The 57,671-nt window shown below is 41.9% G+C and carries 48 protein-coding genes and 4 pseudogenes (1 of these 52 running past the window's edge); 30 read left to right on the top strand and 22 right to left on the bottom strand.

Annotation, left to right across the window (positions count from 1 at the left end; genetic code table 11):
- Window positions 1-904, top strand: partial view of a tRNA uridine-5-carboxymethylaminomethyl(34) synthesis GTPase MnmE gene (gene mnmE, locus V7K62_RS09285; protein ID WP_334863647.1) — the 3' portion only. Its footprint begins 491 nt before the window's first position; only the last 904 of its 1,395 coding nucleotides appear in the window; its start codon lies beyond the left edge, outside the window; it ends in the stop codon at window positions 902-904.
- Window positions 905-988: 84 nt separating this feature from the next.
- Here mnmE and V7K62_RS09280 read toward each other — a convergent pair whose 3' ends face one another.
- The 3 genes from V7K62_RS09280 to V7K62_RS09270 form a co-directional block, all read right to left on the bottom strand.
- The gene (locus tag V7K62_RS09280; protein WP_334863646.1) at window positions 989-2,473 is read right to left on the bottom strand and encodes a DICT sensory domain-containing protein; all 1,485 of its coding nucleotides are present in this window, start codon (window positions 2,471-2,473) and stop codon (window positions 989-991) included.
- A gap of 346 nt (window positions 2,474-2,819) precedes the next feature.
- Window positions 2,820-4,319: a UDP-N-acetylmuramoyl-L-alanyl-D-glutamate--2,6-diaminopimelate ligase gene (locus V7K62_RS09275; protein ID WP_334863645.1), complete on the bottom strand. Its 1,500-nt coding sequence runs from the start codon at window positions 4,317-4,319 to the stop codon at window positions 2,820-2,822.
- 53 nt (window positions 4,320-4,372) lie between these two features.
- Entirely contained in the window at window positions 4,373-4,702 is a 330-nt protein-coding gene (locus V7K62_RS09270) for a glutaredoxin family protein (protein WP_334863643.1), read from the bottom strand.
- A 237-nt stretch (window positions 4,703-4,939) separates the two neighbouring features.
- Here V7K62_RS09270 and V7K62_RS09265 point away from each other — a divergent pair, with 237 nt between their 5' ends.
- A complete protein-coding gene (locus V7K62_RS09265; RefSeq protein WP_334863642.1) occupies window positions 4,940-5,128 on the top strand; it encodes a DUF4089 domain-containing protein in 189 nt (62 codons plus the stop codon).
- Window positions 5,125-6,513: an AtzE family amidohydrolase gene (locus V7K62_RS09260; RefSeq protein WP_334863641.1), complete on the top strand. Its 1,389-nt coding sequence runs from the start codon at window positions 5,125-5,127 to the stop codon at window positions 6,511-6,513. The genes V7K62_RS09265 and V7K62_RS09260 overlap by 4 nt, the downstream gene beginning before the upstream one ends.
- A 447-nt stretch (window positions 6,514-6,960) precedes the next feature.
- Here the strand turns inward: V7K62_RS09260 and V7K62_RS09255 are convergent, their stop codons facing one another.
- A complete protein-coding gene (locus tag V7K62_RS09255) occupies window positions 6,961-7,122 on the bottom strand; it encodes a hypothetical protein (RefSeq protein WP_442937243.1) in 162 nt (53 codons plus the stop codon).
- A 37-nt stretch (window positions 7,123-7,159) separates the two neighbouring features.
- Window positions 7,160-8,485, bottom strand: coding sequence for a DUF58 domain-containing protein (locus V7K62_RS09250; protein WP_334863640.1), 1,326 nt, complete (start codon window positions 8,483-8,485; stop codon window positions 7,160-7,162).
- A gap of 301 nt (window positions 8,486-8,786) precedes the next feature.
- On the opposite strand from V7K62_RS09250, the gene V7K62_RS09245 reads away from it, so the two are divergent.
- Window positions 8,787-9,332 (top strand): hypothetical protein, encoded by a 546-nt coding sequence (locus tag V7K62_RS09245; protein ID WP_334863639.1) that lies wholly within the window; start codon window positions 8,787-8,789, stop codon window positions 9,330-9,332.
- A 112-nt stretch (window positions 9,333-9,444) separates the two neighbouring features.
- On the opposite strand, the gene V7K62_RS09240 is transcribed toward V7K62_RS09245, so the two are convergent.
- From V7K62_RS09240 to V7K62_RS09225, 4 genes and pseudogenes are all read right to left on the bottom strand, one after another.
- On the bottom strand, window positions 9,445-10,212 hold the full coding sequence (locus V7K62_RS09240; RefSeq protein ID WP_334863637.1) for a phosphatase PAP2 family protein: 768 nt from the start codon (window positions 10,210-10,212) through the stop codon (window positions 9,445-9,447).
- 161 nt (window positions 10,213-10,373) lie between these two features.
- A complete protein-coding gene (locus V7K62_RS09235; RefSeq protein WP_334863635.1) occupies window positions 10,374-11,615 on the bottom strand; it encodes a hypothetical protein in 1,242 nt (413 codons plus the stop codon).
- A gap of 252 nt (window positions 11,616-11,867) precedes the next feature.
- Complete coding sequence (locus V7K62_RS09230) at window positions 11,868-12,602, bottom strand: glutathione peroxidase (protein ID WP_334863634.1); 735 nt, start codon at window positions 12,600-12,602, stop codon at window positions 11,868-11,870.
- Between the two features lie 77 nt (window positions 12,603-12,679).
- Window positions 12,680-12,940, bottom strand: a pseudogene (locus V7K62_RS09225) (alpha/beta fold hydrolase); the annotation flags it as partial.
- Between the two features lie 10 nt (window positions 12,941-12,950).
- Here V7K62_RS09225 and V7K62_RS09220 point away from each other — a divergent pair.
- Together V7K62_RS09220 and purH are read left to right on the top strand one after the other, a co-directional pair.
- Window positions 12,951-13,073 carry a hypothetical protein gene (locus V7K62_RS09220; protein ID WP_334863633.1) on the top strand — a complete coding sequence of 41 codons (123 nt, stop codon included), beginning with the start codon at window positions 12,951-12,953 and terminating at the stop codon, window positions 13,071-13,073.
- A 196-nt stretch (window positions 13,074-13,269) separates the two neighbouring features.
- Window positions 13,270-14,790, top strand: a complete 1,521-nt coding sequence (gene purH / locus V7K62_RS09215; protein ID WP_334863632.1) for a bifunctional phosphoribosylaminoimidazolecarboxamide formyltransferase/IMP cyclohydrolase — start codon at window positions 13,270-13,272, stop codon at window positions 14,788-14,790.
- Between the two features lie 904 nt (window positions 14,791-15,694).
- On the opposite strand, the gene V7K62_RS09210 is transcribed toward purH, so the two are convergent.
- The 3 genes from V7K62_RS09210 to V7K62_RS09200 all read right to left on the bottom strand — a co-directional run bounded on the left by V7K62_RS09210 (window position 15,695) and on the right by V7K62_RS09200 (window position 17,248).
- On the bottom strand, window positions 15,695-16,204 hold the full coding sequence (locus V7K62_RS09210; protein ID WP_334863631.1) for a PIN domain-containing protein: 510 nt from the start codon (window positions 16,202-16,204) through the stop codon (window positions 15,695-15,697).
- Window positions 16,201-16,500 carry a hypothetical protein gene (locus V7K62_RS09205; RefSeq protein ID WP_334863630.1) on the bottom strand — a complete coding sequence of 100 codons (300 nt, stop codon included), beginning with the start codon at window positions 16,498-16,500 and terminating at the stop codon, window positions 16,201-16,203. The genes V7K62_RS09210 and V7K62_RS09205 overlap by 4 nt, the downstream gene beginning before the upstream one ends.
- Window positions 16,501-16,681: 181 nt before the next feature.
- Window positions 16,682-17,248, bottom strand: coding sequence for a DNA topology modulation protein (locus V7K62_RS09200; protein ID WP_334863629.1), 567 nt, complete (start codon window positions 17,246-17,248; stop codon window positions 16,682-16,684).
- Window positions 17,249-17,378: 130 nt separating this feature from the next.
- On the opposite strand from V7K62_RS09200, the gene gatB reads away from it, so the two are divergent.
- Window positions 17,379-18,854, top strand: coding sequence for an Asp-tRNA(Asn)/Glu-tRNA(Gln) amidotransferase subunit GatB (gene gatB, locus V7K62_RS09195; protein WP_334863628.1), 1,476 nt, complete (start codon window positions 17,379-17,381; stop codon window positions 18,852-18,854).
- Window positions 18,855-18,969: 115 nt separating this feature from the next.
- Here gatB and V7K62_RS09190 read toward each other — a convergent pair whose 3' ends face one another.
- Window positions 18,970-19,236, bottom strand: a complete 267-nt coding sequence (locus tag V7K62_RS09190) for a hypothetical protein (protein ID WP_334863627.1) — start codon at window positions 19,234-19,236, stop codon at window positions 18,970-18,972.
- A 473-nt stretch (window positions 19,237-19,709) separates the two neighbouring features.
- On the opposite strand from V7K62_RS09190, the gene argJ reads away from it, so the two are divergent.
- The 3 genes and pseudogenes from argJ to V7K62_RS09175 all read left to right on the top strand — a co-directional run bounded on the left by argJ (window position 19,710) and on the right by V7K62_RS09175 (window position 21,685).
- Window positions 19,710-20,951: a bifunctional ornithine acetyltransferase/N-acetylglutamate synthase gene (gene argJ / locus V7K62_RS09185; RefSeq protein ID WP_334863626.1), complete on the top strand. Its 1,242-nt coding sequence runs from the start codon at window positions 19,710-19,712 to the stop codon at window positions 20,949-20,951.
- A gap of 15 nt (window positions 20,952-20,966) precedes the next feature.
- Window positions 20,967-21,101 (top strand): annotated as a pseudogene (locus V7K62_RS09180) (bacitracin ABC transporter ATP-binding protein); the annotation flags it as partial.
- A 104-nt stretch (window positions 21,102-21,205) separates the two neighbouring features.
- On the top strand, window positions 21,206-21,685 hold the full coding sequence (locus V7K62_RS09175) for a YbjN domain-containing protein (RefSeq protein ID WP_334863625.1): 480 nt from the start codon (window positions 21,206-21,208) through the stop codon (window positions 21,683-21,685).
- Here V7K62_RS09175 and V7K62_RS09170 read toward each other — a convergent pair.
- Complete coding sequence (locus tag V7K62_RS09170) at window positions 21,659-22,039, bottom strand: hypothetical protein (protein ID WP_334863624.1); 381 nt, start codon at window positions 22,037-22,039, stop codon at window positions 21,659-21,661. The two genes, V7K62_RS09175 and V7K62_RS09170, sit on opposite strands and share 27 nt — an antisense overlap.
- A 305-nt stretch (window positions 22,040-22,344) precedes the next feature.
- Here V7K62_RS09170 and V7K62_RS09165 point away from each other — a divergent pair, with 305 nt between their 5' ends.
- The gene (locus V7K62_RS09165) at window positions 22,345-22,695 is read left to right on the top strand and encodes a hypothetical protein (protein ID WP_334863623.1); all 351 of its coding nucleotides are present in this window, start codon (window positions 22,345-22,347) and stop codon (window positions 22,693-22,695) included.
- 65 nt (window positions 22,696-22,760) lie between these two features.
- On the opposite strand, the gene V7K62_RS09160 is transcribed toward V7K62_RS09165, so the two are convergent.
- Entirely contained in the window at window positions 22,761-23,771 is a 1,011-nt protein-coding gene (locus V7K62_RS09160) for a cyanophycin synthetase (RefSeq protein ID WP_334863622.1), read from the bottom strand.
- 757 nt (window positions 23,772-24,528) lie between these two features.
- Here V7K62_RS09160 and V7K62_RS09155 point away from each other — a divergent pair.
- The 3 genes from V7K62_RS09155 to V7K62_RS09145 all read left to right on the top strand — a co-directional run bounded on the left by V7K62_RS09155 (window position 24,529) and on the right by V7K62_RS09145 (window position 30,727).
- Entirely contained in the window at window positions 24,529-24,765 is a 237-nt protein-coding gene (locus tag V7K62_RS09155) for a hypothetical protein (RefSeq protein ID WP_334863621.1), read from the top strand.
- Between the two features lie 812 nt (window positions 24,766-25,577).
- Complete coding sequence (locus V7K62_RS09150; RefSeq protein ID WP_334863620.1) at window positions 25,578-29,762, top strand: PAS domain-containing hybrid sensor histidine kinase/response regulator; 4,185 nt, start codon at window positions 25,578-25,580, stop codon at window positions 29,760-29,762.
- On the top strand, window positions 29,759-30,727 hold the full coding sequence (locus tag V7K62_RS09145; RefSeq protein ID WP_334863619.1) for a PleD family two-component system response regulator: 969 nt from the start codon (window positions 29,759-29,761) through the stop codon (window positions 30,725-30,727). The genes V7K62_RS09150 and V7K62_RS09145 overlap by 4 nt, the downstream gene beginning before the upstream one ends.
- A gap of 373 nt (window positions 30,728-31,100) precedes the next feature.
- Here V7K62_RS09145 and V7K62_RS09140 read toward each other — a convergent pair whose 3' ends face one another.
- Entirely contained in the window at window positions 31,101-31,271 is a 171-nt protein-coding gene (locus V7K62_RS09140) for a hypothetical protein (RefSeq protein WP_334863618.1), read from the bottom strand.
- Between the two features lie 87 nt (window positions 31,272-31,358).
- Window positions 31,359-32,495: a cob(I)yrinic acid a,c-diamide adenosyltransferase gene (locus V7K62_RS09135; protein ID WP_334863617.1), complete on the bottom strand. Its 1,137-nt coding sequence runs from the start codon at window positions 32,493-32,495 to the stop codon at window positions 31,359-31,361.
- Between the two features lie 238 nt (window positions 32,496-32,733).
- Here V7K62_RS09135 and fraC point away from each other — a divergent pair, with 238 nt between their 5' ends.
- The 3 genes from fraC (at window position 32,734) to V7K62_RS09120 (ending at window position 35,230) form a co-directional block, all read left to right on the top strand.
- Window positions 32,734-33,273: a filament integrity protein FraC gene (gene fraC / locus V7K62_RS09130; RefSeq protein ID WP_334863616.1), complete on the top strand. Its 540-nt coding sequence runs from the start codon at window positions 32,734-32,736 to the stop codon at window positions 33,271-33,273.
- Between the two features lie 64 nt (window positions 33,274-33,337).
- Window positions 33,338-34,345: a septal junction protein FraD gene (gene fraD, locus V7K62_RS09125; protein WP_334863615.1), complete on the top strand. Its 1,008-nt coding sequence runs from the start codon at window positions 33,338-33,340 to the stop codon at window positions 34,343-34,345.
- Window positions 34,346-34,450: 105 nt separating this feature from the next.
- Window positions 34,451-35,230, top strand: a complete 780-nt coding sequence (locus V7K62_RS09120; protein ID WP_334863614.1) for an ABC transporter permease — start codon at window positions 34,451-34,453, stop codon at window positions 35,228-35,230.
- Between the two features lie 319 nt (window positions 35,231-35,549).
- Here the strand turns inward: V7K62_RS09120 and V7K62_RS09115 are convergent, their stop codons facing one another.
- From V7K62_RS09115 to V7K62_RS09105, 3 genes are all read right to left on the bottom strand, one after another.
- Window positions 35,550-36,206 carry a pentapeptide repeat-containing protein gene (locus tag V7K62_RS09115; RefSeq protein WP_334863613.1) on the bottom strand — a complete coding sequence of 219 codons (657 nt, stop codon included), beginning with the start codon at window positions 36,204-36,206 and terminating at the stop codon, window positions 35,550-35,552.
- A 605-nt stretch (window positions 36,207-36,811) separates the two neighbouring features.
- The gene (locus V7K62_RS09110; protein WP_334863612.1) at window positions 36,812-38,629 is read right to left on the bottom strand and encodes an asparagine synthetase B family protein; all 1,818 of its coding nucleotides are present in this window, start codon (window positions 38,627-38,629) and stop codon (window positions 36,812-36,814) included.
- A 71-nt stretch (window positions 38,630-38,700) separates the two neighbouring features.
- Complete coding sequence (locus V7K62_RS09105; protein WP_334863611.1) at window positions 38,701-39,582, bottom strand: 4-hydroxybenzoate solanesyltransferase; 882 nt, start codon at window positions 39,580-39,582, stop codon at window positions 38,701-38,703.
- A gap of 412 nt (window positions 39,583-39,994) precedes the next feature.
- Between V7K62_RS09105 and V7K62_RS09100 the strand changes: the two genes are divergently transcribed.
- On the top strand, window positions 39,995-41,644 hold the full coding sequence (locus V7K62_RS09100) for a Ppx/GppA phosphatase family protein (RefSeq protein WP_334863610.1): 1,650 nt from the start codon (window positions 39,995-39,997) through the stop codon (window positions 41,642-41,644).
- A gap of 856 nt (window positions 41,645-42,500) precedes the next feature.
- On the opposite strand, the gene V7K62_RS09095 is transcribed toward V7K62_RS09100, so the two are convergent.
- A complete protein-coding gene (locus tag V7K62_RS09095) occupies window positions 42,501-44,213 on the bottom strand; it encodes an ATP-binding protein (RefSeq protein WP_334863608.1) in 1,713 nt (570 codons plus the stop codon).
- A gap of 328 nt (window positions 44,214-44,541) precedes the next feature.
- Between V7K62_RS09095 and V7K62_RS09090 the strand changes: the two genes are divergently transcribed.
- Window positions 44,542-45,609, top strand: a complete 1,068-nt coding sequence (locus tag V7K62_RS09090; RefSeq protein ID WP_334863607.1) for a DMT family transporter — start codon at window positions 44,542-44,544, stop codon at window positions 45,607-45,609.
- Between the two features lie 179 nt (window positions 45,610-45,788).
- Entirely contained in the window at window positions 45,789-46,937 is a 1,149-nt protein-coding gene (locus V7K62_RS09085; RefSeq protein WP_334863606.1) for a peptidoglycan-binding protein, read from the top strand.
- 86 nt (window positions 46,938-47,023) lie between these two features.
- Here the strand turns inward: V7K62_RS09085 and V7K62_RS09080 are convergent, their stop codons facing one another.
- Entirely contained in the window at window positions 47,024-47,479 is a 456-nt protein-coding gene (locus tag V7K62_RS09080) for a DUF2141 domain-containing protein (RefSeq protein WP_334863657.1), read from the bottom strand.
- Window positions 47,480-48,453: 974 nt separating this feature from the next.
- On the opposite strand from V7K62_RS09080, the gene V7K62_RS09075 reads away from it, so the two are divergent.
- The 10 genes and pseudogenes from V7K62_RS09075 (at window position 48,454) to V7K62_RS09030 (ending at window position 57,557) form a co-directional block, all read left to right on the top strand.
- On the top strand, window positions 48,454-48,939 hold the full coding sequence (locus V7K62_RS09075; RefSeq protein WP_334863605.1) for a glutathione peroxidase: 486 nt from the start codon (window positions 48,454-48,456) through the stop codon (window positions 48,937-48,939).
- A 132-nt stretch (window positions 48,940-49,071) separates the two neighbouring features.
- Window positions 49,072-49,896, top strand: a complete 825-nt coding sequence (locus tag V7K62_RS09070; protein WP_334863604.1) for an SDR family oxidoreductase — start codon at window positions 49,072-49,074, stop codon at window positions 49,894-49,896.
- Window positions 49,897-49,918: 22 nt separating this feature from the next.
- Window positions 49,919-50,137 (top strand): annotated as a pseudogene (locus tag V7K62_RS09065) (alpha/beta fold hydrolase); the annotation flags it as partial.
- Window positions 50,138-50,522: 385 nt separating this feature from the next.
- Window positions 50,523-53,270 (top strand): annotated as a pseudogene (locus V7K62_RS09060) (beta strand repeat-containing protein); the annotation flags it as partial.
- Between the two features lie 316 nt (window positions 53,271-53,586).
- Complete coding sequence (locus tag V7K62_RS09055) at window positions 53,587-54,279, top strand: alpha/beta hydrolase (protein ID WP_334863602.1); 693 nt, start codon at window positions 53,587-53,589, stop codon at window positions 54,277-54,279.
- 154 nt (window positions 54,280-54,433) lie between these two features.
- On the top strand, window positions 54,434-54,646 hold the full coding sequence (isiD, locus tag V7K62_RS09050) for a protein IsiD (RefSeq protein WP_334863601.1): 213 nt from the start codon (window positions 54,434-54,436) through the stop codon (window positions 54,644-54,646).
- Window positions 54,647-54,717: 71 nt separating this feature from the next.
- Window positions 54,718-55,926 (top strand): bifunctional phosphopantothenoylcysteine decarboxylase/phosphopantothenate--cysteine ligase CoaBC, encoded by a 1,209-nt coding sequence (gene coaBC / locus V7K62_RS09045; RefSeq protein WP_334863600.1) that lies wholly within the window; start codon window positions 54,718-54,720, stop codon window positions 55,924-55,926.
- A 5-nt stretch (window positions 55,927-55,931) separates the two neighbouring features.
- Entirely contained in the window at window positions 55,932-56,702 is a 771-nt protein-coding gene (locus tag V7K62_RS09040) for a lipoate--protein ligase family protein (protein WP_334863599.1), read from the top strand.
- The gene (locus V7K62_RS09035; RefSeq protein ID WP_334863598.1) at window positions 56,689-57,306 is read left to right on the top strand and encodes a hypothetical protein; all 618 of its coding nucleotides are present in this window, start codon (window positions 56,689-56,691) and stop codon (window positions 57,304-57,306) included. The genes V7K62_RS09040 and V7K62_RS09035 overlap by 14 nt, the downstream gene beginning before the upstream one ends.
- Window positions 57,307-57,389: 83 nt before the next feature.
- Window positions 57,390-57,557, top strand: coding sequence for a hypothetical protein (locus tag V7K62_RS09030; protein ID WP_334863597.1), 168 nt, complete (start codon window positions 57,390-57,392; stop codon window positions 57,555-57,557).
- Window positions 57,558-57,671: the final 114 nt, after the last annotated feature.

The following is a 57,671-nucleotide window of genomic DNA, read 5'->3' as shown; positions in this document are numbered from 1 at the left end:
TCCAATCCGTCAGTTACGCGCTAACTGTTTGGATATCTTGGCAGAAATTGAAGCTCGGATTGATTTTGAGGAAGACCTTCCGCCGCTGGATGATAAAGTAATCATATCAGAAATCGATAAAATTGCCGCAGAAATAACTAGATTATTGGAAACCAAAGATCAAGGTGAGTTGCTACGCACTGGTTTAAAAGTAGCAATTGTTGGGCGTCCGAATGTGGGTAAGTCGAGCTTATTGAATGCTTGGAGCCAGAGCGATCGCGCCATTGTGACTGATTTACCTGGTACAACCCGCGATGTGGTGGAATCGCAGTTAGTTGTTGGGGGAATCCCCGTACAAGTGCTAGATACTGCGGGGATTCGGGAAACAACAGACCAAGTGGAAAAAATTGGCGTCGAGCGATCGCGTCGTGCCGCCAATGCAGCTGATTTAGTCTTGCTTACCATCGACGCTTCAGACGGTTGGACAGAAGGCGATGAAGAAATTTACGAAAAGGTACAACATCGTCCGTTGATTATAGTGATTAACAAAATCGATTTAGTAGAAGAAAGCGAAAGAACAATTCTTCAATCAAAAATTCCCAATCCCAAATCCAAAATTGTCACAGCCGCAGCCCAAAACCAAGGTATTGATGCTTTAGAAACAGCAATTTTAGAGATAGTTAAAGTAGGAAAAGTGCAAGCGGCTGATATGGATTTAGCCATTAACCAAAGGCAAGCAGCAGCCTTAATTCAAGCTAAAATATCTTTGGAACAGGTACAAGCAACAATTGCCCAGCAGTTCCCTCTTGATTTTTGGACAATTGACTTACGGGGTGCGATTCAAGCTTTAGGAGAAATTACTGGAGAGGAAGTAACAGAATCAGTTTTAGAGAGGATTTTTAGTAAGTTCTGTATTGGGAAATAACCTATAAAATTTTTCTAATTTTTGAACCAATTCAATCGGAGTTATAAGTTATGAATTATAAATTTATAACTCATAACTCATAATTCATAACTCATTTTCTGGAGCGATCGCTTTTGGGGTATTGCCAACAGTTGCTAGTTGCACTGTAAAGGTAGAACCTTCAGATAATTTACTTTTTACAGAAACAGATCCGCCACAGCGCAGCAGCAATTGCTGTACTATCGTTAACCCCAACCCAGCACCACCATAATCTTCGGTTGCAGATGTACGCACGCGATAAAACCGGTCAAAGATTTTGGGAATTTCGTTTTCCGCAATACCAATACCTGTGTCGCGGAATTCTAATTGGACATAATCGCCTTGAGTACGGGCACGCACCCATACTTGACCCCCATTAGGGGTAAACTTAAGGCTGTTGTGCAGCAGATTAATCACAATTTGCCTCAGCCTACCATTCACGCACCAAACAGATGGCAGTTCAGTCGGTACGGTGTAGGCTAGCATAATCCCTTTTTCTTGAGCTACAGGTTGGTAGGTACTGACTACTCCAGGTACAATATCTGAGAGACGCACCAACTCCAAAGTCGTCCCCTCCAAATTCCGTTCTAGCTGCACCAGTTCCAAGAAACCAGTAATCAGAGAATTTTGCTGATCGCACTGGGTATTTAACATGTGTAAATAACGTTGTCGCTGTGGGGGTTTAAGATTAGGGGAATTCAATAACGAAAGTGCTGTCTTCATGTGCGTCAAGGGTATACGCAGTTCCTGACAGACATTTTTCAGATATTCATCTTTGAGTTGCTCTTTGTTGTGCAGTTCTTGATTTTGCTGCTCCAACTTATTAGTTCGTACTGTGATGATTTGACGATTAATTTCGTCTTGTCGGAGAAGTTGTTTTGCCAATAGTTGATTCATCAGTGCGGCTTGCGGCACGGTTGGACAAATAAAACTAGCAGGTAAAATTGAGGATGATTCTGGCACGTAGACGCCAGGCGGCTTGTCGTTAGACATCGCTTTTTGGATACCATTTAATACTTGCTGAATTACTCTCCCCTCAACAGTAGTTATAATCAGCAACGGCTGGTTTTTATTAGTATTTACCTTCCCCGATGTCTGATTTTTGCGTTTTTTAAGTGGTCGATGAGCCAAAATTAAACTGCAAAACTGGGGCGATAACACCATCAGAAAGTTTTCCCGTCGCAGTTGGCTATCTAGTGGTAGGTGAACAGAGATATGATGAGAAGATGAGGGAGATGAAGAGGTATTTAATCTTCCCTCTCCCTTGTCTTCCCCTGCTTCCCCTTTCCTGTTCTCCTCAATCTGGAAAGTATAAATGAGACTAGACGCACCTACCGAGGATTGATAACGCCCTAATTCTGATTGCCAAATTTTATCTGGTGGTAGCTTCACCCATAAAGTGGCTGCAATTTGCTGCTCAATGAGTAAGTCAATTTGCGCTCTCACCAGTGATAGCAGAGTAGCAGGACTCAGGGACAATGGTTTAGGAGGCGTTTGCACTCCCATAACCAGTTGATAAACAGACAGTTCCTTAGCCAGAGATACATTCATGAGTCAAGCACAACAAGGATGAAGCAAGAAATAATTCTGTCTTTTCACCTCATCAGGAAAACCTCACTTCCATTCCTCTGTCCTTTTAGGGGAGAGGCTTTGAATTCTCCGCCTTCCCTAGTAGAGTAGGGGGCTGGAGGGTTAGGTTTCGTGTTAGCTTTTTCAGATGACGTGAAAAGTCAAGAAATAATTCTGTCTTCGATTTTCACCTTTATGTGTGCATCTTTTACAAAATCCCTACGTAAAAAAACATGAACTATAAAAAAAAACTCTACCTACAGAGGATAGAGTTTTTGGGCATGGGGAATGGGGAAGAGTTAACAATTCCCAATGCCCAATGCCCAAATTAACGTTTTCTTTTCAGTCTTTGGTGTAAAGCGTCGCGTGCGTGTTCTCGGTCGTCAAAATGGATTTTTTCGGTGCCGAGAATTTGGTAGTCTTCGTGACCTTTACCAGCAAGCAATACTCCATCACCGGGTTGTGCTTGTAAAATAGCGGTACAAATTGCGATCGCCCGATCGCAAATTACCGTTGGCTGCACTGTGTCCGCAATTCCCGCCAAAATATCTTGCAAAATCCGTTCTGGATCTTCAGTCCGGGGATTATCCGATGTTACTATTGCCACATCAGCTAACTCAGCAGCAATTTTACCCATTTTTGGGCGCTTAGTGCGATCGCGATCGCCGCCACAACCAAACACGCAAATCACTTTACCAGGTATAAAGGGACGTGCAGCTTTCAGTAAATTTTCTAAACTATCGGGTGTGTGGGCATAATCCACAATCACGCTAATATCTTGCTCAGTATTAATCTGTACTCGTTCCATCCGTCCGGGAACTCCGGGAAACTCAGGTATCACAGATACGAGTAATTGCAAATCTAGCCCTAAGTGTAAAACTGCTCCGACGGCTGCGAGAAGATTTTCTAAATTATATTGTCCGACTAGGGGCGATCGAAAAGCCACGTCACCTTTTGGTGTATGTAAGGTACCACCAACACCATTCGGCTGGTAACTTAAATCACTCATCCATAAATCGGCGCTGTTGTCGTTAACACTGTAACTCCAAACCCGTTCTGAATCCAACGAGGCAATTAACCGTTTGCCATAAGAATCATCAGCATTAATTATTGCCCGTCCCTTGAGATAATCAGAACTAAATAACAACGCTTTGGCAGCAAAGTAATCTTCCATATCGCTGTGATAGTCGAGATGGTCTTGGGTAAGATTACTAAATACCGCCACCTCAAATTCACAACCCAAGACTCTACCTTGGGCCAAAGCGTGAGAACTTACTTCCATCACCCCGAACTCACTCCCAGCCTTTACAGCCTCAGCTAGCTGCTGTTGCAGTTCCACTGCAAAGGGCGTAGTGTGGGCAGCAGTTTGCTCAAAACCTGCCCAACGAGTGTAAAGAGTTCCCATCAAAGCTGTCGCTAAATTAGCTTTGTTGAGTAGAAATTCAATTAGATGAGTAGTTGTAGTTTTGCCATTAGTACCAGTCACACCTACCAGCTTGAGTTTTCGCCCTGGATAACCGTAAAAAGCACTGGCTATCTGGGCACAAGCTTGAGTGATATTACTTGCACTAATGACCACAGCCTGATTTGTGGGAGGATTTTTTTGTGCAGCTTCGGGAGAAACGATCGCAGCGACAGCCCCCGATGCGATCGCACTTGGCCAAAATTCTCCACCATCAACCCGCGTTCCTGGCATCCCAATAAACAAATCTCCCACACGACAAGCATGGGAATTTGTCTTTAAACCCCTAACTTCCACATCCTCCATCAGATGGCTAGGCAATTGCTCAACACTATCTACCGCCGTTAGTAATTCCCGCAATTTCATTTTGTGAACCTCGTCACATTCTTAATCTTGCGCTTATTCTGCATTATTTTTTTCTAATTGGCTAAATACTTACGCAACATTTGCTCCAACTGCTGCACACTAGCACGAGGAGAAGGACGCGGCAATAATTTCTCACTCCCCTCTGCGTCACGGACACTTTGCTCAACGGGGGGGAACCCCCGCACGCAAGTGTCCTCCTCTGCGTCTTGGCGGTTCGATAAATAAAGTACCGGCACCTCATACTGATATGCAGCGAACCAATCTTCACGAGTCGTAATATCCCTAATTTCCAACTCAAAACTGAGATTTTGGATTTGTTCTAGCTTTTCTTGCAAGCCTTCACATAAATGACAGCCGGGTTTACTGTATAAAAGTAATCGCATTGTTTATTTTAGTTGGCGTAAGAACTTATCTGACTTTTCACACCAAAAACCTAACCCCCTAACCCCCTTCCCGACGCGGGAAGGGGGGAAAATTCAAAGTCTCTCTCCTTTTAGGAGAGAGAAATAGAAGTGAGGTTTTCCAGATGCCTTGAAAAGTCAGGAAGTTATAAGTATTAAGATAACGTAGACGCTTCGGCTTGCCACAGGCTACCGCAGAGGCGCAGAGGGCACAGAGAGATGAAAAGAGAAGGGTTTGATGTGGGTGAGTATGTTACTCAAATGGCGTTGTTGTTGGATTTAGAGCTAAGAGATGAGTATCGTGATAGTGTGGTGGCAAATTTTGAGAGAATTAGGGCGATCGCTAATCTGGTAAATTCTTTCCCTCTACCAGAGGAAATTGAAGTTGCACCAGTATTTGAACCATGAATGATGCTGTATCAATAGCTGCTGCTGTACGCGAAGGCAAAGTTAGCGCAGTCGATGTCACCAAGGCTGCGTTAGCACGAATAGCAACGCGGAATCATCTATTCAACTGTTTTACGACTATAACTGCTGAGACAGCTTTAACAGATGCAGCCCGCATTGACAGGGAAATTGCCCAAGGTAATAATTCTGGAACCCTTGCGGGTGTACCTTTTGCGGTGAAAAATCTCTTCGATATCGCTGGTTTAACGACTTTGGCAGGATCGAAAATCAATGTAGAAAATCCAGCAGCAAGCCTTGATGCAACCGCAGTAGCGAAGTTGAAACAAGCGGGTGCTGTGTTGATTGGCGCTTTGAATATGGATGAGTACGCTTATGGGTTTGTGACGGAAAACTCCCATTACGGTGCTACTCACAACCCCCATGATTTACAGCGAGTTGCTGGTGGTTCATCGGGTGGTTCGGCGGCGGCGGTTGCTGCTGGGTTAGTACCGTTGACGCTGGGTTCTGATACTAATGGTTCAATTCGCGTTCCGGCGGCGTTGTGTGGCGTTTTTGGTTTCAAGCCGACTTATGGAAGGTTATCTCGTGCTGGGGTAGCTTTATTTTCTAGCAGTTTTGACCATATTGGCCCTTTTGCGCGTTCGGTGCAGGATATCGCTACGGTGTTTGATGTACTTCAGGGAGAAGACGATCGCGATCCCATTTGTACAAAGCGTCCGCCTGAATTATGTTTACCACAACTTAAGCAAGATATTTCTGGTATCAGAATTGCCATTGCAGCTGATTATTTCACCAAAGGCGCAGAACTGGAAGCTTTAGCAGCAGTGCAAGAAGTAGCTGATGCTTTAAATGTCACTGAATACGTAATCATACCAGAAGCACACCGCGCCCGTGCAGCTGCTTTTGTAATTACAGCTAGCGAGGGCGCAAATCTGCATTTGGAAAAATTGCGATTGCGTCCTCAAGATTTTGATCCAGCAACACGCGATCGCTTTTTGGCTGGGGCGTTAATTCCTAATAGCTGGTATCTCCAAGCACAACGGTTTAGAAGATGGTATCGCGATCGCGTTCGGGAAGTTTTGCAAAATGTCGATGTAATTCTTGCCCCAACTACACCAATTTCCGCACCATTAATTGGTCAACAAACCATGATTTTAGATGGCCAAGAAATTCTTGTCCGTCCTCATTTGGGGCTATTTACTCAACCATTATCTTTTATTGGTTTACCCGTTTTATCAGTACCAATTCAGCGCCAAAATGCATTACCTTTAGGTGTGCAATTGATTGCAGCACCATATAATGAAGCCTTAATTTTACGGGTTGCGGCTGCACTAGAGGCAAAGGGTGTAGTTTCAGCACCACTAATTTTAGATCCTCTTCAATAAAGCTAATCGTTTGAAAATCGCTTCTTATATCGTTAGTTTTAATGTCGATTTACCAAATCGCACAATTATCGGACTTACGTACTGTACAAATGCCTCGTGATGTGAATTAACGATGCTCCCAGTTGTTTCAGGCTTTTCTTAATTATCCTGCGATCGTAAATAGACCAGAATGTAGGGGCACAGCAATGCTCATTGGTGTCAACTTCAGCTTAAACTCCTTTAAAACCTCGTTTCTAGCCTCTGGCTGGAAATGCTGCTCCTGGCGGCTCTGCCGCCAGCAAGAGAGGCGGAGCCTCAAGGACGAGCATTCCCAGTCGGAGACTGGGAACGAGGCAATCTAAAAGTTAGTTCTAGACTTGCTTTCACGTTAAGTTGACACCAATGAGCTTTTTCTGTGCCCTTACGAAAGATGTGGTTTTTAAACTTATGCATATTTGGTATTTATTATCAATGCGTAAGTCCTAAATTAAAGAAGTTAGAATCTGAAATATAGCGGTCAGAATCGCGAATTTTCTCCACCAATTTAGCCTCGTTTTCCTGCCCAAAGGCTAATATATTCACCTCAGCTATTGCTGGGTAGTCTGGCAGAGTTTCACAACGAATATTCATGCTTTCAAAACTAATTTTATAGTCCGAGTGACAAATACTAAAGTTGATTTCGCGCTTTGAGTTGTAAATATCGCTCAACCAACTGATCGGCAATTTGATTTGCTGGTGCATCTAGTACCAATACACCTTTTTGTTTCAGTTGGGCATAAGCTACTTGTCGTTGCATTAATAAATCTAGTGCCACTGCACGTCCATAAGCACCTGCGACATCATCTGTGAAAGTGTGTGCTAGATGATCAACTTGCGGATCTCGCAGAGTTACGCAAAATGGGAGATAGCGGGGTGCTAACTTGGAGAGTGCGGCTAGGAGTTCTGTAGAGGCAGTGACATCTACTAAATCAGTAATTACTACTACAAGCGCCCTCCGAGTTTGCCGCTGCAAAACATTTGTCACCGCCCCCAAATAATCAGATTCAAATAACACTGGTTGAATTGGAGTTAAGCAATTAATTAGCTGATTCAAATGATGTTGACCGCGTTCTGGGGGAATCCACGTATGCATCTGGCGGTCAAATACACCAACACCTACGCGATCGCCTCGATGTAAACCTGCCAAAGCTAAGGATAAAGTTGCATTCAAACCCCAGTCAAATCGCTGCAAACTCTGCACTTTTGCGGTCATCAACCGTCCGCGATCGAGTAAAATCAGTAATGTTTGTTCCTGTTCTGGTTCTAGAACCCTCACCAGTGGCATGGCATTACCATAAGCCCCAACCCGACGGGCGGTAGCTTTCCAATCAATAAACCGCAAATCGTCACCAGTGCGATAGTTTCGCAGTTCGGCAAACTCTGTACCAATACCAGTTTTGCGAGATTGACGCATTGATCCTGATGATTGCAGTGTCAGACGAATTGTGAGCGATCGCAATCCCACTAAATCAGGATAAACTTTCACTGGCAGACTTTGGGTAATTTGCCAATCATCCCAAGCTAATCCCCAAAGTCCCAACTGTCGGACTTGAATATTCCCCCAAGGAAACTCTCCCCGCTTTGTCGGGTGGACGGTATACGTCAATTCTTCGGTGCTGTTACTCTTAACAATAGCACTCAGTGCAGGTGCAGACACGCCAAATCCTGTTGGGTAATAGTCGCGGATTTCAATTTGGGCGTTGGTATTTGGCGATGTTACCTTCAGCACTACGGGATTATCTCGCCCAATGGATAATCGTGACGGTAATTCGCGGGTAATTTCCACACGAGAACGCTGCACCCGTAAACCATCTACAACCATTAGTCCAAGAATTATGGCATCAAATAGCACAACGATGGCGATGGTTGCTCTAATGCTGACAAATAAGGATAGGATCGGAGACATCGCTATACCCAAAACCAACAATAAATAAACTCGTCTGGAAGGAAGCATTTTTTAGAGCCAGAAGTTAGGAGTTAGGAATTATAGCGGTTCTCGGCCCAAGTGATGTACAAGAACCCCACCCCCAATCCCCTAAGAGCAAGCGAGGAGGGGGCTATGATCTAACTTGTATGATTAGGAAACGCTATCAGGTGAATTTAAATGTAACCGAAATAGGAAGACTTGCTAACTTCTGATATTTCTTTCTTGTAGAAAAATAGCTCTTGTACATTTCGGCGATCGCATTTGGTATTTCACTACGCAACTTCTGCCTCGATGAAATTATCAACCTAACTGAGGATAAAGCACAATTATGAATAGCAAAACTAAATTCTTGACTTTTGTCACCGTAACGCTGACAGTTTCTTGTTTGACAGTCAGCACAGTTGTAGCAAAAGCGAAACTGACAAACCAATCAAAACTGTTTATCAACGGCATCGGTGCAGTACAAGTTGGCATGACTGTCCCTCAAGCGACAAAGGCTGCTGGTACTAAGCTAGTGGGTGATCCACCTAATAACAATTGCTATTATGTGAAGCCACAAAATGAACCCAAAAATCTTTCGTTCATGGTGACAGAAGGTCGCATTTCTAGAGTAGATGTGCGGCAAAATACTCAGATTACTACCCTTAAAGGTGCAAAAATTGGCGACACGGAAGCGCAAATCAAGTCTTTTTACCCAGGACAAATTAAAGTCACACCTCATAAATACGTTCAAAACGGACATTACCTAACTTTCATCCCGAAAGACCGCGCCGATCAGAACTATCGTCTAGTCTTCGAGACTGATGGTAAGCTTGTGACTCAGTTCAGAGCGGGTAAATTGCCGGAAGTAGAATATGTTGAGGGCTGTTCTTAATTTAATCAACTTGCACAAATGCAAAATTTGCCCTTATCCCCCAATTCCTTCTCCCAAAATTGGGAGAAGGGGAGCTAATTTCAAAGTCCCTCCCCCAAGCTTGGGAGAGGGATTACTCCTCAGTTATCAACTTTCTTTCTTCAGGGAGTAAGCTAGTTTCATCTTTAGGGCGTTCGCCATCTACGGATTGGGCTTTAGTTGTATAGGGTTTGATAATTAGACTGACACCAATTGTCCAACCTAATCCAACCATCCAACCCGCGAGAATGTCACTAGGAAAATGAACCCCCAGATAGAGACGACACCAGGCAATAACTATTACATATAAGCTGCCGAAGATGAAAACTAACCAGCGCCAGGGGGTAGCCCAAGTTAAGAATAGCAAAATTGCTACCAGGGTTATACTGGTCATGGCATGAGCACTGGGAAATGCAAAACTAGACTCAGGTGCAATGGACTGCCACAATTGCGGACGCACTCGATGCATTAATTCCTTTGCCGTGCGGTTGATGATGATGCTTCCGACTGAGGCGGTGAGTAAATAAGCTAGCGATCGCCAGCGTTTTTGAAGTAGTAATATTAGTGCGATCGCACCCAAAATCGGTATCGCTGTCCAAGGCAACCCAATTATAGCTAGGTTAATAGCTAAAACATCTAACTGTGGGCTTGCTGTAGAATGAACTGCTAACAGAATCGGCGCATCCCACGGAAAGCCCGCTTGATTCTCCCATATCTTCACTGTCAGGATTTCAAAAACCTGCAAAGGTAAATAGACTCCGATCAAAAGGAGTAAGAGCGATCGCCAACGAGCAATCAACAGGTTTTTCAGAAAATCAAGCGGCGACTGACTCTCTTGATTGATTTTTTTCGCTTTTTCCATAAGTAAGTTAAAAAGACCGATCAACGACTTCACTAGAGCTTTTGCAAATAATCCCTAACACCCCACCCCCAACCCCTCCCCAAAGCATCGGGGAGGGGAGACAAAGCACAGCTTTGGCGGGGTGGGGTTTTTATTTTAGATTTATGCAAGAGGTCTACTGATTACAAATTACTGGAATCTTGAGAAGTTCCACAATGATTACAGTACGACAAATGTTTATAAGTAAGATTATGACAGTTCTGGCATTCAATGTACTGATAATAACCGCAGTGTGGACAGTAAGTATCAAGATGTCGAATTTTCTTGGCACAATTGACACAGCGTGACTTTTGAACTCTGCTAGCTGCTTGGACTTTAGCATTAAAGACAAATTTTTGAAAAAACTGGATGATTCCAAAACCAATAACTGGAATCAGCAAGATATAAACATAATTTATCAGGAAAAGTAAACCGCCAAAAATCGCGCTTACTATATCAAATAAAAACTTAAATATTGCACCTATTTGCAGAAATTCAAATATTTTAACGATTAGTGGGATAAAAAAGATAACTAGCAAATGCCAGCTAATTAGCGAGATCAGTCCATATCCTCTTCTTTGGGAAAATTTGTGAACTGATAAGGCAATAAGAATCAGTGGTAAAAGAAAGAGGGACTGAAAAGCAAGTTGAATACTTGGATACCAAAATGATGCTTGCTGATAGCCTTTATCAACTTCCTGGAATCGATTGTCATCTTTAATAAATGTTATAAAAATAATACTTTCTGGTTGAGCAAGTAGTTCATTTTTAAGAGTAGAAGTTTCTTGTTTAAGAGTAGAAATTTGACGATTATTTTCTTCTAATGTCTGTTTAGCTTTTTCCGCACTGACTTGATTAATTGATTGTTCACGACCCTGACCTGCAATTTTTTCTAAGAGCGTTGAGTCATATTGAGATTTAATAGTGTCATTGGCTTGTTCAAACCTATTGATTTTCGCTTGTTCCCGATCAATATTTTTGACGATTTGCTGCTTTTCAGGATTGTTAATCTTATCTTTGTAGTCGGCATATTGCAAGCACGTTTTAGAAACCTTACCCAGATGTCCTGCTTCGGCTTGTTGATAGTTTTGCTGAAAACTAAATTTATTGTTACTCTCAGATGACAATGAAAGTCTGACCATTTCATAGTCTTTATCTTTAGTGGTTTTTCTCTGATAATTTTGCCACTCTGAATAACATGGATAAGCCTCAGTCGGACTGATATGCCATCTGCTAATATCATCGAGTCCCGTAAAAACATTAATCAAGATAAAAATATCAATTATAATAATGACAATTAAACTCACTTTATTCAGTGGTTCGTTGTTGATTGTCCTTGATTTACTAAAAAACTGACTCAAAAGACGGCGGATTCTAGCAAACATATTGTTTTTTAAATAGATGAAAGTTCAATCCGAATTAATTTTATATGATCAGTAGTGAATAGCTGGGCAAAAATACATCTATTCATCTGAAGATTTATGAATTGCTGATTTTTCAAAAATAAAATCCCCGACTTCGTAAAAGTTGTCGGGGATCTGGTGGCTTTCAATTCTCACAAATCAGGCTGCGGTCAAAAATATTATGACTTTCGCCTGAAGTTGACACAGTTGATGGCTGTGTACCCTTACTGAAACCTATTTAGCAGCGAAGTAGGCTTCTAAAGCCTCAGAACCACCAATTAATTTACCATCGATAAATACTTGGGGAACTGTCGTCGCACCTGTAACTGCTTTTAACGACCGTGTGGTAATATCCTTACCCAAGGTAATTTCTTCGTAGTTAATGCTATGTTCCTTGAGCATCTCCTTAGCACGGGCACAGAAAGGACAACCCACTTTCGCAAACAGGGAAACTACTTCCGGCTTCACTGCTTGGGGGTTGATATATCTGAGCATTGTTTCAGCATCAGACACCTGAAAGGGATCTCCTGGCTCCTCTGGTTCAATAAACATCTGGTTAATTACACCATCTCTCACCAGCATAGAATAGCGCCACGATCGCTTACCAAACCCCAAGTCTGATTTATCTACCAACAGACCCATGCCTTCGGTAAATTCACCATTACCATCAGGAATTAGTGTGATATTTTCTGCTTCTTGATCCTTTGCCCATTCATTCATCACAAAGGCATCATTGACAGAAATACAGATAATGTCATCGACACCATTTTGTTTGAAAACCGGAGCTAATTCGTTGTAGCCAGGGAGATGAGTTGATGAACAAGTAGGAGTATAAGCACCCGGTAAAGAGAAGACAACTACTGTCTTACCAGCAAATAGGTTATCAGTTGTCACATCCACCCACTGGTTATTATTGCGAGTATGAAAAGTGACATTAGGTACTCTTTGTCCTCGGCGATTGGATAACATAATCTTGCTTGCGTTTAGTAATCAATTCCAGTCATAACCTATCATGGGAGAACTGGTACAATCTAACTATGAATCGGCTAAAAAACTTCATTAATGAATGGAGCGATCGCAGCTACAAATTCAGTGGGTGATTCATCAGGTAAAACATTACGCCCGTTTATTTTTATACCTCGACTTTCAGGGAAACAAGCAAGGTAGTCAGCCAAGCATTGATCTGGCGTTTCTTTTTCATTGTCTTGGCTAATACTCGATGCAGTTTCACCCATAACCGCTAATGTTGGTTGTTGAATGGAGGCAATAAAACTAGTATAATCATCTCGCCAAAACCCTGCTAAAAAAAGTCTGATAATGAATAAAAAAGGTATGAAAGCTGCAAGAGATATTTTACAAAAAATTAATATTGATCGAGTTGAAAGCCTACTAGAGCAACGCGAATATCATGAAGAATATATTAATCATACGAGTCAATGAGATATTATGCAAGACGAAGAAGATAAAGAATAGATGTTAACCTACGACAATGCCTGTCATCTGTAGCAATCTTAATTCAAAAAGGTGATGAGCAGATGGTTATTAACGTTATCATTCCTAATGGTCTTGAAGTTAATCAAGGCTTATGTAAAACTTGAGATCCTTCGCTTCCAGCCTATTTTTAAGGAATTGATCAATGGTGCGTCTAGCCCTGCTGAGTGTATCTAACAAAACTGGTTTAATTGACCTAGCCCGTAGTTTGGTGGAAGAATTTGACTTTGATTTAATCAGCAGTGGGGGAACAGCCCAAGCCCTCAAAGATGCGGGACTCCCTGTTACAAAAGTTGCAGATTATACAGGTTCACCAGAAATTTTAGGTGGCCGAGTCAAAACGCTGCATCCCCGGATTCATGGCGGAATTTTGGCCCGGCGAGATGTTCCCCAAGATATTACAGATTTAGAAAATAACCAAATTCGCGCGATTGATTTAGTGGTGGTGAATTTATATCCCTTCGAGGAAACGATCGCTAAACCAGGGGTAACATTATCCCAAGCTGTTGAACAAATTGATATCGGTGGCCCTGCTATGCTACGGGCATCATCGAAAAACTTCGCCCATCTCGCTGTATTATGCGATCCAGCACAGTATGAGGAGTATTTGGCACAATTGCGCCAAAATAACGGCGAAGCATCCCTAGAGTTTCGCCAAAAGGCGGCATTAAAAGGATTTTCGCACACTGCTAGCTATGACCAAGCGATCGCATCTTACCTGGCAGAAGCACAGCATTATACCCTTAGCGGGACACAATTGCAATCTCTGCGTTACGGCGAGAACCCTCATCAACCTGCCGCCTGGTATCAAACTGGTACTACCCCAACGGGATGGACAGCTGCGACAAAACTACAAGGCAAAGAACTTAGTTACAATAACTTAGTTGATTTAGAAGCCGCACGCCGAATTATTGCTGAATTCACTGATACCCCAGCAGCAACGATTATTAAACATACAAATCCCTGTGGTACGGCATTGGGAAGCACTATTTCCGAAGCATATCAAAAAGCTTTTAATGCTGATTCTACTTCTGCTTTTGGTGGAATTGTCGCACTCAACCGTCCGATTGATGCGGCTACAGCTAGTGAGTTAACCAAAACATTTTTAGAATGTGTAGTTGCACCAAGTTGTGATGCAGAAGCTCAAGAAATCCTTGGCAAAAAATCTAACGTGCGGGTTTTGACTCTAGCTGATTTGAGCCGTGGATCTAAGGATACAGTGAAAGCGATCGCAGGTGGTTTCCTCGTCCAAACTAGCGATGACGTGATTGCTGACGCCAGTCAATGGCAAGTTGTAACTGAACGTCAACCCACAGCCGACGAATTAGCAGAATTGCTGTTTGCGTGGAAAGTTTGCAAACACGTTAAATCGAATGCCATTGTTGTGACAAGCGATCACACTACACTAGGAGTAGGTGCTGGTCAAATGAACCGTGTCGGCTCAGTTAAAATTGCCCTAGAACAAGCTGGAGAAAAAGCCAAAGGTGCAACCCTCGCCAGCGATGGATTTTTCCCCTTCGATGATTCAGTCAAAACAGCCGCAGCAGCAGGAATTACAGCTATTGTCCAACCAGGGGGAAGTTTGCGCGATAAAGATTCTATCATTGCTGCTAACGAACTGGGTTTGCTGATGGTCTTAACTGGTGTACGTCACTTTTTACACTAAGTTATTCTCCGTAAGGTGTACACTTTTTAAAGTGTCACTCAATATACTTGCCCTTTGATAGAAGCAGTGATATTCTTTATTTGTGTGTGAGGAGCAAGTTAAAAATAAAAAGCGTTTGGGGTGGAAACACGGCAACACTCCCAGGCGCTTTTTAATTGGGCAGGAATTGGATTGCTTGTGCAGTTTGGAAAATTTCACTCAAGATACTTGACCTTTGATAGAAGTAGTGATATGGTGGAGTCGTGTGTGAGGAGCAAGTTAAAAATAAAGAGCGTTTGGGGTGGAAACACGGCAACACTCCCAGGCGCTTTTTAATTTGTCAGAAATTGCATTGGTTATGCCGTTTTTAAAGTATCACTGAAGATACTTGCTCTTTAATAGAAGTAGTGATATAGTGCATTGGTGTGTGAGGAGCAAGTTAAGAATAAAAAATGTCTGGGGTGGAAACACGGCAACACTCCCAGGCATTTTTTAATTTGTGTGTATATAAATTAGAGACTATTTATAAAGTAAGTAAAAAAAAGTAAGTAAAAATAAAATTACTCTAGGGTGTGTTAGGCGCATATTTCAATATCGTTTGTCACGAAAAATTTTGGTCAAGCGCCTAAGAGGTTGTTTGAAAAGTCCTCTTGTCGGTATCAAAACATTTTAGATCCCCCTAAATCCCCCGATAAATTGGGGGACTTTAACGAACTTTGGGGGTTTAAGTCCCCCAGTTCTATAATCGGCAAGTTTTGTGTTGGGGTTAAATCCCCATTACAAAACTTAATTACGAATTACTTAATAGCTGTTCCCCCCTTTTTAAGGGGAGTTACGGGGGATCAGTAAGTGCCTAAAATCACAGCCAGCCACTTTTCAAACAACCTCTTATAGAAATTAACGCTTCCAAAATAATTTCATATTTTTACTTCCAGTTAAAGACACGAATATTGTTGAAGTTAATCACGTCAACTTCTACACTCTGAAGATAACTTGCTAACTTAAAGTCATCAGTTAGTACAAGATACTTCCCTTTGGATAAAGTCAGGATTCCACTATCAGTAAGTCCGAATTTGATAAATTTCTCAGTATTAACAGCATCTAAGCTCTTTACATAGTATTCATCCAAAAGAGCAACGTTTTTAACAAATTGAGCAAATATTGTAAAGCACTGAGAACGTTCCGGTTCACCAAGTTGATTTGCAAGGCTATTAACTTCTGTCAGAATATTCGGAGTTGTTACAAGCTTTTGAAATTTTTCAATAAATGCTAGCAGAAGCTCATAATCTTCTGGTATAAATTGCTGGGTTCGATTAAATTTAGTTATTCGTTCTTGATTGACGCTCCCAACTAACAATAGAAGCAGGATATTTGTATCAATTAAAATCCCTTTTTGGCAATAACGACGAACAAGGGAAGCAATCAAATCTTTCATAATTGTCTAATTTTCATTGCTTCTACTTCACCAGATTGAGAATTTACCTTAAAAAGTTTATATTCTCGTTCATACAACACAGGGGTAGAAGCAAGAGAGGTACCCATTAAGTCTTCCAATCGGCTTTTAGGAGGTTTTTTAGGAATATCAAACCCTAAAGTAATCAACCAGAAGCTTTTATCCTCAGAAAGTTCAACTTCTTCAAGCCTCAAATCTCTTAATGAAGAATTTATCATGTGTTGTATGGATTTTATGTATTCATAGGCAGCATTTACTGCTGTTTTGACATCAATCATAATCTTAGTTGCTCCCTAATATAATTTGCTAATTTAATACTTGATTATAGTAATTTCACCTTGATTACTGGTAGTTGGTTAGCACATAAGTAACAATATCTATTTTACCTACTTTTTCAGATGATTTTAATAAAAATCAATTGAGTAAATCTAAATATTGGGAAATACAGCAGATTGCAACTTAGTGAGGTACAGATAATCGTAGGGGCACAACATGTTGTGCCCCTACTTCATTTAGCTGAAATACGGTATTATGTAAAAATTCTCTGACTTCTGTGGGTTTGTGGAGAATAATAACTTGCTGATTTGGTGTTACTTGACTAAGTTTTTCGAGAATTCCCGGACGACGAATAATTGGGTATGACCAGATATATTTGAGAAATTCCCAGTTCAATCTTTCAGGACAATCTGATGCCATATCAGGTCTGGATTGTCCAGCATAGATGAAGCGGCGTTTAATCACTTGCAACAAACATAAAAGACGAGGAAAATCCAAAAAAATTACCGTGTCTGCAACCGCCAAACGAATGTTGAGAGTACCGCTATAGTTACCATCCATAATCCAAGATTCTCGTCGGGTTAGGTCTTGGATAATACTTTGCCATTCAGTTTTTGGAGTCTCAACCCAACCAGGATTCCAGTACCAAACATCCAAGTGAATCACTTCTAAGCCTAAGATGGTTCCCAGTTCGCGGGCTAGGGTAGATTTACCAGCGCCCCCAGAACCAATGATTAAGATTTTCTTCACTTTAGGTTTGCACCTTCTTTTTCAAGCTCAACAGGGTAAGCATTGCTCACCCAAATAACCGTCTTCAGGGCAACTCAATACGCCGCTACAATAGTACCACTACAAGGATTATGCCCAAATTATTGATCTTATGACCACTGCTACGACCGTAAAAACTGAGTATGAAGCGATTATTGGTCTAGAAACCCATTGTCAGCTGAGTACCAACACCAAGATTTTCTCTAATAGCTCTACGGCATTCGGTGCTGACCCCAATACTAACATTGACCCGGTTTGTATGGGTTTACCTGGGGTCTTACCTGTACTCAATAAAAAAGTATTAGAATACGCCGTCAAAGCTGGTTTGGCACTAAATTGTCAAATCGCTAAATATAGCAAATTTGACCGTAAACAGTATTTTTATCCAGATTTACCCAAAAATTACCAAATTTCTCAATACGATCTACCGATCGCAGAACATGGTTGGTTAGAAATTGAGTTGGTAGATGCTGAGGGTAATCCGATTCGCAAACGCATTGGCATCACACGTTTGCACATGGAAGAAGATGCTGGAAAATTGGTACACGCAGGTAGCGATCGCCTTTCTGGTTCTTCCTATTCTCTGGTAGACTACAATCGCGCAGGTATCCCATTAGTAGAAATTGTTTCAGAACCCGATCTGCGTTCTGGACTAGAAGCTGCTGAATATGCCGAAGAGTTGCGCCGGATTGTGCGGTATCTCGGCGTGAGTGACGGTAATATGCAAGAAGGATCTCTGCGCTGCGATGTCAACATTTCCGTGCGTCCGGTGGGACGAGAGCAGTTTGGCACCAAGGTAGAAATTAAAAACATGAACTCGTTCAACGCCATCCAACGGGCGATTGACTACGAAATTGAGCGCCAAATCGCCGCCATCGAAGCAGGTGCGAGCATTATTCAAGAAACTCGGCTGTGGGAAGAAGGCGCTCAACGTACAAGTAGTATGCGAGTCAAGGAAGGTTCTAGCGATTACCGCTACTTCCCCGAACCAGATTTAGCACCAATTGAGGTGTCAAATGAACAATTAGAGAAGTGGCGTAGCGAACTACCAGAATTACCAGCCCAAAAACGCCATCATTATGAAAATGAGTTGGGGCTTTCGATTTACGATGCGCGAGTGTTGACAGAAGATCGTTCAATAGCCGAATATTTTGAAACTGCGATCGCATCTGGAGCAAATCCCAAAGCTGCTGCCAACTGGATTACTCAAGATATTGCAGCCCACCTCAATAAGCAAAAACTCATTATTACTCAAATTGGACTAACTCCCACCAATTTAGCAGATATCATCACTCGCATTGAAACGGGCAAAATTAGCAACGCTCAAGCTAAAGAAAAGTTGCCAGATTTGCTCAGTGGTATTTCTCCTGAGAAAGCCTTTGCAGGTCTTGAGTTAATCACCGATCCTAGTGTACTGGAACCCATCGTTGATGAAGTCATAGCCGCCAACTCCAAAGAACTAGAAAAATATCGCAACGGTAACACCAATCTTAAGGGCTTCTTTGTCGGACAAGTTCTGAAAAAGACAGGCAAGCGTGCTGATCCTAAGCTGACTAACGAATTGGTGGAGAAAAAACTGAACGCCTAGCGATCTATAGACCTCTTGCAAAAGTCCCCTAACATCCCACCCCCAGCCCCTCCTCGCTTGCTCTTAGGGGAGACTTTGACGTAAGTCAAAGGCGGGGTGGGGTTCTTTTTTTGATTTATGCAAGAAGTCTCATCAAGCTAACTTTGCTGGGTGAGGAAGCAGGAGGAGCAGAGGGGCAGAGGGGAAATAACCAATACCGAATGGCACGCTTGTAAAGCCCAAAGGCTTGTGTCGTCTTGTTCCCAGCCTCCAGGCTGGGAATGTATTTAAAAGAGGCTCTGCCTCTTGTCAAGCTAATGGAGGCGAAGCCTCCCAGAATGGGTTCCCAGCCTAGAGGCTGGGAACCAGTCAGAGCAAAGGCTGTATCTTTTCTTAGTGCCATTCAACCAATACTCAATTCCCAATTCCCCAACTAAGTATTTTCCCGGTTTTGCTTCACACAATCTTCATACAAAAGCTGGTAACAACCCTCATACCTAAAATGATATGCTGTGGTAAGTAGATGCACCCTGATGATCTGGAGAGCTGCCTAAGTAGCTCTCTTTTTTATTTTATTTTTGCGGTATTTACGGAGAAACTCCAAAAATTTTTATAAATAATCTCAATAAATAAGTATTAACCCTTAAAAAGTAAATAAGAGAGATTAGTAAGTAGATGTATCCTGACGATCTAGAGAGTGACCCAAGTGGCTCTCCTTTGCAAAATAAGCTGATATCCAAAGTTGCTAATCTTCTGTTTCGAGAGTTATCTAGAGCGATCGCGGTTAGTTCTTCGTTGAGTAATTAAAATTTACCCTCAAAACTTTAAACTATTGAGAGGTTGTTCAAATCCCTCAATAGTTTAGAGAGAAGAATAATGGCAGATTGGCAAGAAATAACAGGTGGTATCACAGCACCAAGGGGGTATCAAGCGGCGGGAATTACCGCAGGGTTGAAACCTTCGGGGTTGCCAGATTTAGCTTTGATATTTTCAGAGGTGGAAGCGATCGCAGCGGGTGTGTTTACCACCAGCCAAGTCAAAGCTGCCTGCGTAGACTATTGTCGGCAACGCTTGCAAGCTAAACATAGCGCTCGTGCCATCCTCTGCAATGCTGGACAAGCAAACGCCGCTACAGGTAATGAAGGCTGGTTTGATGCCCTAGAGTCTGCTATGGCAACAGCCCAAGCCCTAAACATCTCGTCTGAATCTGTGTTATTGGCTTCCACTGGCGTGATTGGTCAAAGAATTAAGATGGATGCTTTGCGAAGCGGGATTCCCAAGGTAGTAGCAGCACTATCAGAAACAGGCTCAGATGCCGCCGGAGGTGCGATTATCACTACAGACTTGGTAACAAAATCTATTGCCCTAGAGACAACTATAGGCGACCGCCCGGTACGAATTGGCGGCATTGCCAAAGGTTCCGGCATGATTCACCCCAATATGGCAACCATGCTGGCATTTGTGACTTGTGATGCTGTGGTTTCGCCTCACCTTTGGCAGCAGATGTTAGTAAGGGCAGCTGATAGAAGCTTTAATTCCATTACCGTGGATGGTGATACCAGTACCAACGATAGCTTAATCGCTTTGGCAAACGGTCAATCTCGCACCCCAGCAATTACAGAATGGGGCGCAGAAGCAGAGAAATTAGAGGCGATGTTAACAGCAGTTTGTCAGCATTTAGCCAAAGCGATCGCTCGTGATGGTGAAGGTGCAACTTGTCTGATTGAAGTGGAAGTGACAGGGGCCCATGATGAACTCTCAGCCCGACAAATAGCCAAAACCATCGCTAGTTCATCCTTAGTTAAATCTGCAATCTTTGGACGCGATCCAAATTGGGGACGCATCGCTGCCGCCGCTGGACGTGCAGGTGTGCCCTTTGAACAAGAAAACCTGCAAATTAAGCTAGGGGATTTTTTAATGTTAGAAAATGGGCAACCTCTGCAATTTGACCGGGCAGCAGCAAGTACTTATTTGAAAAAAGCCTCGGTGGGTGCTTATCTCCAACAAGATACGGTGTTAATCTCCGTTAACGTTGGCAATGGTTATGGTGTGGGTAAAGCTTGGGGTTGTGATTTGAGTTATGACTACGTGAGGATTAACGCCGAATACACTACTTGAACTACTCCCAATTGTACCAACCCAGGCCCAGACAGAATGGTTGTCTTCCAAAACTATGCCCTGCTACCTTGGCGAACTGCTTTTGAAAACATCTACTTAGCTATTAACGCCATTTATCCCAACAAACCACAAGCCGAAAAAAGAGCGATCAAGAGCAATCAGTAGGGGCAATTCATGAATTGCCCTTACAACTGCGTCTACAAGTTATAAAGTATGTGTAGATCAAACAGCAAGTATGTTGAGAAAAAATCTGTATGACAAGCTACCCAGAAACCCTAACTAGTAACGAATCCGTTAATGATTTAATCGCCGAGACGACAAGCATTAACCATCTGGAGGTAATTGAAAATGTCATCGACTCTTTGGAACAAGATGATAGTGCGATGGTTAGCCACACTCCAGAGGGTGGTTATCTCTGGAAGTTTAAATACGGAAGTGTGCAAGTATTTGTCCAACTAAACGGGACAACTGATGAAGACACCATAACGGTTTGGTCTGCGGTGCTAAATTTACCTGCCAAAGATGAACCTAAGTTGATGCGGTATCTTTTGGAGTTGAACTGCTCTAGCACTTTTGAAGCGCGTTTCGGTATTATTGAAAACCGAGTGGTTGTAATATCGACACGCACCTTAGCAGAGTTATCTCCTGGGGAAGTGTCTCGGCTAATTACAATTGTGGCAACGATCGCTGATAATAACGATGAAGCTTTACAATCTGAATTTGGTACGACTTAAGGAATTTTCGATTTGAGATTGGGCTATTGCTACATCAGATGCATAGCAATCAGCTTCCAGCGAATCTGCAAAGACTTTTTTCTGTGTACCAATTAAAAAGCGTCTGGGAGTGTTGCCGTGTTTCCACCCCAGACGCTTTTTATTTTTTAACTTGCTCCTCACACAACTAAATAGTATCACTGCTTCAATCAAAAGGCGAGTATAGTGAGTGACACTTTCAGAACTGCACTGCCAATTTAGTTTGGGTTTATATTCCCTTGACTTGACTTGACCCATCTGAATTTTGGATAGCGATCGCTCCAGCAAGGCGGTTTGGTTGAGATTCCCGGATGTATGCTGGGCTGCTGATTTCATTACACAGCCACTTTATTGGTAATCATCACAACCCTTTACAAGTCGTAACGTCATTAATTAAATAATTATAAAAGATATATACATCCCTTAATTAATGCCTGAAACTCTTTAATAATCAATCAAATTCTTAAATAAATATTAGCACTTGCAAGCATTGAGTGCTAATTTATCACTGAGGTTTAATGCCTATGATATAGACCAAAACTACACTTTTTGTAGATGCTTTAGTTCAATTCCAGATATTATTTTAGAAATAGAAAAAACTAAATATTCCCTGCAAGTAATTTAAAATTGGAAGTACTGGCATGAAATACACTTTTGATATTGTAGGAGTATCTCCACTTTTGCAGTTTTTTAATCAACAACAGCAAAATGGGCAAAAACCACCCCACCAAGGCGTGGAATACTTGGGAATGCATACATGTACACTAGATACGTTTTTAGAATCGGTGGAATCAGTTCCAGCAAAGTGGGATTGGAATCTGGATCAAGTGGTAGAGACCGTGATTAAGTTTTGGTTGAATAACTCAGATAGTATTCGTTATTGGAAAGTACGTTTAAGTGATGCTGGTAAGGATAATTTACTAGTCACAAGATTAGCGGATATAACCGCCTTACAAGCTGAATTTGAATCCCTACTAGATAAAGAGTGGTGAAGAGATAGGTAGAATTAAAAAAGAATTCAGGAGCGGAGCAGGGGTTGCTCCGCCTCCAGTCAAAATCAATAATTTTCTCTGTTATTCTCGTTTTCAAGTGCTTTGAGAACTTGGAGGTATAAATTTTCTACTCTTTTCGTCTGAATTTCACCAAATGATGCATAGTGAGTTAAGCTAGGAGCGCCATTTACTTCAATGATCGTATAATCTCCCATCGGTGACGTTATATCACTAGCAAGAATATCCACACCTGCTAATCTCAATTCCATATCTTTTGTAATACTTATTGCTAATTTTTTAAAATCAGGATGGATCTTTTCAGTGAAGTCTACTGCCTCACCTCCAGTTGATAAATTTGCATTATCTAAAAGATAGACTATATTATTTTTAGGTATAACATTAGTAAAATTTAGCTTCCGTCTTCGCAAGTTTTTTTTGATTCTGTAATCTTCAAAATCTATAATTTCTTTTCTACCATTTTTGATAAAAGTTTCCTGCTTCTGTTGCATAAGTTCCAAAACATTAGATTGACCATCTCCCATGATAAATAAGGGAATTCTTTGATATGCCGAAACTACTTCATCATCAAGTACTACAATTCTATAGTCATTGCCACTATAAAATCGCTCAACAATAAATCCTGAGATTATTTGCAAGATTTTCTTGGCTACTTGATAATATTCTTGCTTGTTATGAACCTTTGTAACAAATATTCCCTGACTAAGATTAATTGGTTTGACAATTACGGGAAATCCCAACTCTTTAGCATAATAAAACCCTGCATCTATATTTCTGGTATTAGCTATTTCTTCGCATAATTCTTCACTAAAAAATGTTTTTCCTTCAGTAACCTTATAGCCAAATTTATTCAGAAAAAATTTTGAAACTCCTTTGTCTTTAGCTATTGCTACTGAACCAGAAGAATTAATACTAAACCTGGCACTACGAAAAAAGGTTTTATTGCCGTTTTTAAATGTAATCAGTCCCATAAAAGTGCATTCTGGGTCTACTAAAACCACTGCTCCTATTTGCTCTGCTACTTTTTGAATTATGGATGTTACAAATGGTGTTTCCATTATCCTAACTATAATTTTGTCGGGAATACTTTAACTATTTTATGGCAGTTAGTCAAAATATTTTATATCATGTCCGCTTGATTACTTATTAAACCCGAATCACCCCAAAGAGACAAAGCTGTGCTTTGGCTCCCCTCCCCTTAGCAAGGGGTGGGGTGCAATGACTGTGGGAATCACAACTAATTATACGGACATGATATTAAATTAAAAAATCATATTATGCCTTGTTCATAAAATTGTAGTAAAAACCTGAGATAAATTTATTTATTAATATCAAAAGAAATTCTGAAAACTTAAGTAGTCTCAACTAAATATAAAAAATGTAAATGCCCACAATATAGCTTTATTGATCCCACTATAGAAAAATTAAGAGTGTGTGTCCGCGCCCATTTATTCTACGCACGTTATTATTCATTTTCTCTTGAGCTTTTAATAGTACTTTTTCAGACATTAATATTGATTTAACCACTGATGCGGACTTTACTTATGTGTATGCATACAAATCATGCAAACCCAATAATTGCCAAACTTTCTGCTAGAACATTGTTGTGTCCTGGAAACAATTGCAAATTAAGGCTTTGAGATTCATCGCCACCTGAAAATTCCAACTTAGTTGGTCTAAAAGATAGCGCTAAGTGTTGACAATCTATAAATAATCGAATAACAAGGTGGCAGCAGCATAAAAAAAAGCGTTAGTGCATTCCTACGTAGAAACTAATTAACGCTCTTCATTAAACTTCATACGGTTAACATAATTATGCCAGAAAATACGGATAACAAAACTTCCAAATCAAACAATCAGGCTATTGCTTATAAAGAACGCCTCAATTCTTGGGCGATCGCTCGTCTACTTCCTAATACGCAACGGGAGATTGTTGCTCGCTTCCGCAGCCGTTCTGATGCCGATGGCTATATGCGGCACCTCCCTCAAGAAATACCAAATGCTTCTTACATGGTTGTTTTTGATTGTCAACGCCAAGAAGCTGTAATTTAAAGTACAAGTATAGGCAATAGACCTATCTTGAAAATAGGGAACAGCTTACAAGTGACAGGGAACAGTAAAAGAGATTTTCGTTCTAAATTGTGCTTGGATAACGGGCGTTTTGCGCTCACTCTGTTCATCGGCGGCTTTTACACTCTTGTGTTGAAAAGTGAAGGGTTAAGGGAAAAAGAAAATTCAATCCCTTTAACCCTTGTTTTTAATCTCCATTAGACCTCTTGCAAGATATCTATTACCCTTTTCTGGCGATCGCGGGCATAGCCTACTTAAAATGTGCAGGAACCGCTATATTTGATTTGCTCTCCACGAGAGGCTCAGATCCCCAACTTCTTGAAGAAGTCGGGGATCTTTTTGCTTGTAGTATTTTATACTATCTCAATTAACCAGATAAGTTGCTCTGAGAGGATGTTTGAAAAGTGGTTGGCTGTGATTTTAGGCACTTCTAGATCCCCCCTAACCCCCCTTTTTAAGGGGGGCAACCTCTCTCAAAGTCCCCCTTCTTTAAGGGGGATTTAGGGGGATCTCAAAGTATTTGCTACCAAGAAGAGGACTTGTTCATTCATCCTCTGAGCAACTTGTTATTAAAGGTAGGCAAACTTCCGTCACAGTGTACTAGTACAGACAATTTGCAGTTTTCAAAAGAATTGTAATTATAACCAGAAATGATTAAATTTTTCTGCCAATATTATATACAAACATTTTACTTAAAAATGAGTTCCGTAATTGCCCCCTTGCTATTGATATTTTAGATTACTTAAAAGTAAAAGTTAGCGTAATAAGCCCTGAAAGTGCTTGAGGGTTAATAAGTGGTCAAACAGCGTGGATATGACTGGTTCAAAGCTGTAATATTTTTCCGTAAACGAGAATTACTAGCGCTGTTGCTGGGGATTTTATTCTCAATCTCTGTAGTCCTACTCTGGCAGATACTTTTAATCCAAACTCCAGGGTTCTTAACACAAGTAGTACTGATTGCAGGGTTATTAGTAGTTGTCACACTGACATTATTAATCTATTGCGCCCTGGCGATGAAAGCAAGCAACCAAAAAATAACAGCAATAAATCAGGAGTTAACTCACAGGATTTGTGAACAGAAACAAGTAGAAATTGCCCTCCGCACCAGCGAAAATCGTTTGCGACATCTGTTAGAAACTGTCAAAGTCATCCCTTGGGAATTAGACTTGAAAACTTGGCGATTTATTTACGTTGGGCCGCAAGCGGTAGACTTGCTAAATTATCCGATCGCAAAATGGTACGAGGAAAATTTTTGGGTTAATCATCTACATCCAGATGACTTGGAAAATTCTGTTCGTTTTTGTCAAGAAGCAACTGCTAGGTGCGAGAATCACGAATTGTCATACCGGATGTTAGCAGCTGATGGGCGAGTTGTTTGGCTGCGAGACATTGTTAGTGTAGTTGAGGAAGCCGGAACTCCGATTATGCTGAGGGGGTTTATGTTTGACATTACTGATTTGAAGCTGGTTGAAGAAACCTTGAAACTGAGGGAGAGGGCACTTGCCGCTACTAGTAATGGAATTATTATTGCCGATGCCAGACTCGCCTATAATCCAGTTATTTACGTCAACTCAGCTTTTGAACAAATAACAGGCTACAGTGCTACTGATGTGATTGGGCAAAACTGTCGATTTTTGCAACGCACAGATACCCAACAACCAGCACTCAATGAATTGCGCTCATCTATTCAAGCTGAAACAAGTTGCAAAGTTGTTCTCCGTAACTATCGCAAAGATGGCACTTTATTTTGGAATGAATTGAGTATTTCTCCTATTCATGACGAAAATGGCAAGTTAAGCCACTTCATTGGCATTCAGAGAGATATTAGCGATGTCTATGACAAGATGTGTTTACGCAAACAAGCTGAAGCTAGTCTGCGTCGGCAAGCACTCACCTTTGAAAACATGCATGATGGCGTAATTATCACAGATTTAACCGGAAGTATTATTGACTGGAATCCTGCTGCCGAAAGCATGTTTGGCTATACCAAAGTAGAGGTTTTAGCTAAAACTCCCAGTATTTTGCATCAGCCGGAAGTAGCCGCAACATTAAGCGCCAAAATTTTAGAAACAGTCAACCAGCAAGGACGCTGGTCAGGGGAAATACAGTTTATTCGCAAAGATGGCAGTGAGGGAGTTTGCGAAACAACCGTAGTCTCTTTACAGGATGAACAGGGGGAAACTGTTGCCACTGTTGGCATCAATCACGACATTACTGAAAACAAACGAGCCAAAGAGGCACTGCAAAGGCAATTGCAGCGCACCCTACTACTTGAACAAATTACTCAGGAAATTCGTCAAAGTCTCGATAGCAGCAAAATATTTGAGACGGCTGCTACCCAAATTGGACGAGCATTTGCAGCTGATCGCTGTCTGATCCACTCTTACATTAGCGATCGCACACCGCGAATTCCCCTAGTAGCAGAGTATAATGTACTCCCTGGTTACTGCTCCATGTTGAAATTGGAAGTTCCCATGACTAACAATCCTCATGCCGAGCAGATGATGGCACAAGAAAGTGCGATCGCTTCTCCAAATGTGTACGTTGATCCTTTACTCCAGGCGGCTGAACCTATCTGCCGAGAAATTGGGCTGAAGTCTATGCTGTCAATCCGCACCTCCTATCAAGGAGAACCCAATGGTGCGATCGGCTTACATCAGTGCAGCTATTTTCGCCAGTGGACACAAGACGAAATTGAATTACTAGAAGCTGTGGCGGCTCAACTAGGCATTGCTCTAGCACAAGCTCACTTACTGGAACAAGAAACGCGCCGACGGGAAGAACTTACCTTGAAAAACTTTGCTTTGGAGCAGGCAAAACGTCAGGCGGAAGCCGCAAATCGGGCAAAAAGTGAGTTTTTGGCGATGATGAGCCACGAAATTCGGACTCCCATGAATGCTGTTATTGCTATGACAGGTCTACTGCTGGATACTGATCTCACACCTCAACAGCAAGACTTTGTGGAAACAGTTCACAGTAGCGGAGATGCTTTACTGACGATCATCAATGATATTTTAGATTTCTCCAAAATTGAGTCGGGCAAACTGGAATTAGAAGAACAGCCTTTTGATTTGAGAGCTTGTGTAGAGCAGGCTATTTCCTTTTTAGCTTCTAAAGCTGCCCAAAAGGATATCGAACTAGTTTACCTGATCCAGCCCCAAGTTCCCACTCAAATCATCGGCGATTTGACTCGTCTGCGCCAAGTCTTGATGAATCTTCTCAACAATGCGATTAAGTTTACGGAAAACGGAGAAGTGGTACTCTCTGTTGAACTGGGGATAAGGGGTAATGGGAATTTGGAGCAAGAAACATCTTCCCAATACCCAGTACCCAATCCCCAGTCCCCGATACCTGCTGGAAAAGAGCAACCTCTCTACGAAATTCAATTTGCGATCAAAGATACTGGTATTGGCATCGCACCAGAGAAAATAGAGCGATTATTTCAACCCTTCACTCAGGCTGATGTCTCCATGACTCGACGATATGGTGGCACAGGGCTGGGACTGGTGATCAGCAAGCGGCTCAGTCAGATGATGGGCGGTACCCTTTGGGTAGAAAGCCAGGGGTTTGTTGGTGGCAATCCTAGCCCGAGATGGGATAATAGAAAATTATTATCATTTCCTTACTCTTCACCAGGTTCAACATTCTATTTCACGATTATTACCAAAGTGGTAGCTCAGTCAAAACAAGCTGAATTAAATACTTCGCCAATGCTGCTTGCGTCCAAGCGACTATTGATTGTGGACGACAATCTGACCAATCGCCAAATTCTCAGCTTGCAAGCTGCGTCTTGGAAGATGGAAACTTATGCTGCCAAATCTGGTAAAGAAGCTTTAGTTAAACTTGCTCAGGGAACGCAGTTTGATATTGCTATTTTAGATATGCAGATGCCAGAAATGAATGGCATAACCCTAGCTCGTCAAATCCGCAAGCAATCTGGTTGTCAAAATCTGCCTTTGGTGATTATGACTTCTTTGGCTAAAGTAGAAACTTCCTCTGACTTTAATGATGTCCAGTTTGCTGCCTCTTTGAGTAAACCCATCAAACAGTCTCAATTTTATGATGTTATTAGCCGTGTTTTGGGAAATCAGCCGATCCTAGCCAGTATTTCTCATTTTACCTTGGTTGATCGGCATTTAGACCATCTACTACCACTGCGGATTCTTCTGGCAGAGGACACGCTTGTTAATCAGAAAGTTGCCCTACTGATGCTACAGAAAATAGGTTATAGGGCAGATGTCGTAAGCAATGGGCTAGAAGTGATCAAAGCTTTGCAAAAACAGCCATTCGACGTAGTGTTGATGGATGTCCAGATGCCTGAAATGGATGGGTTAGAAGCAACTCGGAGAATCTGTCAAGAATGGGGGGTGGGTTTTCGTCCCTATATCATTGCCATAACTGCCAATGCGATGCACGGCGATCGCAAAGTTTGTCTTGCTGCTGGTATGGATGACTACATTAGCAAACCTATTCAGCTTCAAGAGTTAGCTCAGGCACTCAGCAAATGTCCACCCCAAAGAAATTCTGAATTCACTTCCATCGAAAAACAAGGGAAAGTAATGCGCCCAGAATTGCAACCTTTGTCAAATATCTTACAATTAGGGCCAAACCAGACATTAAAAAGCGGCAAAATTGATCCAAAAATTCTCCAATCCTTGCGGGATATGCTTAGAGGAGATCGTCTGGCATTTGCTGAACTGATTGGGTGTTATCTTACAGAGACAGCGAGACTAGTGCAAGATATCAGCACAGCGATCGCAAATCAGGATATTCAGACTATATGGAAGACAGCGCACAAACTTAAGTCCAGCAGTGCTTCTATTGGAGCGATCGCCCTGGCGCAGCTTTGCAAGGTGTTAGAAGCACAGGGACGCAGCAGTAAATTAGAAAACAACTTAGAATTATTTTCACAATTATATCAGGAATATGAACAAGTTAAAACTGCCTTAGAAAAAGAACTTGCGAAGGAAGCACCATGATAGCCACTGCTCAAGAAAGCCAATCTTTAGTTTTAATTGTTGATGATGAACCTTTTATTCGCCTGATACTGCGGCATTTCTTAGAGCGGGAAGGCTATCAAATAGCGGAAGCTCAAAATGGCATAGAGGCTTTAACTATTTTTAACCAACTGCACCCTGATATAGTACTCCTTGATGCCATAATGCCAGATATGGATGGATTCGAGTGTTGCACTCAGTTGGAGCTTCTGGATTGTAACAAGCACACTCCAGTTTTAATGATTACAGGACTTGAAGATCAAGAGTCAGTCGACCATGCATTTGCAGTCGGAGCAATGGATTATGTTACCAAACCGATTCACTGGCCAGTTTTGCGACAACGGGTAAAACGCTTGATTCAGCAATCTCAGTTACAGCAAAAACTGGAAGCCGTGAATCTGGAATTGCAACTATTAGTTACTATCGATGGATTAACTCAAATAGCTAATCGCCGACGGTTTGAAGAGTATTTTAACCAAGAGTGGCAGCGCCTAAAACGCGAGCAACGTCCGCTTTCCCTGATTCTTTGCGATGTTGATTTCTTCAAATTATATAACGATACATACGGTCATCGGGTAGGCGATCGCTGTCTTCAAAAAATTGCTCAAGCCATCAAAGATATTATCAAACGTCCTGGAGATATAGTTGCTCGTTATGGTGGGGAAGAATTTGCTGTGATTTTACCTAACACAGACACCGAGGGGGCGACTCATATTGCCGAGAAAATTTGTCATGCTGTCCGAACACTAGCAATTCCTCATCAAAATTCCCAAGTTCGTCCTCATGTAACTATTAGTGTCGGGTTTACGACAGAAATTCCTCAGCCAGATTCTGACTTAGAAGAAATGATTGCCGCAGCTGATGGGGCGTTGTATCAAGCAAAGGCAGCAGGACGCGATCGCTTTGTGCAAAATATTTTACTACCGAGAAGTAAAAATTCCTGCTAGTTGTCCACTCCTTTAAGCGGTTTTCTTCTTCTTTCCTTTAGATCCCCCTAAATCCCCCGATAAATTGGGGGACTTTGATTCCGTTTCCCCCCTTTTTAAGGGGGGCTAGGGGGGATCGATAAGTGCCTAAGATCACAGCCAAATACTTTTCAAATATCCTCTATAGCGGTTCTCGCTTAAGTGAGGTATCAAATACTCTTAGATCCCCCTAAATCCCCCGATAAATTGGGGGACTTTGATTCCGTTTCCCCCCTTTTTAAGGGGGGCTAGGGGGGATCGATAAGTGCCTAATATCACAGCCGACCACTTTTCAAACAACCTCTAAGAGCAAGCGAGGAGGGGACTATGATGTACCTCATGTGATCAGGAAACGCTATAAGGGATGGGGATGACCTATAACTAATTCCGTGACACAACTAGCAGCACCAAAAATAGCCAACTGGGTTCTCAATTTCTGGGCACAGTTTGCACCCAATTTTCTTTGCGCTACGTCTTGTTGTTCGCATAGGTTTTGCAGTTTACCGTCAGCGAAGGTGATTTCCATGCCTTACTCGACTAATATAAGTTTACCAAAATGGTAAATAAATTTGTTTTTTCTCGAAAATCTAGCATCTCAACTAATCAGCAACCCCTAAAAATCTACACCTCGTTTAAGTTCTACACCTTGATTGGCATAGTGTTTGTGGCAATAAACCTCTGAGTGGACGCTAGCCAAGTCGAAGTACGCTGGTGGATTTTGGCAGCGACCAGTGATAATGATTTCGGTGTCGCGGGGTTTGCGGAGTAAAGCTTGAACAATGGGTTCAACGGGGAGTAGTTCTAAGTCAACGGTGGGATTGAGTTCATCGAGAATAATAGTTTTATACAATCCAGAGGCGATCGCAACTTTGGCAATTTCCCAACCTCGTTCGGCTTCTACATAATCTAATTCTTGCCGGGAATTTCGCCAGACGATCGCATCTCCACCGCAGCGCTGATGATCTACCACTTCTGGATATGACTGCTGTAAGGCGGCGATCGCTGCGTCTTCTGTGTAGCCAGTCCCACCTTTAAGCCACTGCATAATCAACACACGCGTAGACCCTGGGTGATTAATTCCTCTACCAATGGCCTGTAAGGCTTTGCCCAAAGCACTTGTAGACTTACCTTTACCAGCACCAGTATAAATTTCAATCCCTTCAAGGAAGAGGGCTTTGGCTGTTGGGTGGTGATGAGGTTTCATTTCTGAGTGCAAATCTGCAATATCAAGCAACTTTTGCGGTGCGGCGCGTCCGGTGGCGATAATTTCCAACTCTTGAGGTTTGGATTTTAATGTCCGTACCACTTCATCCACTGGTAGCAAACCCAAATCCAAAACCGGGTTAATTTCATCCAAGACGACAACTGAATATAAACCACTGGCGATCGCACCTTTGGCGACATCCCAACCCCGCATCGCTTCATCTCGGTCAAAGGTAGTAATTTCGTCTGGGCCAAAAAATTCGGCTCTCCCGGTGCGAACCTGGTCAATTAAATGGGGAAACCCGCGCTGTAAAGCTGCGATCGCGCCATCTTCATCATAATCACGTTCCGGCCCTTTTAAAAACCGCAGCAGTAAAACGCGATTAGAATTGCTAGGCGTATTTATCCCCAAGCCAATGGAGCGCAAAACCACCCCCAAAGCCGCTTGGGACTTACCTTTACCCACGCCATCATAGACGTGAATTTGACCAATCAGCCGTTCCTGACGCACTTGCGCCGTGCGAATACCAATACCGTTCCTTGTCATCTCTCAAAAAGCTATAACTATGGCAGTCTTTAATCTTACCTAACCTCTTGTACTCTCAACTAGAGAAACTGCCCCTCTAACGCGTCTGTACAAGAGTCAGTTTGATCTATTAACAATATCAATAGAGGAATACTGGCACACCCCCATAGTAAAGGACTTGAACAATGGGATAATTTCCCCCATCACCCTTAGTATCCCAGTTATACTCACTACAGTTAACCCTTACCCTGAACCATTTATGCCTGAAAATTGGATGCTTCCCACGATTTTTCCGATTGGTGGATTTCTGTTTGACTTTTTATTTGTACTGATTGCCATCCCTATCGAAGCATACGTTTTGCATTCTCGACTAAAATTCGACAAAAAAACCAGTACTTTTTATGCCATTTCTATCAATCTGTTTTCTAGTGTAATTGGTTGGTTCATATTTTTTGTCTCAGAACCAATGTTACCGATACAGGTGAAATCAGAATTAATTAATTATATGCTTTTTAATAATTTTAAATCGCCGAATACACATCCTTTAATCATCTTAACTGCTTGTATAATTTTCTTTGCTACTTTTTTAATGAAGTTTTTCATTTTAAGGATTTTGCTAATATCATTAAATGAATCATTTGCTAAAAAAGAAGAGGAACCTAAAACATTTCAGCGGCAGCAACGGCGTCGTTTTAGCAGCCTTAACTTCCAAAATGCTAATTTAGTTACTACTATATTAATAGCGAATTCTCTGAGCTATACCGCGATCACCATTATTTTATTATTTCGTTCAAAATAGCAAGAAATTACTTATTTAATTTAGAGGAAAATTAGTAATTAATTAATCAGGTTTAGGGAGGAATATGAATACGCTACTTAAAGATTTCTTTGGGGTTTTTAAATTTGCTGAAGGGCTTTATGCGGGAATTAGAAAAGTATTAGTTCCACCCAAAGCTTATTCGTGGCAGACATTTATTTATATGAGTGTTTTTTCTTGGGTACTCTCATATTTTGCCACAGGTTATATCAAAGATATAATTGCCTTTTTCGGTTGGTTATTTTTAATTGCCGGCACAGCTTGGTATACAACTCAAGATCCTTTGAGGGTTCCTGGTACTTTTATGCCAGTCGGGGCAGTGATCACTGGGTTCTTAGTGAGTGTTTTTGCATTTGGAAATCAACAGGATGTAATTACACCAAGAACAATCGTTTTTTGGCCGACAATCTCAGCACTAATTACGGCAATACCAGAGTTTATTGAAGGAAATGACACCGACGCCAAAGCTCGCATTCCTAAACCAGAAGACCGCCAAAGAATCATAATTTTAGTTGCTAGTAGTATGCTGCTAAGTTGCTGGATTCAGTTTTACTTTGTGATGGATAATTGGTTTCAACAATATCCCAGTTTGCAGGCTGATACTTTTAAACGTAGTACATTTGTTGCCAGAACAGAAGAACAAGTAAAAATTCCCAGAAACGGCGTTGTAATTCTAGAGAAACTTCAACCAATAGTAGTAGAACAAATAGCTGAAACACCTTGGTCGGAAGTAGAGAAATGGTTGCTAGATGCGAAACAGCGGATAGGAAATCTGGGTAGGCAAGTAATTGAAAAAAATCTCGGTAAATATGAAGAGAAAGTACTATGGCGCATTGAACCGCGTGTAGCTAATACTAAGTCTGGATATATATTAGATTTATTAAGTATTTGGATAGGCCCGAGTTCTAACCCACGGGGCTATTACTTAAAAAAATCTTGTCGCATTGAACCAGTTGCAGCAGCCAATAATTCTGGGAATAAGATTACAGTTGCAGAAATTGAATGCGATCGCGCCAGTAAATTAATTCCTGGTTCACCACCTCCGCAGCAGTGAAGCTGGAGAATCGGGCGGAGGGGACAAGGAAGAGTTATTGAAGAAGTCTCTCCCTTGCTGTCTCCTCCCAAAGCTCAATGACAAATGACAAATGACAAATGACAAATGACTATTAACAGAATTTTTGTATTAGCAAAGAATGTGTTTCAGGAAGTGGTACGCGATCGCATCCTATATATTATTGGTTTTTATGCGATAATACTCGCCACTGCCTTCCGCGTCATTCCTGAATTTGCAGCTACGACTGAAGACAAAATGTTTTTAGACTTTGGGATGGCGGCGATGAATGCCATCGGGTTAATTATTACGATATTTATTGGTACGGGACTGGTTAATAAAGAAATTGAAAAACGCACTATTTTGATGTTAATTGCTAAACCTGTCAGTCGCAGCGAAATTATCGTTGGGAAATACTTGGGTTTATCCGCAGTCCTCGCTGTACTTGTCGCCACAATGACAGCAATTTATCTGGTATTTCTGCAATTTGGTAACATTCCTCATCCAACGGCGAGCATTTTAATTGCTGCAATTTTCTTATTATTGCAGTTGTCATTAATCAGCGCTGTGGCTATTACCTTCGGTGTTTTTACTGCTTCTTTGCTAGCGACTGTTTTAACCTTTGCGGTATATTTAATCGGAAATATTACTCAAGATTTAGTACAACTTGGTCGTCTTAGTCGTAACCCTGGTATGGAACGTCTAACTCAAACTTTGTTTCTCATCTTGCCAGATTTATCTCGATTAGATTTGAAAAATGATGCGGTTTATGGTCTGCAAGCACTACCTGACACAACTGCATTGATTATGAATGCTGGCTATGGCTTACTTTATAGTGCCATGTTGTTAGCGATCGCTATTTTTATCTTTTCACAACGCGAGTTTTAGGCATTGGGCACTTTTTTATTTACTAACTCAGCCGCAATTGGCGCGATCGCACTCTTAATTTCGCTAACTTTCCCTTACCAACTCAACCCCTTGACAACTACGGTGTACACACAAGTTCTAAAAACCTTGCATGATTTGGCTTGACTCGTTCCCAGTGACTCGTTCCCAGTCGGAGACTGGGAATGCATTCATTGAGTCTCTGACTCAATGTATAACTAGAGGCAGAGCCTTGTAACGATAGTTAATGCACATTTGATTATGTCTGTCAATACGTAAGTCCTAAAGATGATCCCTCTCACTTTGACAGGGCTACTCCTAACTAATAAATAACTATCTGAGGTTGCTCAATTGTGCCATCAGGCATGATAGTATCCCGCAACTTCGCATAAATCAGATTTGTCTTCCAAAGGTTTGCCTTACTCAAGTTTGCTTTGGTTAAATTTGCCCATGTCAAGTCTGCACCAGTTAAGTTGGCCTCAGTCAAATTAGCTTCTAGTAATTTTGCTCCACATAGCTTTGCACCTGTGAGATTTGCAAAACTTAAGTTAGCTTCAATCAGCGATGCTTCAATTAATTTGGCTTCACTTAAGTCTGCTTCTCTCAAATCCACATCACATAAAGAAGCACCCCAAAGATTACTACCTGTGAATTTCACCCGCCATAAGAAAGTTCCACACAAATTTGCTCGTGTTAAATCAGCATTAGTCAAATTGGCTTCACATAAAGATGCTTCATACAAATTAGCTTCACGTAAGCTAGCTTGCATCAAATTTGCGCCACTTAAATTAGCACGAGTCAGAACACAGCCAGACAAATTTGCACCATGCAAATCCGCTCCGATAAAGTTAATACCACTTAAATCAATTCCTTTCAGGTCGATTCCCCTCAAGTCACATCTACTGAAATCCCGACGCTGAAAATATTTATTTGTGATTTGACTTAAAATAAATTCCTGCTGTTGAGCATAATTTTTCATGGTATTCACCTCTGGGTGTAATTTATCTCAAAGGTTGAGTGTGATAGTTACCGTATATTGAGAGTACACCGCAAACGGAGATCAGCTCAGTAAATAATCAAAAATAAATTGAAAAAAAATCGCCAATCACCTGCAAATGCGCTTTTTCAGTGGTTTTTAAAACAAAAAATGCTGACATAAGTCAGGAAATATTGATACAACAAGAGTCATTTGTCCTTGGTCAATGGTATTATTCAAAATTTCCATCAGTACTGAGTATTTTTCCTCACTGATAGCGAAGTGATACGGTTCGGTTAACTTGTTTATTGAGCGAAGATCCCCCCAACCCCCTTAAAAAGGGGGGCTATTTTCCTCCTTTACCCCCTTAAAAAGGGGTCTATTTTCCTCCTTTACCCCCTTTTTAAGGGGGTCGCCACAGGCGGGGGGATCTTATCCGAACGGTATTGGATAGCGAAGGCATAGCCAACTTATAGCGGTTCTCGCTTAAGTGAGGTACAAGAACCCCACCCCCAACCCCCTAAGAGCAAGCAAGGAGGGGACTATGATGTACCTTGTATGATCAGGAAACGCTATAGTTATGGCGTATCCTTTTGTTGCTTTCACTACTACGATTTTTGATTTACTTGTAACCAAATTTCTAAACTAGCCAGCAACCACAGCTTTACCCCATAACGACTCCAAGTATCTCCTTGATAGTTTAACCAATTACGAATTGGCAATTGGTTTAAGTAAGGAGTGATAGCTGCATGACGATTGAGCAATAAATCTTTGGCTTCTTGCTGCCAATATTTCCGAAATCCTAACTGCACTGGCACCATCATGCCACTTTTGGGACGATGAATAATTGTGTCTGGTAAAATATCTGCTTCAGTCGTACCCCTACTCTTAAGCAAGCTACCCGCAGCATCTCCTAAAGAAGACGTACCGTAGGTAATCGCTTGCTTTAAAACTGCTTTTTCTTCCACTCCAGAAAGCTTATACTCTGGAGGTATCTCCATACTTAAGTCTACTATTCGTTGGTCAAACAAGGGAGAACGACCTTGCAAAAGAGCAGCTTGAGTCAAGTTACTAACTTTGGTCAGAATTTGGTCAGCGCCTTTAAATTTGATGTTCATTGCCATCAAACGATTCAGATAGCTGGCTTGGGAATATAAATCTTCTGCAAAAACCCAAGGTGCTGTTTGTACTGCTGTCCAAACTTCTGGTTTTAAAAGTTGCGGTAAGTCAACAGCACATTTTTGAAAGGAAATTAAATAAGCTTGCAAGGCATCCTGATTGGTGACAGAGCCATATAAACTATTAATTAGCATCGGCTGATTTTTTGGCCCACCAAAGCAAGGGTCGCCACCTTCACCATTTAAAACTACTTCTGTGCTTTCTCTCGCCAGTTGTCCCAGCAACAGGTTAGGAACTGTCAATGGGTCGCCAATGGGGTCATCTAAATAGGCCATTGTTTCCGGCAAGCGTGACCACATATCCTTAAAAGTAATTTCTAAAATGTGGTGCTGCGTCTGACAATGGGATGCGACGAGACTAGAAAATTCTAACTCATTGGGACATTCGGAACCAAAATGAATCGAGAAGGTGTGGACTGGTGCTTTGTGGAACTTTGCTACTAAAGCAGTGATACTGCTAGAGTCCAAACCACCAGAAAGAAAAACCCCAACGGGTTCATTTGCTGGTGGTAAATATTCTTGAACAACTTGCTCTAGGAGTTCTCGCAAGCGATCGCCATGCCATGCTAAAGGTTGATCGATTGCTATAATCTGTTCTTGAAGCTGCCAATAAGCTGTAACTTTGTGGTCAGGAAATTCTAAAACGGTTCCAGGTCGCAGTTCCCGCACCTGTTCCCAAAGGGTTCGTTCGCCGGGAACAAAGGCACAACATAGATAATCTCGCAACGCCACCAAATCTAAATCAGATGAACGATGGGGTGCTAAAGTTCTCAGTTGAGGCGCAATCCAACGAACTGGGCTAGTGGTAGTGTAATAGAGAGTACGAACACCAATGCGATCGCGAACCAACTTCAACACCTGTTTTTCTCTATCCCAAACCACTAGTGCAAACATCCCCACAAGTTGGCTAAGACTTTCATTACCCCATCGTTCCCAAAGATTGGCCACCAGTTGCAGAAAACTTCCTTGAAAGCTATCCGGTTCAATTCCTAACTTTTGCAGCAACTGCACTCGGTTAGTTAACCAAACATCACCAACAACAACAAATCGTCCTCTAGAACTGATTGCTAATTTCTCCGTCGGAAATTCCGAAGTTGTGCGTGGTAAAATTACAGAAATTTTTTCATCTTGCCAAGCTATATCTTCATAATTTGGATCAACTGTTCCCCACGCTACGCGCCAGGTTGGATTAGTCTTGATGAATTCGATTTTAGGAGATTTACGATTTTTAAATGCATCAAATAGCATGGCAAATTTTCAACGTATAATCCAACGTTTTTAAACGCAGGTTCCAACTGAGCCTCCTGCCTCCTGCCTTCTTATAAAGATCCAGCAATCATCCCAGCAAGTAAAATAAAACCAATCCACACATTTTGGCGGAACATCTGACCATAAACAGGATTAGGTAAGTATTGCTCTCTTAATCGCAGAGACTGCCAAACCCATCCGATAGTAGCAATTGTGAGGCTAATCCAAAAGGCTAAGTGCAGATGTATGACTACGCCTAACCAAAACAATAACAAGATTGTGCCAGCAAAGAAAATGCCAATGGCTACAGGGGCATAATTACCAAAAAACAGGGCGCTAGAATTAACACCAATGCGGCGATCGTCTTCCTTGTCACTCATGGCGTAAACTGTATCAAATCCCAATGTCCACAGTACAGTCGCGCCCCAAAGTAACCAAGTTGGTTGGGAGATAGTTTGTGTTACTGCACTCCAGCTAATCAAGACCCCAAAACCCCAAGCGATGGAAAGCACCAGTTGCGGTACAGGAAACACCCGCTTTGCGCCTGGATAAAGCAGAATTACCGGCACTGCTGCCACACATAACCAAAAACTCAGGGGGTTAAGATAAAAGGCCAAGACTGCTGCACATGCTAACGAGACAATCGCGACTACAATCCCAACTTTCACAGATAAGGCGCGAGAAGCGAGGGGGCGTGAGCGTGTTCTCTCTACTTCTTGATCAATATCCCGATCCCACAAATCATTGACAACACACCCAGCCGCACTCGTGGCCAGAGTACCCAATATAATCACACCAACTAGAGGTAAAGGCGGTTTCCCTGAAGCTGCCAAAAACACAGCCCAAAGAGCAGGAATCATTAAAATTAACCGCCCTTCTGGTTTATGCCAGCGCAAAAGCCGGAAAATTACAAGCAAAATTGGTTCCTGGGGGGGTTCTGGCGTCGTTAACATGGTACTGGGGATTGGTGCATGGGGCATGGGGCATGGGACATTGGGGATTGGGTACTGGGAATACTCTTTTCTAGTCCCTAGTCCCCAGTCCCCAATCTCTAGTTCACACTTCTTTACATCTATAGAATAACGTTATTTGTTATTTGTAAAAACATAACCCAAAGTGGCAACTTTAAATATTTTTAAATAGTCATTACGGTTATAAATAGTAGGGTAAATATACATAGCTCAGTTACCCTCGACCAAACTGGGTTACAAATGCTGAGTATTTTTTAATTTACTCAATACGGGCTAAACTCTAGCTATCCGCTAACAGCACTCAGTCTGAGCAAGTGTGTTGTCATAAATATCAGTGCCAGCTACCCCGACGTACCACCGTTTGCGATCATTTCTTATAAAGAGAGAAAACTAGATGCTGAATTTAGTTTCTAGCTGGGAGAGTATTTCAACTCAACCACCTAAGCAACATCGGATTATTGCTGCCATTGACCTGGGAACAAATTCTCTACACATGGTAGTAGTCAAGATTGACCCCACACTACCAGCTTTCAGCATTATTGCCAGAGAAAAGGAAACTGTGAGACTTGGCGATCGCAATCTTACCACTGGAGAACTCAAACCTGAGATAATTCAAAAGGCGATCGCGGCTTGTGGACGCTTTCAAGAAGTTGCCAAAACTATCAACGCTGAAACTATCATCGCTGTGGCAACTAGTGCTGTGCGAGAAGCCCCCAATGGTAAAGATTTTTTGCACAAAATAGAAACGGAGTTGGGTTTAAGCGTTAACTTGATTTCTGGTCAAGAAGAAGCGCGACGAATCTACCTTGGCGTGCTGTCGGGCATGGAATTTAACAACCAACCCCATATCATTGTTGATATTGGCGGTGGTTCCACAGAAATAATTTTAGGCGATAGTCAGCAAGCCCGGACTCTCACCAGTACCAAAGTTGGTGCAGTGCGACTCACTAGCGAGTTAATCACCACCGATCCCATCAGTAACACTGAGTTCCAGTATCTGCAAGCTTATGCACACGGGATGTTGGAACGTTCTGTAGAAGAAGTGTTAGCAAACCTAGAGTTTGGGGAATCTCCGCGTTTGGTGGGGACGGCGGGCACAATTGAAACCCTGGCAATGATTCATGCACGGGAAAAGTCGGGTGTTATTCCTTCCACTCTCAATGGCTACCAGTTCAGTCTTAAAGACTTGCAAGAGTTGGTAAATCGCTTGCGGAAACTGAGTAATTCCGAAAGGGCTGAGATTCCTGGTATGCCAGAGAAGCGCCCTGAAGTTATCCTCGCTGGCGCAGTCATATTACAGGAAGCAATGACCCTCTTGGGTAGTGAATCGGTAACAGTTTGTGAGCGTTCTCTCAGAGAAGGCGTAATCGTAGACTGGATGCTAACCCACGGTTTAATTGAAGATAAGCTGCGCTACCAGAGTTCAGTTCGGGAACGGAATGTTCTCAAACTGGCGGATAAATACCACATCAACTTAGAATACAGCGATCGCGTGGCAAAATTTGCCGAGAGTTTATTTGACCAAACTCAAGGTACTTTACACCATTGGGGAACTGACGAGCGACAAATGCTGTGGGCAGCGGCAATATTACACAATTGCGGTCATTATATCAGCCATTCGTCTCACCACAAGCACTCTTACTATTTAATTCGCAATGGGGAATTACTCGGTTATACAGAAACCGAGATTGAAATCATTGCGAATTTAGCGCGTTATCATCGCAAATCGCCGCCCAAGAAAAAACATGAAAACTACCAGAGTTTGCTGACTAAAGAACAGCGGCAAATTGTTAGTCAGTTAAGTGCGATTTTAAGATTGGCAGTGGCATTAGATAGACGACAAATCGGTGCGGTCGCTCAAGTGCAATGTGAGTATTATCAGCAACTTAGGCAGGTCAACCTGCTAATTTTTCCATCTCAATCGGATGATGATTGTGCTTTAGAACTCTGGAGCTTAGATTACAAAAAAGGAGTGTTTGAGGAAGAATTTGAAGTGAAATTAGTAGCGAGTTTAGAAAACTCTAGGGTTGCTAACTTGTCTTAGAAAGTAGGGTGCGTTAACGCAGTGTATAGCGGTTCTCGGTTCAGTGAGGTACAAGAACCCCACCCCCAACCCCCTCCCCGCTCTTCGATAGGGGGCTATGATGTACCTCATCTGGTTAGGAAACGCTATAACGCACCTGCACACAACTTACTTATTTATTCTTGCGATCGCTAATCAGCTTGAGAAATTAGAGGTTGTTTGAAAAGTGGTGACTGAGGTATCCAAAACTTTAGATCCTCCTAAATCCTCCGATAAATTGGAGGACTTTGAGAACGTTATTCCCCCCTTTTTAAGGGGGGCTAGTGGGGATCTAGATACAAGCGTAGACTTTTCAAACATCCTCTTAGGCTCAATATAAAAGCTTGAAGTAAAAATCAGATGAATTTATCTGGTAACTGTTCCAGGAGGTATAATTACCAAAAAAATACCCTATGATAGAAGAAAAGCTTTATCTCAATCTGCTTGCCCCGTTTTATTAAAACTTATATCTAATTTTGACATCCAACTTAAGGATGAATTTATAACTCTCCTAAAAAACATTTAAAAATAAAAATTAGTAATTATAATAGAGTTAACAATCTATTTAATGTAGGTTATGTTGCTATTGGATATCTAAGCCGGGAAAACTTAGGTATCCTTATATAAAATTTCAATAAAGTAGGCTCAGTTACTCAGTTTTATGTACTGGATAATACTCGTACTGTTTCACTTTACACACAAGTCGAAAAAAGCTCGATTTATCATTGCCTCCACTCAGACATTGAGTCAGATACTCAATGAATGCATTCATTAGGCTGCCCCCTGAGAACCAGTCAAGGATATGATATTAGGGGCTGAAAAAGACTTGCGCTGACTTTTAGCGATCGGTATTGCGATCGCAGATTAATAATTGTGCTGATTTTGCTACTCGAATCGGGATTGTAATTACAAACTCTGCACCTTGTCCCGGTGACGAAAAGCATTGCAAAGATCCACCATGCTTTTCGGTAATTATCTGGTAGCTGATCGATAATCCCATACCAGTCCCCTTACCAACTGGTTTCGTTGTGAAAAAAGGGTCAAATAAACGCGACTGGATTTCTTCTGGAATTCCTATTCCATTATCAGCAATCCGAATAATCGCATTGTCATTTACCTGTTCAGAAGAAATGCGAATCAAGGGATTTGGACAAAGTTCTTTTTGAAAAGCATCTTCTAAAGCATCAATTGCATTTGCCAAGAGGTTCATAAATACCTGATTCATTTGCCCTGCAAAACACTGGATTTGATGTATTTCACCATATTCTTTCAGCACTTTAATCTCAGGGCGATGATTTTGTACCTTAATTCGGTGTTGCAAAATTAACAGGGTACTGTCGATTCCTTCATGGAGATCAACCGTTTTGAACTCAGCTTCATCTAAACGAGAGAAGATTCGTAGACTGAGAACAATTTCACGGATGCGTTTAGCCCCCATCTTCATTGAGGTTAATATCTTAGGCAAATCTTCTGTTAGGTACTCGATATCCGCTTCTTCGTTCGCATTTTTAATTTCTGGATCTGGGTTAGGATAATGATTTTGATAAAGCTTAATTAACAGTAGCAGTTGTTGAGTGTAATCATCAGTGTGTTGGAGGTTGCCGTAGATAAAATTAACCGGATTGTTAATTTCATGGGCAACTCCCGCCACTAGTTGACCCAGACTCGACATTTTTTCCGCTTGAATTAATTGGATTTGGGTTTTTTTCAGGTCTTTCAGAGCTTGCTGAAGTTCTGCTTCTGCCTGTTGGCGTTCGGCAATTTCGTCTCGTAATTGTTCGTTAGCATTGACTAACTCATTTCTGGAAGATTGCAGATCGTCTGCCATTTTGTTGAACGAGATAGCTAACTCGCCAACCTCATCCTGGGAGCGAATACTAACTCTGGTATCCAGCTTACCTTCAGCTAGATGTACCACAGCTTCCTGGAGTTGTTTAATCGGTTTGGAGATGCTTCGGGAGAGCAGATAACCTACTCCTAATGCCAAGATGCCATATCCTAAACTAATAACTGAGGTGACAACAATATTTTTATGGGCTATTGTTAGTGCTGCTTTATAAAGTGGTGTATATTCCAAAATTACTGCACCAATTGTTTCACCTTTGCTAGTTTTAAAAGCAACAGCAATCAATTGAATCCCTTTTGGGTACTCAGGACTAGACTCAATATATATTCTTGGTATACCATCGTGAATAGTTTTACCAACTTCATTATTGGGATCGTGATCTAATCGCGTACCGATGTCTTCTGTAACTACATCTGCCAGAATGATTTTATTCCGGTCTACAATCTCCAGATCGCGCTGACGTTGTTTGTGTAGCGATTCAACATGCTTTTGCAAATGGGCTAGCATCTCCTTTTGCGATCGCATTTTGTGGTTTTCAAGCTCATGACTGACGAAATGTCCCAGTAGACCAGCAACTTCTTCAGCCTCTTTTTCAGCAAGATACTTAGCTATATTCAATTGTTGATGGGCACTAATAACACCAATACTTGCTGATAAAGTAGCCATTCCTAGAATACCCGAAATTAATTTTTGACTAATTTTCATTCCTTGCTCGAAACCTCAAGTGCTATTCTGATTCAGTTTTGGGGAGTTTGCCCTTTTCCTAAAATTCCCACTTGTCAGCCTGAAAACTACAGAATCAACAGCCATTAGGCAAATCTTTAATCTAGGTTTATTTTGGCGATGTGTCGATTCAGCTTGAGCAAAGATATCAGCAAGGCTCTCTTGTAACCTTAGCTACACCTGAGTATTAATTCTTTGTCTTTGAGAGGCTACGCGATGCCTACTTTGGCAAGCTACGCAAAACTACATAATTCGGTAAAATTGGGTAAAGCAATTTTTGCGCTTGTTAAACAAAGGCATCAGCAAACCCATGCAACTGAAACTCAGTGCATCTCCACTTCCCTTCGCTCCCCTGTTGTTAATCGCCCCCTTTTTCCTATGGGGGACGGCAATGGTAGCCATGAAAGGAGTTATACCTCATACCACACCGCTATTCATGGCAGGTGTGCGTCTGATACCAGCAGGAATGTTAATTCTGATTGCAGCAGCATTCATGGATAAACCCCAGCCGAAGGGTTGGGCTGCATGGCTGTGGATTGCCTTATTTGCCCTAGTAGATGGGACACTGTTTCAAGGCTTTTTGGCAGAGGGATTAGTTAGAACTAGTGCGGGGTTAGGGTCTGTGATGATTGACTCGCAACCCTTGGCTGTGGCCTTGCTGTCGTTGTGGCTATTCCAAGAACACATTGGTTTTTGGGGATGGCTGGGGCTAGGCTTGGGAGTCATAGGCATTAGTTTAATTGGCTTACCTGATGAGTGGATTTTTCATTTTCTCGACTCAGGCGCAAATATCACAATTGGCAACTGGCAAGATTTGTTTGCTAGTGGCGAGTGGTTAATGCTGTTAGCAGCGCTATCAATGGCAGTGGGAACAGTGTTGATTCGGTTTGTCTGCCGATATGCTGACCCTGTAAGCGCTACAGGATGGCACATGATTTTGGGCGGATTGCCACTATGGGGAATTTCATCAGTTGTTGAATCTCAGCAGTGGGAGAATCTGGGAGGATCTGATTTCATGGCCTTGGGTTATGCTACGGTATTTGGCAGTGCGATCGCTTATGGGTTATTCTTCTACTTTGCCTCTAGCGGCAGTCTGACGAGTCTTAGTTCTCTCACCTTCCTCACACCCGTCTTTGCACTACTATTCGGCAACATCTTCCTCTCAGAAGTCCTCAGTCCGTTGCAGTGGGTAGGAGTATTTCTGACTTTAATCAGCATCTATCTGATTAACCAACGTGATACTTTAGCAGGACAAAACGACACAGTTACTGTCGGCGAAATAGCTAATATACAGCAACCAGTTTTAGAAGCATCTGCTAAAAAACTGAACCCCATCAGCCTAGCAGTTAGAGAATCTGAACCAGAAGTTTTACCTTAAGTTGTTAAAATAATTCCTAATTCGTAATTAAGTAGGGAGATAAAGCAGCAGAGGAGAATAGTTAATAACCAATGCCCAATTCCCAATTCCCAATTAAAAATGATCGTTAACATTTGGTCATCTAGAAGCTATTGTGGTATCGAAGACTTCAAAAGCACGTTCAGGCTGAAACTTGCAATATGAGGCTATGCCGTTCCTCAATTCTGATATTTACCTGTTTTTCTTGCGTGGGTTTTTACCCAAATCGCTCAAGCGCAGCCACACCTAACCTAGCACCTGAAATTTTAGAACTTGCACAAGCTAGTTCGAGAGTTACTGCTAGTCCGGCCGTTTTGAGATATGGTAGTCCAAAATCAGATGTGCAGAGACTACAAACCCAATTAAAACAGTTGGGATACTACAGTGGCCTGGTAGATGGACAGTACAACGCCAGTACGGAAATCGCTGTAGCTAAATTCCAAAAAGTAAAGGGTTTAAAAGTAGATGGCCTTGCTGGCCTGGTGACTCAGGAGAAACTGCAAGCGGCTTTGGCAGCTAAAAAGCAGTTAGTCACTTCTCCAATAGTTACCTCTCCAATTGTCCCCTCTACTGCTCCGACTTCTGCAAAACCCAAGCGAACCGAGAAAGGTTTTGTCTGGTGGTTAATATTTGCCATTGGAGTTCTAGGATGTATTGGCGCACTTTTTTACTTGCTGAGGTGGTTTCAGAAGGTAAAGCAAGTGCAAAAGTCCGAAATATCAGAGCCTAAAAGTTTGAGAGAAGCTAACAAAGACCCGATTACAGCACCTTTACTAGAGACTGTCACTAGTCTACAAACACCGACAACACCACTTTCCACACAATTACTGCTACCAGAAAAAACTTCCCGTCTTGCTAAACTCAATATCGTTGACGAATTAATTCAAGATTTACGCAGTGCTGAACCAACGAAGCGACGCAAGGCTATTTGGGATTTGGGTCAGCAGGGAGATTCGCGGGCAATTCAGCATCTGGTTGACATCATGATTGATGCTGATTCTCAAGAAAGCAGCTTAATTTTGGCAGCTTTGTCAGAAATTGCTATCCGCACACTCAAACCGATGAACCGTGCTTTAGCAATTTCAATTCAAGATGAAAGTCCACAAGTACGGCAAAATGCGATCCGTGACCTGACGCGCGTTTATGACATGATGGGTCAAATGAGTCAGATGTTGCGCCATGCGCTGGAAGACCCAGATCCTGATGTGCAAGCAACAGCACGATATGCTTTAACTCAGATAAATCGAATGCGTGGCTTGGGGGAACAACATAGTTTACCAGAAGATTCACACAATGATTCACAATCATAGAGCAACATTGACATCCTCACCGCTCCTTTAGAAGCGGTGATTCAATTATGCGGACACGATATTTAGATGTGTTTTAGATTATCAGCCTAAAAATATTTCAACTGGATTTGGATATTGGTGTCCGGGCCTGCCACTAAAAATACTGCTTCGCTAAATTTGGGCGCTCTGGCGCGAATTTCTGGGTTGCTGGAAAATCCAAAACCTTCGCTTGGTATACCAAAAATATTGCGATTGAGAGTGCGGTCATTATTTTGATCGTGGAAGACAGCAACGGCGTAACTACCTGCTTTCAAATTCTCAAAGGTAATGGTTAAGGGAGTGTCAGTAATTTTGGTACACTGCTTTTGTAAGACGCGATCGCGATCGCTAGGAAATCCTTTACTGCTAGCAAATATACTGGCACAGACTTGTCCTTCTTTATTCTTCAAGCCATCAATTTCTACGGTGAGTTTGCCGTTAAAATTTGCCTTGGCACTAAATGACCATACCAGATTTCCCATAACTGCCAATAGCAGCATACTAACTCTCAAGCCTTTTACCATAAAATTTTCACAACGTAAAATAAGTTTTGCTGAAACTAAGTTTTCACTTTGATTCAGATCGCGCAGACTCATCCTGACATTATTTAGTCAATACTCGCAACCATCATCCTATATTTCGTCTCTAAATTTGTCCAAGTAAGTCGGCATGAATAATTAATAGTTTGATTTATTCTCGCCGACTTATTTCTATAGGCAGTAGTCAGTGATGGCGATTCCAAAAATATTGACAACATCATCAATAGCCAACACTTTTAGGAAATAATTATCTCATTCTCGGTGTCAGTTATTTATTTTCCTGGGAACACGCTTTTTCTAATATTAAAAACTCGGATTAAATAAAAATATCAACATTTCTTCATAGAAATGATCAGACTAGTTCCTGATTTCACCGAAGAAAGGCAGAGGGCAGGAGTCAGGAAGTAGAAACTCTTTATGTCTGATGCGTGAGTCCAGCATTTTGTACCTCATCTAAGTAAGTCGGCGTGAAAAAGCCAAACTATGTAAAGATAAGTAAATAAGTAAGTCGGCGTTAATATTTCCAGCTATGTTAAGAAATTTAAATGTCGGGTGGGTTGCCCTGCAACGCACCGTCAACAACTCAAGGTGCGTTAGCCTACGTCATAACACACTCTACTTCAAATTTATATTTCTTCATATACATTATTTTTTTTTCGCCGACTTACTTATTTCTATGCCTGACGTTAGCGTAGCCTCTGTCTCCGACACGCTGTTCGCGTTCGTCGAGAAGTTAAAATCTGCTGTAAGTGTAAATTCACAGGCGATCGCTATCTTAATTGATCGGCCGCACCAGTTGTCTAGAGGCAATTCATGAATTGCCCCTAGATGAATAAAGCGCAGCCTCACATAGAATTGTTACAACAAGGCTAACAAAGCTAATTTCCTTAAACAAACCGGGTTTAGAGTACCTGTAATATGGGAGACTTGGCAATATTCCCTATAAATTCAGATTCAAGATGAGTAAGACAATTTCGGATATTGCAGTCAAGACCATCAACGGTGAAGATAAACAATTAAACGACTACACCGGGAAGGTACTCTTAATTGTAAATGTGGCTTCCTACTGCGGTTATACTTCTCAATACGACGGGCTAGAAAAGTTGAACCAGAAGTATGGAGAAGCAGGGTTAAATATTTTGGGATTCCCTTGTAACGATTTTGGAGCGCAGGAACCAGGAAGCAATCAAGAAATTGTGCAATTCTGCACGAGCAAATATGGTGTTACCTTTGAACTATTCGATAAAGTTCATGCCAAAGGCTCACAGCAGCATCCACTTTATGAGCGACTTACTAAAGCCGTTGAGCCAACGGGAACTGTTGCTTGGAACTTTGAAAAATTTTTAGTGAATAAGCAAGGTGAAGTGGTTGCTCGATTTAATAGTAGTGTCCAGCCAAATTCACCAGAGATAATTGCCATAATTGAGAAAGAATTAGCGAAATAGTCATTAGGTAAAAATTTCTTTACTATTAATTATTGACTGTTAGCTCTGGACTGTTAAAATTATTTACTTCCAGACAATTAATTGAGAATATTGTCTCAATGAGTAGTTTAATTTATTTGTGTTTAATTTATCATGAACGTTGCAATCATTGGTTGTGGTTATGTTGGTTATAAACTTGCTCAATATTGGCAGCAAGATATGAATTTTGTTGTCACTGTAACCACAACTTCGTCTGAGCGTGTCCCGGCATTACAATCAGTATGTCAAAGAGTTGTAGTTACCTGTGGTAATGACATAGATAATCTAAAATCTGTTTTGCACAATCAAGATGTTGTACTTTTGAGTATTGCGGCAAAAAGTGGAGAAGTTTATGAAGAAACTTATCTACAAACTGCCCAAACTTTAGTTTCATGCTTACAGCAGATTAAAAGTGTGAAACAATTAATATACACAGGTAGTTATGCAGTATATGGGGATAGAAATGGTGTCTGGGTAGATGAAGAAACACCCCTTGCACCCCCTAATTTAAATGCACAAATTCTCCGAAAAACAGAGGATGTGTTGCTATCAGCATCTAGCGAAAATCTCCGTGTTTGTATCTTCCGCTTAGGAGGAATTTATGGAACTGGTAGAGAACTGTTGAAAATATTTGGTACATCTTCTGGTGCAACCCGTCCGGGCAGTGGTGAGGATATCACAAATTGGATTCATCTAGATGATATTGTTGGTGCGATAGAATTTGCGCGTCACCGTCGTTTGCAAGGAATTTACAATCTGGTAGATGATGCACATCTCACCAGCCGAGACTTGTTAGATAGCTTATTTGAAAAACATAATTTACCCAAAGCTAAATGGGATACATCTATCAAGAGTACTCGCCCATATAATGCTTGGGTATCGAATGAAAAGCTCAAAGAAGCTGGATACGAATTGATTCATCCACAGATGATTTTTTAGCAATTATTAAAAACTAGTAATTATCCAACCGTCTGCTCTAGGGAACACAACCAATTTTACAGCATCTCCTAGCCAGTTTTATAGTGGGCAAAATTATCGTTGCGCCTACGAAGTTCATCAACCAATTAATACAACATCTGAGGGCGTTCCCTTACTCTTAATTCATCCGATTGGCGTCGGATTGTCGCGGCAATTTTGGCAGCGATTTTGTCGCGAGTGGTATAATACAGGTCAAATGAGCAATAACCCACAACGAGGACATAAAAACTCCTTTTCCTCTGCTCTGTCAAGTGTTCCCTATTTTCAAGCTAGTAAGACTTACGCATTGATAAACCAACTAAATTATGGTCTGTGGTTTTCAGGCATTCAAGCTTGATTTTTATACTCTTTTTCATTGATGCCTACGGTTTCTGAAACTAGTTGTTTTTGTGAATCCACACGCTCACGAATTTGTACAGTGCCTAAGACTTAGATAGTTCCAGATAGTTAGATAAGTGCTACGTCAAAGCCAATCAAAGGGGAAATCTTCAAAAAAAAAATTGGCGAATTTTTGTGCGCTCAAACAGCACTAACTGCAACTTGAAAACTTAATTTACTCGAAAAATCGATTCAGAGAGGAAAAAGTTATGGCAAATATCATTGGCATCAACGGGAACGATACCCTACTGGGCACTAACAGCGCGGATACGATTAATGGTAATGGTAACGGTGGTATCTTAATTTATCAGGACAACGATCTTCTGACTGGTGGCGGTGGCAAGGATAAATTTATCTACAACTTAAACTATTTGTCTAGTAGGAACACCGATACTATTACTGATTTCGGTGGCGTAGGTAAGGGCGTAATTCCCTCAGCAGCAGTCATTGCCGAAGTGGATACGATCCAATTCCAAGGCTATAATTTGACTGTCCAAAATCTGCTGCTTACTCAGAATGGCAGCAATCTGGAAATCACCTTTGAAGGGGTGGATAATAGAAAAGTCATCCTTAAAAACTTCAAATTAGAAAACCTGGATAATCTGCCAGCAACTTTTTCACGGCCTGCGATTGGCAATATCCTGTTTGATGGACAAACCAGCATCACCGACAGTTTTGATGTGTTTGATGCCAACTCCACTCAAACTAACCTGTTCAACAAGAACACGGTGACATTCCTCAATGACCTCAACAACAACATTACAGGTTTAGACAACTCAAATGATGTGGTGAATGGTCAGAGGGGTAATGACAAAATCGATGGTAAGAGTGGTAACGACCTGCTGCGCGGTGGTACGGGCAATGATACTCTCATTGGTGGTGAAGGGGATGACTCCCTGATTGGTGGTGAAGGGGATGATACTCTCAACGGTGGTATAGGGAATGACTCACTTTACGGTGGTACTGGTAACGACCTGTTGTGGGGTGGTGCGGGCAATGATAACCTCTTTGGTGGTACGGAGAAGGATACCCTTCTTGGTGGTACTGGCGACGATCGCTTGACTATTGGTTATTTAAATCTTGATTCTTTAGGAGGCAATCAGCTGCTTTGTGGGGATGATGGCAACGATACTCTCTCTGCCTCAGGTTATCAAGAACCCCGCGGCGACGGGAACATCTATTACGTCTCTGGTAACAACACCCTCAACGGTGGCGCTGGTGACGATTATTTAATTGTTAACGTTTCAAAAGGCAATAACCTACTGAATGGTGGTGACGGCAACGATACGTTCTCCAAGAACTACAGTGGCAATGATACGATAGATGGAGGTAATGGTGACGATTTGTTGTCCTATGATACCCAGTACTTTTCCTACTATGTCACTGGGGGAATCACTTCGACTTTTAATCCTACTACTAACATTGGCTCAATTACGCTAGGTACGAACCGGGTTAGCTACAAAAATATCGAACGATTAGAGATCACAGGTACATCCTACGATGACTTGATTGTGGGGAGTAACGGCAATGATACGCTTGGCGCAAACCTTAGTCCTGGTGGCAATGATACTTTAGATGGGGGAATAGGTGACGATTTGTTGCTCGTCGATAACACTAGCCGAGGAATTACTTCGGCAGATGGGGGAATAGGTGACGATGTGTTGAGCGTCGATCACAGCAGTGCTACTGGGGGAATTACAACGACATTCAATCCTACTACTAACATTGTAACAATTACGGCAGGCACGAATCGGGTTAGCTACAAGAATATCGAGCGATTAGATATCAGAGGTACATTCTATGATGACAATATTGTGGGGAACAATGGCAATGATACGCTCAATCCGGGCAACTTTGGCAATGATACGATAGATGGGGGAATAGGTGACGATTTGTTGAGGTTCGATGGTGCTAGGGAGGGAATTACAACGAAATTCAATACTACTACTAACGTTGGCTCAATTACGGCAGGCACGAGACTGGTTAGCTACAAGAATATCGAGCGATTAAATATCTCAGGTACAGACTACGATGACTTGATTGTGGGCAGCAATGGCAATGATACGCTCGCTCCGGGCCAGTTTGGCAATGATACGATAGATGGGGGTACAGGTGACGATTTGTTGTCCTATACCCGCTTCGATCCTGGCGAGGCAATCACTTCAAGCTTCGATGCTACAACTAATACTGGCTTAATTACGTTGAGCAGGGATCGGGTTAGCTACAAGAATATTGAACGATTAAATATCTCAAGTACATCCTACGATGATAATATTGTGGGGAGCAATGGCAACGATAAGATAATAGGAAACTATACTTACGCTCTCAGTTTCGATGCACCTTTGGGTGAGGCTATTAGTGGCAATGACACAATAGATGGAGGCAAAGGTGACGATTTGTTGATCGTCCATGACACCTATGGTGCTGAGGGAATCACTTCTACTTTCAATGCCATCACTAACCAAGGATCAATTACGGCGGGGATAAATCAGGTTATCTACAAGAATATCGAACGATTAGATATCATCGGTTCATTTTACGATGACTTGATTGTGGGGGTCAATGGGGATGATAGTCTCAACGGTAATGGTGGCAATGATACCCTCATAGGTGGCAAAGGTAATGATAGCCTAATTGGAGGATCTGGTACTGATACCTTTGCTTTCAATAGTTTCAATGAAGGCATTGATAGACTTGATGACTTCAATATTACTAATGAACTGATTCGGGTATCGGTTGCTGGTTTTGGTGGCGGATTATCACCAGGTTCACTTGAGACAAGTCAGTTTATAATCGGAGCATCTGCAACCACTAGCACTCAGCGATTTATTTATAACGATGTTACAGGTGCATTGTACTTTGACCAAGATGGCAGTGCGATCGCCTTTACTCAAGTAGAATTTGGACAACTATCTGCTGGGTTGTCGCTAACCAAAAACAATTTTGTAGTTGTTTAACCGTGATTAACGTTCTATCACTCTCAGCAGAGAAAATAGAAAATGGTCGGATTGCGAGGTCTTTGAAATAGCAACTCGCATTCGATTCATCAATGCAATTATAGCAAGCGATCGCGCATGGAATTCTTTACCAGAAGCATATTTGTAAACAATATTGATACTCTTGTGTGCGAACAGCTATAGAAGCATCACTAGCTGGCTTTAAGATAAAGTTTTCTTAGCGGCTCGTGATTTCACCACTATCATCGGTGTGATTCGCATTTCTGTTGATCATAGATTACCCTGACGACGATCGCATTCTTTGGGCAAGCAGCAAATGCCACTAAATACTAAGTCTGCTTCAAGAGATAGGATCTATATACAAAACTATAATTTTAGGAGTAAACCTCTGTCTTTACAAGTTATCACCGTTCCCACAGCAACTTCTCAACCCCCCGCAGGCTTAATTGTCACTTTGCATGGTTGGGGTGCTAATGCTGAAGATGTAGCATCATTGTTACCCTTGATCAATTTACCTGATTACCAGTTTGTATTGCCCAATGCACCTTTTCCTTATGCCTATTCCCCTGTAGGGAGGGCATGGTATGACCTGCGGGTGGAAAATATGTATGAAGGATTGCCAGAAAGTCGGCAACTGCTAACAGATTTCTTGGAATCTTTAGAAAGTACCACTGGTGTACCTTTGTCACGTACCATTTTAAGTGGATTTTCTCAAGGCGGAGCAATGACTTTAGATGTCGGCTCCAAATTGCCCTTAGCAGGTTTAGTTGTGATGAGCGGGTATTTACATCCTGATGCACTAACGGCAGATAAAAGTGGGATTCCGCCGACTTTAATCACTCACGGTAAATATGATGAAGTTGTGCCCCTGAATGCTGCTTTGAAGGCACGAGAAACTTTAAAGTCTCTAGGAGTGGCGGTAGAATACCACGAATTTGATATGGGGCATGAAATACATCCAGAAACGTTAGAGGTGCTACGAAATTTCGTTGTAAATACAATTTCCTAGTCAGCATTACGAATTTTTTATAAATTCTGGTACAAATTCGGACAATTTTCACGAAATTAATGACCTCTAATGAGTAATATATATTGGGTGGCTGCGTTCAGCGCAACTTAACCCATGCTGAAGGCGAGTGCTGCATAAGGGAGGGGCGAGCATTATGACAACTCTAAGCATTTCCAAAAAAGAAATTGCTGGCATGACTGCGGCAGAAGTAGAAGAACTAGCTACACGTCTGGAACTGGATAATTATAGCAATGCTTTTGAAGGTTTAAATGATTGGCATCTATTGCGAGCGATCGCATTTCAGCGTCCAGAGTTAGTTGAACCCTATATCTACCTTTTAGACTTGGAACCCTACGATGAAGCGTAGTTGAGAGTTAGGAGTTAGGAGTTAGGAGTTGGAAATTAATATTCGTAACTACTTACTCCTAACTTTTTACCATGCCTAATCCAAAATTGAACAGGGTTTTAATTGCTGTAGGTGGCGGTATCGCCGCCTACAAAATTTGTGAATTAGTTTCAACGCTGTTTAAAACCGGGGTAGAAGTCCGAGTCATCCTCACCCCTTCGGCGCAAAAATTTATCACGCCTCTGACAATAGCCACCCTATCTCGTCATCCCGCCTACACAGATGATGATTTCTGGCAAGCAACTCACTCTCGTCCTTTGCATATTGATTTGGGTGAATGGGCCGATGTCATGGTAATTGCCCCTTTGACAGCTAATACATTAGCAAAGTTAGCTTACGGTATGGCTGATAATTTACTCACAAACACCGTGCTGGCTTCTACTTGTCCCGTGCTGCTAGCACCCGCAATGAATACGGATATGTGGGAACAGCGATCAGTGCAGCGAAATTGGCAACAGCTATTGATAGATAGCCGATATCATGGGATGAATACAGCATCAGGGTTATTAGCGTGCGATCGCATCGGTGCTGGTAGATTAGCAGAACCTCCAGAAATTTTGGCTCACATCCAATCGTTATTACACACTCAAGGCAAACGAGATTTAGTAGGTAAACGAGTGCTAATTAGCGCTGGGGGAACGCGAGAGTATCTTGACCCAGTGAGGTTTATTGGTAATCCTTCCACAGGTAAAATGGGATTAGCTTTAGCGCAAGCCGCACTTCATCGAGGGGCAAACGTCACCTTGGTACATGGCCCAGCTAATTGGGATGTACCATTGGGAGTACAAGCAATTCCCGTCATTAGTGCCGAGCAAATGCAGCACGTGATGGTGGAATGTTTACCCAACGCTGATATCATTGTCATGTCAGCAGCCGTGGCAGATGTGAAGCCACGAGATTATAGTACAGAGAAATTGCCCAAGCGATCGCTCCCCCAAGCTTTACCCCTGGAACCAGTACCGGATATAGTCGCCCAGTTAGCACAACAGAAACAGCCGCATCAAATCTTAATTGGTTTTGCAGCACAAACTGGAAATATTGTCAAGCCAGCGTTAGAAAAATTACAGAATAAAAAACTAGATGCTATTGTTGCTAATCCTATCGATCAACCTGATAGTGGTTTTGGGAGCGATAATAATCAAGCGATATTTTTAGATAGTCAAGGAAATCAGGTAGAAATTGCACCTTGTTCTAAATTAGAAATGGCGCATCAATTATTTGATTTTCTTTCCATAGTCTGAAATCTATGAAACAACTAGCAACCGAATCACCATCCACCTGGCGTTTCATCCCAATGCTTCAGACATCGGGAGCAGTGCAAATGGCGATCGATGCTTGGTTGTTCAACCAATGTGAAAAGGGACTGCACCCGCCTACCCTGCGTTTTTATACCTGGTGTCCTTATGCTCTTTCCTTGGGACATCTGCAAAAACAATGGCCTGCCGAGTGGCATAATCTGATTTACCAGGGACAGGTACTCGATCTAGTTCGTCGTCCAACAGGAGGTAGAGCTGTTCTCCACCAAGGGAACTTAACCTACGCCGTGATTACCTCAGCTGGTACTGGAAAAAGTTGGGGTACTTATGAAAAAATCTGTAACTTTTTGATCCAAGGCTGGCAAACGTTGGGTATCGAGTTAAGTTATGGTTCTGCTGGACGGGGTTACATTCACAATCCCAGTTGCTTCAACACAGCAACAGCGGCGGACTTGGTTACTGCTGATGGAAGTAAATTTATTGGTAGCGCCCAACGCAAGGGAAGAAATACCATTCTTCAACACGGCTCGATGATTTTGTCTACAGATAAAGGTTTATTTCAAGAAATCTTTGAACAACCGGCTCCGTGGAATACCTCATTTTGTAACACGCAGGAAGAGGATGACTGGATTGTAAAGATTGTGGATACACTGACAGAAACGGCAAAACAGTACTTTGGTATAGAACTAGTTACCCAACCATTTACCGATCTCGAATGGCAAGACATTCTCAAATTGCGATCGCTTTATGAAGTGCGTTAGCGTAGCTCACCGTAGGTATCGCCTATTTCAAAACTTGAGGTTATGTAATAAATGTCTATATATTGAAGAAGGATTAAGCGATCGCGCTGCCTGTGTGCATACTGTTTTGGATAACGCTCGATACTCTCTTGGTGGCGATCGCTGGCAGTTAGGGGTTTTTAGCCAATCAGACTTTCGCTTTTCTAGCGTTACCTTAATCGATCCAGATTTACGAGTACCTACTTCAGACTGTGCAGAGACTGCCAACCTGAGCGGAGCTTTTGGCGAAGATAATGTGATTGAGCATCGCTTATATACTCAGTTATGCGAAGCAACTGAACGATTGGGCGGTCGTCGCCAGCACAAAGCTTACACTGCTCTGCGGGAGTTGTTTGGTAGGTACTCTCTAATAGGAGAACGGCAACTATTAGATTACTTGCTTGAAAATGACTTGACCCCTTTACAGGGAATGATCATTGAGAAATTCTTCAATTTAGTGCCAGATATCTGGTTAGTTGATGGGTTAGCACATCGCTGCGCCCACTGTGGCACACTGATGCGATCGTTGAAGAAATTGCTGAATTATTTCTCAAGCTCTGTTTTCCAGATCATTCACCAACAATAGAAGCAGAAGATTTAGCTAAATTACTTATAACTGTTACTTTCGTAATTGTGGGCTACCAGCGAATTGTACCAGGAACTAGAACAATGGTTGCAGAGGGATTCATTCGTGAAACCATTGGGGAGTCAACTGCATCACCAGAACTAAGAAAATTTATTCCAGAAAGCATTTTAGGTTCATTTTCTGGGGTGCAATATAGTTTTTCCAAAGCACAAACAACACGTACCGCCGCTAGAAATGTGCAATTGTCTTAGATTACATTTGTTGGTGCGCCTACTGTGTGCTAGAAAATATCCATGATTGCTTGTTGCTTAAACATTAATAGAATTTGAGCCTTTCACCGTGTAATACATGGTAAATCGGCTATT

The sequence above is a fragment of the Nostoc sp. genome (assembly GCF_036917935.1).
Lineage (GTDB): Bacteria > Cyanobacteriota > Cyanobacteriia > Cyanobacteriales > Nostocaceae > Nostoc.
Note: the sequence above shows the minus strand (reverse complement) of the source record. Positions and strands in the feature narration are given on the sequence as shown.

Bases quoted from the DNA above. Each gene is read 5' to 3' on its own strand.
- V7K62_RS09120 (WP_334863614.1), top strand. From the start codon at position 34,451: ATGACTATTAACAGAATTTTTGTATTAGCAAAGAATGTGTTTCAGGAA.
- V7K62_RS09205 (WP_334863630.1), bottom strand. From the start codon at position 16,500: ATGATTGATGTCAAAACAGCAGTAAATGCTGCCTATGAATACATAAAA.
- V7K62_RS09085 (WP_334863606.1), top strand. From the start codon at position 45,789: ATGAGGCTATGCCGTTCCTCAATTCTGATATTTACCTGTTTTTCTTGC.
- isiD (WP_334863601.1), top strand. From the start codon at position 54,434: ATGACAACTCTAAGCATTTCCAAAAAAGAAATTGCTGGCATGACTGCG.
- V7K62_RS09230 (WP_334863634.1), bottom strand. From the start codon at position 12,602: ATGTTATCCAATCGCCGAGGACAAAGAGTACCTAATGTCACTTTTCAT.
- V7K62_RS09240 (WP_334863637.1), bottom strand. From the start codon at position 10,212: ATGGAAAAAGCGAAAAAAATCAATCAAGAGAGTCAGTCGCCGCTTGAT.
- V7K62_RS09255 (WP_442937243.1), bottom strand. From the start codon at position 7,122: ATGAATATTCGTTGTGAAACTCTGCCAGACTACCCAGCAATAGCTGAG.
- V7K62_RS09040 (WP_334863599.1), top strand. From the start codon at position 55,932: ATGAAACAACTAGCAACCGAATCACCATCCACCTGGCGTTTCATCCCA.
- V7K62_RS09210 (WP_334863631.1), bottom strand. From the start codon at position 16,204: ATGAAAGATTTGATTGCTTCCCTTGTTCGTCGTTATTGCCAAAAAGGG.
- V7K62_RS09235 (WP_334863635.1), bottom strand. From the start codon at position 11,615: ATGTTTGCTAGAATCCGCCGTCTTTTGAGTCAGTTTTTTAGTAAATCA.
- V7K62_RS09220 (WP_334863633.1), top strand. From the start codon at position 12,951: ATGAATAAAAAAGGTATGAAAGCTGCAAGAGATATTTTACAAAAAATT.
- V7K62_RS09175 (WP_334863625.1), top strand. From the start codon at position 21,206: ATGACAAGCTACCCAGAAACCCTAACTAGTAACGAATCCGTTAATGAT.
- V7K62_RS09190 (WP_334863627.1), bottom strand. From the start codon at position 19,236: ATGGCACTAAGAAAAGATACAGCCTTTGCTCTGACTGGTTCCCAGCCT.
- V7K62_RS09110 (WP_334863612.1), bottom strand. From the start codon at position 38,629: ATGCTATTTGATGCATTTAAAAATCGTAAATCTCCTAAAATCGAATTC.
- gatB (WP_334863628.1), top strand. From the start codon at position 17,379: ATGACCACTGCTACGACCGTAAAAACTGAGTATGAAGCGATTATTGGT.
- V7K62_RS09265 (WP_334863642.1), top strand. From the start codon at position 4,940: ATGAAAAGAGAAGGGTTTGATGTGGGTGAGTATGTTACTCAAATGGCG.
- V7K62_RS09160 (WP_334863622.1), bottom strand. From the start codon at position 23,771: ATGGAAACACCATTTGTAACATCCATAATTCAAAAAGTAGCAGAGCAA.
- V7K62_RS09270 (WP_334863643.1), bottom strand. From the start codon at position 4,702: ATGCGATTACTTTTATACAGTAAACCCGGCTGTCATTTATGTGAAGGC.
- V7K62_RS09080 (WP_334863657.1), bottom strand. From the start codon at position 47,479: ATGGTAAAAGGCTTGAGAGTTAGTATGCTGCTATTGGCAGTTATGGGA.
- fraC (WP_334863616.1), top strand. From the start codon at position 32,734: ATGCCTGAAAATTGGATGCTTCCCACGATTTTTCCGATTGGTGGATTT.
- V7K62_RS09055 (WP_334863602.1), top strand. From the start codon at position 53,587: ATGCCACTAAATACTAAGTCTGCTTCAAGAGATAGGATCTATATACAA.
- V7K62_RS09030 (WP_334863597.1), top strand. From the start codon at position 57,390: ATGGTTGCAGAGGGATTCATTCGTGAAACCATTGGGGAGTCAACTGCA.
- V7K62_RS09095 (WP_334863608.1), bottom strand. From the start codon at position 44,213: ATGAAAATTAGTCAAAAATTAATTTCGGGTATTCTAGGAATGGCTACT.
- V7K62_RS09155 (WP_334863621.1), top strand. From the start codon at position 24,529: ATGCCAGAAAATACGGATAACAAAACTTCCAAATCAAACAATCAGGCT.
- V7K62_RS09275 (WP_334863645.1), bottom strand. From the start codon at position 4,319: ATGAAATTGCGGGAATTACTAACGGCGGTAGATAGTGTTGAGCAATTG.
- purH (WP_334863632.1), top strand. From the start codon at position 13,270: ATGGTGCGTCTAGCCCTGCTGAGTGTATCTAACAAAACTGGTTTAATT.
- V7K62_RS09105 (WP_334863611.1), bottom strand. From the start codon at position 39,582: ATGTTAACGACGCCAGAACCCCCCCAGGAACCAATTTTGCTTGTAATT.
- V7K62_RS09035 (WP_334863598.1), top strand. From the start codon at position 56,689: ATGAAGTGCGTTAGCGTAGCTCACCGTAGGTATCGCCTATTTCAAAAC.
- V7K62_RS09260 (WP_334863641.1), top strand. From the start codon at position 5,125: ATGAATGATGCTGTATCAATAGCTGCTGCTGTACGCGAAGGCAAAGTT.
- V7K62_RS09280 (WP_334863646.1), bottom strand. From the start codon at position 2,473: ATGAATGTATCTCTGGCTAAGGAACTGTCTGTTTATCAACTGGTTATG.
- V7K62_RS09165 (WP_334863623.1), top strand. From the start codon at position 22,345: ATGAAATACACTTTTGATATTGTAGGAGTATCTCCACTTTTGCAGTTT.
- coaBC (WP_334863600.1), top strand. From the start codon at position 54,718: ATGCCTAATCCAAAATTGAACAGGGTTTTAATTGCTGTAGGTGGCGGT.
- V7K62_RS09070 (WP_334863604.1), top strand. From the start codon at position 49,072: ATGAACGTTGCAATCATTGGTTGTGGTTATGTTGGTTATAAACTTGCT.
- V7K62_RS09135 (WP_334863617.1), bottom strand. From the start codon at position 32,495: ATGACAAGGAACGGTATTGGTATTCGCACGGCGCAAGTGCGTCAGGAA.
- V7K62_RS09090 (WP_334863607.1), top strand. From the start codon at position 44,542: ATGCAACTGAAACTCAGTGCATCTCCACTTCCCTTCGCTCCCCTGTTG.
- argJ (WP_334863626.1), top strand. From the start codon at position 19,710: ATGGCAGATTGGCAAGAAATAACAGGTGGTATCACAGCACCAAGGGGG.
- fraD (WP_334863615.1), top strand. From the start codon at position 33,338: ATGAATACGCTACTTAAAGATTTCTTTGGGGTTTTTAAATTTGCTGAA.
- V7K62_RS09170 (WP_334863624.1), bottom strand. From the start codon at position 22,039: ATGAAATCAGCAGCCCAGCATACATCCGGGAATCTCAACCAAACCGCC.
- V7K62_RS09140 (WP_334863618.1), bottom strand. From the start codon at position 31,271: ATGGAAATCACCTTCGCTGACGGTAAACTGCAAAACCTATGCGAACAA.
- V7K62_RS09245 (WP_334863639.1), top strand. From the start codon at position 8,787: ATGAATAGCAAAACTAAATTCTTGACTTTTGTCACCGTAACGCTGACA.
- V7K62_RS09115 (WP_334863613.1), bottom strand. From the start codon at position 36,206: ATGAAAAATTATGCTCAACAGCAGGAATTTATTTTAAGTCAAATCACA.
- V7K62_RS09145 (WP_334863619.1), top strand. From the start codon at position 29,759: ATGATAGCCACTGCTCAAGAAAGCCAATCTTTAGTTTTAATTGTTGAT.
- V7K62_RS09100 (WP_334863610.1), top strand. From the start codon at position 39,995: ATGCTGAATTTAGTTTCTAGCTGGGAGAGTATTTCAACTCAACCACCT.
- V7K62_RS09075 (WP_334863605.1), top strand. From the start codon at position 48,454: ATGAGTAAGACAATTTCGGATATTGCAGTCAAGACCATCAACGGTGAA.
- V7K62_RS09250 (WP_334863640.1), bottom strand. From the start codon at position 8,485: ATGCTTCCTTCCAGACGAGTTTATTTATTGTTGGTTTTGGGTATAGCG.